General features: G+C 65.6%; 49 protein-coding genes (1 of these 49 running past the window's edge). 31 read left to right on the top strand and 18 right to left on the bottom strand.

Annotated elements, in window-relative coordinates:
• On the top strand, positions 1-302 hold the 3' end of the coding sequence (locus tag ACFFJ6_RS16515) for a class I adenylate-forming enzyme family protein (RefSeq protein WP_378389617.1). The gene continues 1,237 nt to the left of window position 1, outside the view; 302 of the gene's 1,539 nt are visible here — the last part of the coding sequence; its start codon lies off the left edge, out of view; the stop codon is at positions 300-302.
• Positions 303-391: 89 nt separating this feature from the next.
• Here the strand turns inward: ACFFJ6_RS16515 and ACFFJ6_RS16510 are convergent, their stop codons facing one another.
• Positions 392-604 carry a SlyX family protein gene (locus ACFFJ6_RS16510; protein ID WP_378389615.1) on the bottom strand — a complete coding sequence of 71 codons (213 nt, stop codon included), beginning with the start codon at positions 602-604 and terminating at the stop codon, positions 392-394.
• Between the two features lie 219 nt (positions 605-823).
• Between ACFFJ6_RS16510 and ggt the strand changes: the two genes are divergently transcribed.
• Together ggt and ACFFJ6_RS16500 are read left to right on the top strand one after the other, a co-directional pair.
• A complete protein-coding gene (gene ggt / locus ACFFJ6_RS16505) occupies positions 824-2,410 on the top strand; it encodes a gamma-glutamyltransferase (protein ID WP_378389613.1) in 1,587 nt (528 codons plus the stop codon).
• Between the two features lie 166 nt (positions 2,411-2,576).
• A complete protein-coding gene (locus ACFFJ6_RS16500; protein WP_378389611.1) occupies positions 2,577-3,557 on the top strand; it encodes a D-2-hydroxyacid dehydrogenase family protein in 981 nt (326 codons plus the stop codon).
• Between the two features lie 78 nt (positions 3,558-3,635).
• Here the strand turns inward: ACFFJ6_RS16500 and ACFFJ6_RS16495 are convergent, their stop codons facing one another.
• Positions 3,636-3,851: a CsbD family protein gene (locus ACFFJ6_RS16495; protein WP_378389609.1), complete on the bottom strand. Its 216-nt coding sequence runs from the start codon at positions 3,849-3,851 to the stop codon at positions 3,636-3,638.
• A gap of 515 nt (positions 3,852-4,366) precedes the next feature.
• On the opposite strand from ACFFJ6_RS16495, the gene ACFFJ6_RS16490 reads away from it, so the two are divergent.
• The 14 genes from ACFFJ6_RS16490 to ACFFJ6_RS16425 all read left to right on the top strand — a co-directional run bounded on the left by ACFFJ6_RS16490 (position 4,367) and on the right by ACFFJ6_RS16425 (position 22,408).
• Complete coding sequence (locus ACFFJ6_RS16490) at positions 4,367-6,997, top strand: PAS domain-containing hybrid sensor histidine kinase/response regulator (RefSeq protein WP_378389607.1); 2,631 nt, start codon at positions 4,367-4,369, stop codon at positions 6,995-6,997.
• Between the two features lie 68 nt (positions 6,998-7,065).
• Positions 7,066-7,548, top strand: coding sequence for a VOC family protein (locus tag ACFFJ6_RS16485; RefSeq protein ID WP_378389605.1), 483 nt, complete (start codon positions 7,066-7,068; stop codon positions 7,546-7,548).
• 94 nt (positions 7,549-7,642) lie between these two features.
• Positions 7,643-8,749 carry an efflux RND transporter periplasmic adaptor subunit gene (locus ACFFJ6_RS16480; protein WP_378389603.1) on the top strand — a complete coding sequence of 369 codons (1,107 nt, stop codon included), beginning with the start codon at positions 7,643-7,645 and terminating at the stop codon, positions 8,747-8,749.
• A 13-nt stretch (positions 8,750-8,762) separates the two neighbouring features.
• Complete coding sequence (locus ACFFJ6_RS16475) at positions 8,763-11,894, top strand: efflux RND transporter permease subunit (protein WP_378389601.1); 3,132 nt, start codon at positions 8,763-8,765, stop codon at positions 11,892-11,894.
• An 18-nt stretch (positions 11,895-11,912) separates the two neighbouring features.
• Positions 11,913-12,527: a TetR/AcrR family transcriptional regulator gene (locus ACFFJ6_RS16470; protein WP_378389599.1), complete on the top strand. Its 615-nt coding sequence runs from the start codon at positions 11,913-11,915 to the stop codon at positions 12,525-12,527.
• Positions 12,528-12,541: 14 nt separating this feature from the next.
• Positions 12,542-13,159 carry a flavin reductase family protein gene (locus tag ACFFJ6_RS16465; RefSeq protein WP_378389597.1) on the top strand — a complete coding sequence of 206 codons (618 nt, stop codon included), beginning with the start codon at positions 12,542-12,544 and terminating at the stop codon, positions 13,157-13,159.
• Positions 13,160-13,632: 473 nt separating this feature from the next.
• Entirely contained in the window at positions 13,633-14,433 is an 801-nt protein-coding gene (locus ACFFJ6_RS16460) for a DeoR/GlpR family DNA-binding transcription regulator (RefSeq protein WP_378389595.1), read from the top strand.
• A gap of 176 nt (positions 14,434-14,609) precedes the next feature.
• Entirely contained in the window at positions 14,610-16,151 is a 1,542-nt protein-coding gene (glpD, locus tag ACFFJ6_RS16455) for a glycerol-3-phosphate dehydrogenase (RefSeq protein WP_378389593.1), read from the top strand.
• Entirely contained in the window at positions 16,148-17,227 is a 1,080-nt protein-coding gene (locus ACFFJ6_RS16450; protein ID WP_378389591.1) for an ABC transporter ATP-binding protein, read from the top strand. The genes glpD and ACFFJ6_RS16450 overlap by 4 nt, the downstream gene beginning before the upstream one ends.
• A gap of 11 nt (positions 17,228-17,238) precedes the next feature.
• Complete coding sequence (locus tag ACFFJ6_RS16445; RefSeq protein ID WP_378389589.1) at positions 17,239-18,342, top strand: ABC transporter ATP-binding protein; 1,104 nt, start codon at positions 17,239-17,241, stop codon at positions 18,340-18,342.
• On the top strand, positions 18,342-19,244 hold the full coding sequence (locus tag ACFFJ6_RS16440) for a carbohydrate ABC transporter permease (RefSeq protein ID WP_378389587.1): 903 nt from the start codon (positions 18,342-18,344) through the stop codon (positions 19,242-19,244). Before ACFFJ6_RS16445 ends, ACFFJ6_RS16440 begins: the two co-directional genes overlap by 1 nt.
• The gene (locus ACFFJ6_RS16435) at positions 19,244-20,050 is read left to right on the top strand and encodes a carbohydrate ABC transporter permease (RefSeq protein ID WP_011159940.1); all 807 of its coding nucleotides are present in this window, start codon (positions 19,244-19,246) and stop codon (positions 20,048-20,050) included. Before ACFFJ6_RS16440 ends, ACFFJ6_RS16435 begins: the two co-directional genes overlap by 1 nt.
• Positions 20,051-20,209: 159 nt before the next feature.
• Positions 20,210-20,536, top strand: coding sequence for a DUF2160 domain-containing protein (locus ACFFJ6_RS16430; RefSeq protein WP_378389584.1), 327 nt, complete (start codon positions 20,210-20,212; stop codon positions 20,534-20,536).
• 72 nt (positions 20,537-20,608) lie between these two features.
• On the top strand, positions 20,609-22,408 hold the full coding sequence (locus ACFFJ6_RS16425) for an ABC transporter substrate-binding protein (protein ID WP_378389582.1): 1,800 nt from the start codon (positions 20,609-20,611) through the stop codon (positions 22,406-22,408).
• Between the two features lie 243 nt (positions 22,409-22,651).
• On the opposite strand, the gene ACFFJ6_RS16420 is transcribed toward ACFFJ6_RS16425, so the two are convergent.
• The 9 genes from ACFFJ6_RS16420 to ACFFJ6_RS16380 all read right to left on the bottom strand — a co-directional run bounded on the left by ACFFJ6_RS16420 (position 22,652) and on the right by ACFFJ6_RS16380 (position 33,357).
• Complete coding sequence (locus tag ACFFJ6_RS16420) at positions 22,652-23,752, bottom strand: alkene reductase (RefSeq protein ID WP_378389580.1); 1,101 nt, start codon at positions 23,750-23,752, stop codon at positions 22,652-22,654.
• Between the two features lie 288 nt (positions 23,753-24,040).
• Positions 24,041-24,346, bottom strand: a complete 306-nt coding sequence (locus tag ACFFJ6_RS16415; RefSeq protein WP_378389578.1) for a sodium:proton exchanger — start codon at positions 24,344-24,346, stop codon at positions 24,041-24,043.
• A 214-nt stretch (positions 24,347-24,560) separates the two neighbouring features.
• Positions 24,561-25,628, bottom strand: coding sequence for a branched-chain amino acid ABC transporter permease (locus ACFFJ6_RS16410; protein ID WP_378389576.1), 1,068 nt, complete (start codon positions 25,626-25,628; stop codon positions 24,561-24,563).
• The gene (locus ACFFJ6_RS16405) at positions 25,625-26,641 is read right to left on the bottom strand and encodes a branched-chain amino acid ABC transporter permease (RefSeq protein ID WP_378389574.1); all 1,017 of its coding nucleotides are present in this window, start codon (positions 26,639-26,641) and stop codon (positions 25,625-25,627) included. The genes ACFFJ6_RS16410 and ACFFJ6_RS16405 overlap by 4 nt, the downstream gene beginning before the upstream one ends.
• Positions 26,642-26,753: 112 nt before the next feature.
• Complete coding sequence (locus ACFFJ6_RS16400; protein WP_378389572.1) at positions 26,754-27,476, bottom strand: ABC transporter ATP-binding protein; 723 nt, start codon at positions 27,474-27,476, stop codon at positions 26,754-26,756.
• Positions 27,477-27,834: 358 nt separating this feature from the next.
• Positions 27,835-28,599 carry an ABC transporter ATP-binding protein gene (locus ACFFJ6_RS16395; protein ID WP_378389570.1) on the bottom strand — a complete coding sequence of 255 codons (765 nt, stop codon included), beginning with the start codon at positions 28,597-28,599 and terminating at the stop codon, positions 27,835-27,837.
• 348 nt (positions 28,600-28,947) lie between these two features.
• Positions 28,948-30,132, bottom strand: a complete 1,185-nt coding sequence (locus tag ACFFJ6_RS16390; protein WP_378389568.1) for a substrate-binding domain-containing protein — start codon at positions 30,130-30,132, stop codon at positions 28,948-28,950.
• Positions 30,133-30,315: 183 nt separating this feature from the next.
• Positions 30,316-31,683 (bottom strand): lytic murein transglycosylase, encoded by a 1,368-nt coding sequence (locus ACFFJ6_RS16385; RefSeq protein WP_378389566.1) that lies wholly within the window; start codon positions 31,681-31,683, stop codon positions 30,316-30,318.
• A gap of 243 nt (positions 31,684-31,926) precedes the next feature.
• Positions 31,927-33,357, bottom strand: a complete 1,431-nt coding sequence (locus ACFFJ6_RS16380; RefSeq protein WP_378389564.1) for a helix-turn-helix domain-containing protein — start codon at positions 33,355-33,357, stop codon at positions 31,927-31,929.
• Positions 33,358-33,578: 221 nt separating this feature from the next.
• On the opposite strand from ACFFJ6_RS16380, the gene ACFFJ6_RS16375 reads away from it, so the two are divergent.
• The 3 genes from ACFFJ6_RS16375 (at position 33,579) to ACFFJ6_RS16365 (ending at position 36,296) form a co-directional block, all read left to right on the top strand.
• The gene (locus ACFFJ6_RS16375) at positions 33,579-35,213 is read left to right on the top strand and encodes an isocitrate lyase (RefSeq protein WP_378389562.1); all 1,635 of its coding nucleotides are present in this window, start codon (positions 33,579-33,581) and stop codon (positions 35,211-35,213) included.
• 24 nt (positions 35,214-35,237) lie between these two features.
• Positions 35,238-35,450, top strand: a complete 213-nt coding sequence (locus ACFFJ6_RS16370; protein ID WP_378389560.1) for a DUF4170 domain-containing protein — start codon at positions 35,238-35,240, stop codon at positions 35,448-35,450.
• Positions 35,451-35,723: 273 nt separating this feature from the next.
• Positions 35,724-36,296 carry a hypothetical protein gene (locus ACFFJ6_RS16365; protein WP_378389558.1) on the top strand — a complete coding sequence of 191 codons (573 nt, stop codon included), beginning with the start codon at positions 35,724-35,726 and terminating at the stop codon, positions 36,294-36,296.
• 318 nt (positions 36,297-36,614) lie between these two features.
• On the opposite strand, the gene ACFFJ6_RS16360 is transcribed toward ACFFJ6_RS16365, so the two are convergent.
• Positions 36,615-37,493 (bottom strand): metallophosphoesterase family protein, encoded by an 879-nt coding sequence (locus tag ACFFJ6_RS16360; RefSeq protein ID WP_378389556.1) that lies wholly within the window; start codon positions 37,491-37,493, stop codon positions 36,615-36,617.
• Between the two features lie 122 nt (positions 37,494-37,615).
• Here ACFFJ6_RS16360 and ACFFJ6_RS16355 point away from each other — a divergent pair, with 122 nt between their 5' ends.
• From ACFFJ6_RS16355 to ACFFJ6_RS16345, 3 genes are all read left to right on the top strand, one after another.
• Positions 37,616-38,104 (top strand): NUDIX domain-containing protein, encoded by a 489-nt coding sequence (locus ACFFJ6_RS16355; RefSeq protein WP_378389554.1) that lies wholly within the window; start codon positions 37,616-37,618, stop codon positions 38,102-38,104.
• A 168-nt stretch (positions 38,105-38,272) separates the two neighbouring features.
• A complete protein-coding gene (locus ACFFJ6_RS16350) occupies positions 38,273-39,925 on the top strand; it encodes a mechanosensitive ion channel family protein (protein ID WP_378389552.1) in 1,653 nt (550 codons plus the stop codon).
• 61 nt (positions 39,926-39,986) lie between these two features.
• Positions 39,987-40,499: a GNAT family N-acetyltransferase gene (locus ACFFJ6_RS16345; protein ID WP_378389550.1), complete on the top strand. Its 513-nt coding sequence runs from the start codon at positions 39,987-39,989 to the stop codon at positions 40,497-40,499.
• Between the two features lie 24 nt (positions 40,500-40,523).
• On the opposite strand, the gene ACFFJ6_RS16340 is transcribed toward ACFFJ6_RS16345, so the two are convergent.
• From ACFFJ6_RS16340 to ACFFJ6_RS16315, 6 genes are all read right to left on the bottom strand, one after another.
• On the bottom strand, positions 40,524-42,797 hold the full coding sequence (locus ACFFJ6_RS16340) for a TonB-dependent receptor (protein ID WP_378389548.1): 2,274 nt from the start codon (positions 42,795-42,797) through the stop codon (positions 40,524-40,526).
• Between the two features lie 159 nt (positions 42,798-42,956).
• On the bottom strand, positions 42,957-43,313 hold the full coding sequence (locus tag ACFFJ6_RS16335) for a hypothetical protein (RefSeq protein WP_378389546.1): 357 nt from the start codon (positions 43,311-43,313) through the stop codon (positions 42,957-42,959).
• 156 nt (positions 43,314-43,469) lie between these two features.
• Complete coding sequence (locus ACFFJ6_RS16330) at positions 43,470-45,836, bottom strand: TonB-dependent receptor (protein ID WP_378389545.1); 2,367 nt, start codon at positions 45,834-45,836, stop codon at positions 43,470-43,472.
• 129 nt (positions 45,837-45,965) lie between these two features.
• Positions 45,966-46,343 (bottom strand): hypothetical protein, encoded by a 378-nt coding sequence (locus tag ACFFJ6_RS16325; protein WP_378389543.1) that lies wholly within the window; start codon positions 46,341-46,343, stop codon positions 45,966-45,968.
• Positions 46,344-46,503: 160 nt separating this feature from the next.
• Entirely contained in the window at positions 46,504-47,031 is a 528-nt protein-coding gene (locus tag ACFFJ6_RS16320; RefSeq protein ID WP_378389541.1) for a DUF3617 domain-containing protein, read from the bottom strand.
• Between the two features lie 24 nt (positions 47,032-47,055).
• On the bottom strand, positions 47,056-47,346 hold the full coding sequence (locus ACFFJ6_RS16315) for a hypothetical protein (RefSeq protein ID WP_378389539.1): 291 nt from the start codon (positions 47,344-47,346) through the stop codon (positions 47,056-47,058).
• Positions 47,347-47,511: 165 nt separating this feature from the next.
• On the opposite strand from ACFFJ6_RS16315, the gene ACFFJ6_RS16310 reads away from it, so the two are divergent.
• The 8 genes from ACFFJ6_RS16310 (at position 47,512) to ACFFJ6_RS16275 (ending at position 56,995) form a co-directional block, all read left to right on the top strand.
• Positions 47,512-47,973 (top strand): hypothetical protein, encoded by a 462-nt coding sequence (locus ACFFJ6_RS16310; RefSeq protein WP_378389537.1) that lies wholly within the window; start codon positions 47,512-47,514, stop codon positions 47,971-47,973.
• 134 nt (positions 47,974-48,107) lie between these two features.
• Positions 48,108-48,803 (top strand): ribonuclease T2 family protein, encoded by a 696-nt coding sequence (locus ACFFJ6_RS16305; protein WP_378389535.1) that lies wholly within the window; start codon positions 48,108-48,110, stop codon positions 48,801-48,803.
• Between the two features lie 261 nt (positions 48,804-49,064).
• On the top strand, positions 49,065-50,033 hold the full coding sequence (locus tag ACFFJ6_RS16300; protein WP_378389533.1) for a bifunctional riboflavin kinase/FAD synthetase: 969 nt from the start codon (positions 49,065-49,067) through the stop codon (positions 50,031-50,033).
• The gene (locus ACFFJ6_RS16295) at positions 50,030-50,602 is read left to right on the top strand and encodes a sugar O-acetyltransferase (RefSeq protein WP_378389531.1); all 573 of its coding nucleotides are present in this window, start codon (positions 50,030-50,032) and stop codon (positions 50,600-50,602) included. The genes ACFFJ6_RS16300 and ACFFJ6_RS16295 overlap by 4 nt, the downstream gene beginning before the upstream one ends.
• A 178-nt stretch (positions 50,603-50,780) precedes the next feature.
• A complete protein-coding gene (gene ileS, locus ACFFJ6_RS16290; RefSeq protein WP_378389529.1) occupies positions 50,781-53,855 on the top strand; it encodes an isoleucine--tRNA ligase in 3,075 nt (1,024 codons plus the stop codon).
• Between the two features lie 259 nt (positions 53,856-54,114).
• The gene (lspA, locus tag ACFFJ6_RS16285; protein ID WP_378389527.1) at positions 54,115-54,612 is read left to right on the top strand and encodes a signal peptidase II; all 498 of its coding nucleotides are present in this window, start codon (positions 54,115-54,117) and stop codon (positions 54,610-54,612) included.
• A 90-nt stretch (positions 54,613-54,702) separates the two neighbouring features.
• Positions 54,703-55,431, top strand: coding sequence for a hypothetical protein (locus ACFFJ6_RS16280; protein ID WP_378389525.1), 729 nt, complete (start codon positions 54,703-54,705; stop codon positions 55,429-55,431).
• A 178-nt stretch (positions 55,432-55,609) separates the two neighbouring features.
• On the top strand, positions 55,610-56,995 hold the full coding sequence (locus tag ACFFJ6_RS16275) for a M16 family metallopeptidase (RefSeq protein ID WP_378389523.1): 1,386 nt from the start codon (positions 55,610-55,612) through the stop codon (positions 56,993-56,995).
• The last annotated feature ends 2 nt before the right edge of the window (positions 56,996-56,997 follow it).

The following is a 56,997-nucleotide window of genomic DNA, read 5'->3' as shown; positions in this document are numbered from 1 at the left end:
GCTTCAACATCTATCCGAGCGACATCGAGGCGATCGCCAGCCAGCATCCCGACGTGCTGGAAGTCGCCGTCGTCGGCATGCCGTCGGAGGAGTGGGGCGAGACGCCGGTGGCGTTCGCGGTGGCGCGGCCCGGCCGCACGCTCGATCCGGCCGAGCTGAAGGCGTTCACCAACGCCAAGGTCGGCAAGACGCAGCGTCTCGCCGATGTGGCGATCGTCGAGCAGTTGCCACGCAGCGCGATCGGCAAGGTGCTGAAGCGCGAGCTGCGCGATCAGCGGCTGGCCTTGAAAGCGGCGTCATAGTCGATCCGCACAAACTCACGACTCGTCATTCCGGGCTAGCGCTTCGCGCGCCCCGGAATGACAAAAGAGAGGCTGAGTGCGAGTCCGCCTCAATAATGCGGCGGGCGCTCGTTGATCGGAGCGACGTTGGTCTCGGCCTGCTCCAGCCGCTCCGACAGCGCCGCGATTTGCCGCGTCAGGGCGTCGATCTGCTTCCACTGCGCCGTCACCGTCTGGTTCAGCGTTTCGATCGCCTCGTCCTGATAGGTGAGGCGGATTTCGAGTGCCTCGATCCGGTCGGTGAGGGATTGCTGATCGGCCATCGAACCGCTCCGAGCTTCAGACGCAGGCCCCTGCCTGGCGGCGCCGAAGGGCGCGGCCGACGATGTAACAGCCTGCGGAGCGGCGCGAAACCCTCGGCGATGGGGCCGGATTGCGGCCCGAGCCCGTCGCGGGTGCGCCGAGGATTGCTCCGCCCGGCCGGATTATGCCAATTAGGCCGGCGCCGAAGCGCGGCGCGGTGAACCAAAGAGCCTGTTCCCATGAGGAATTTTCACTTCGCCGGCCGGTCCACGGTCCATGCCCGCAACGCCATGGTGGCGACCTCGCATCCGCAGGCGTCGCTCGCCGCGATCGAAGTCCTGCAGGCGGGCGGCACGGCGGCCGACGCGGCGATTGCCGCCTCAGCGCTGCTGGCGGTGATCGAGCCGCAGTCGACCGGCATCGGCGGCGACTGCTTCGCGCTGTATCAGCCCAAGGGCACCGGCAAGATCGTCGCCTATAACGGCTCCGGCCGCGCGCCGGCCGCCGCCAAGGCGGAGTGGTTCCTGGAGCAGGGTATCGACGCGATCCCGCTCACCAGCCCGCATTCGGTGACGATCCCCGGCGCGATCGACGCCTGGGCGACGATCCTGCGCGACCACGGCCGCTTCGGCCTCGACAAGCTGCTGCAGCCCGCCATCAAGGCCGCCGCCGAGGGCTACGTCGTGGCGCCGCGTATCGCGTTCGACTGGAAGCACGGCTTCGAAAAGCTGAAGAAGGGCGCCAACACCGCGCGTTATCTGCTGCCGCACGGCGAGATCGCCAAGACCGGCGACGTCATCACCCAGCCGGAGCTCGCGGCCACGCTCAAGCTGATCGCCGACAACGGTCCCGACGCGTTCTACAAGGGCGCGGTCGCCGAGGACATGGTCGAGACGCTGCGCAAGCTCGGTGGCCTGCACACGCTCGAAGACTTCGCCGAGCACAGCACCGAAACCACCTCGCCGCTCGGCACCATCTACAAGGGCTTCGACGTCTGGCAGTGCCCGCCGAACGGCCCGGGCATCACCATGCTGGTGATGCTGAACATCCTCAGCCGGTTCGACCTCACCAAGTTCGATCCGCTCAGCGTCGAGCGCTTCCACCTCGAGGCCGAGGCCAGCCGCATCGCCTTCATGATGCGCGAAGAACACATTGGCGATCCGGCGCATGTCGATATCGACGTCGTCCGCATCCTGGCGCGCGAATTCGGCGAGGAGCATTGCAGCAAGATCGCGCTCGACAAGATGCTCGACCTGCCGCATGTCGCGCCGCCGATGAACCCCTCGACCGTGTACATCACGGTGGTCGACGAGGACCGCAACGTCTGCTCCTTCATCAACTCGATCGCGCATTCGTTCGGCTCGGCGATCATCTCGGACAAGACCGGCATCCTGCTGCAGAACCGCGGCGCCGGTTTCCGCGTGCAGCCGGGTCACCCGAACTGCATCGCGCCGAAGAAGCGGCCGCTGCACACGATCATCCCGGCGCTCGCGACCGAAGGCGGCCGCGCGCGGATGTCGTTCGGCGTGATGGGCGGTCAGTATCAGCCGGTGGGTCAGGTTCACGTGCTCACCAACGTGCTCGACTACGGCATGGACATCCAGGAGGCGATCGATCTGCCGCGCGGCCTGCACTACGAGAGCGTGTATCAGCTGGAGGACGGTGTGCCGGCCGCGACCGTCGAGGGTCTGAAGGCGCTCGGTCATCAGGTCACGTCAGTCGGCACGCCGCATGGCGGCGCTCAGGGCATCTGGATCGACTGGGACAAGGGCACGCTGACCGGCGGCTCCGATCCCCGCAAGGACGGCTGCGCGCTGGGATATTGAGAGGCGCTTTGTAGAGCAGAGCAGTAGTGGCCTCCCCTCCCCCTTGCGGGGAGGGGCGGCCGAGCGAAGCGGAGGCCGGGGTGGGGGGCCACGAGTCGTAGTGCTTGTGGACCCCCACCCCCGACCCCTCCCCGCAAGGGGGAGGGGAGAAGAAAGGGAACGCCGCGTGAAAGTCGCCATCCTCGATGATTACTTCGACACGCTGCGCACGTTGCCCTGCTTCGCTAAACTCAAGGGGCACCAGGTCACGATCTACAACGACCACGTCCAGGACACGGACGCGCTGGCAGAGCGGCTGAAGGATGTCGAAGCGCTGGTGCTGATCCGCGAGCGCACCCACATCCGGGCGCCGCTGCTGGAGAAGCTGCCGAAGCTCAAGCTGATCAGCCAGCGCAGCGTCTATCCGCACATCGACATCGACGCGTGCACGCGGCTCGGCATCGTGGTGTCGTCCAACATGCACGCCGACACGCCGTCTTATGCGGCGGCCGAACTCACCTGGGGATTGGTGCTGGCGGCGATGCGGCAGATTCCGCAGCAGATGGCGGCGCTGCAGGCCGGTAACTGGCAGATCGGCGTCGGCCATACGTTGCGTAACAAGACGCTGGGAGTTTACGGCTATGGCCGGATCGGGAGCGTCGTCGCCGGCTACGGCCGCGCGTTCGGCATGTCGGTGCTGGTCTGGGCGCGCGAACCGAACCTGACGCAAGCGCGCGCCGACGGCTACCAGATCGCAGGCAGCAAGGAAGAACTGTTCGCCGAAAGCGACATCCTGACGCTGCACATGCGGCTGGTCGATGCGACGCGGGGCATCGTGACGCGGACTGACCTGGCACGAATGAAGCCGACGTCGTTGTTGGTGAACACCAGTCGCGCCGGGCTGGTCGAGCAGGGCGCGCTTGTCGACGCGCTACGCGCCGGGCGGCCTGGGATGGCGGCGCTCGACGTGTTCGACACCGAACCGCTTCGCGATCCGCAGGATTCGCTGCTGGCGATGGCCAACGTCGTCGCGACACCGCATATCGGTTACGTGACGCGCGACGAATACGAATTGCAGTTCAGCGACATCTTCGATCAGATCGTGGCCTATGCGGCCGGCGGACCGATCAACGTCGTCAATCCGGCAGTCCTCTCCGGGCGACGCTGACCCCTCAAACGCGAAAAGACCGGCCGAAGCCGGTCTCCTGCTGTGAGCAGGGCGAATGCCCCGCATCACGAAATGAAATCAGAGGTTGCGGTGGACGGCAGCCGCTGCCTTGTCGGTGGTATCCTTCACCGCGTCCTTGGCGTCGCCGAGAGCCTGCTGGCCCTTGCCCTTGGCTTCCTGCATCACGCCTTCGCCCTTCAGCTTCTCGGAGCCGGTGGCTTCGCCGATGCCCTGCTTGGCCTTGCCGACCGCCTCGTTCGCCGCGCCCTTGATCTTGTCCATCGTGCTACCCATTGAAGTTCTCCTACCTGGATGAGCATCACCGGACTGGTGAGCTTTCGGGCAGACAACGGTCTGCATGGCTGCTAGTTCCGGCCCGGAATCTTTGTGATCGCATTGAAAAATCGGAACAAATCGTCGTGCTCGTAATCTCGTCACTGTTGGGTGTGGGAGATCGAGAGTGCAACGAAGGTCCGAAAATGGTAGGGTGCGCAAGACTGCTGGGTAACCCGCTCTTCCGACTATCGGGATTAGCTTTGATCTTTCGTCGATTGTTAACTGCCCCCGGTATCGCTCCGTGATTGCCCTTGCAGATTAACGTTGCGGAAGTACCACGACCGCATGGTCGAAACGGAACCATGCGTCGTCAGCCCGGGACCGGCTGCGGCTTTGCTCCGGCGATACCTTGTTCTTCCTGGAGTTGAATCAGGGAAGACTGCGGAGGCCGGTGTGGATACGCCGATTTTGCCAAGGCCGGGTAAGATCGGGTGCTTCAGAACTGACGAGAACGGCCGAGAGAGATTGACGAGATGTCCGGCCTAGGGCTACCGACGACGACGGCGCTGGCGCCCGGAAAGGACTGGAGCGCGCGTCTCGACTTCTGGCTGGGCGGACGCGGTGCCGGCACGCTGATCCCCATCGCCGACATGGACGAGCGCGAGATGCGTCGGATTCGCGCCGAGCAGATCGCCAGCGTCAGCAGGCTCGTGCCTGTCACGATGTCGATCAACGTCATCAATGCCGCGCTTGTGGTCGTGGTATTTTGGGACGGCAGCAGCAAGATCTTCCTGTCCGCTTGGTTCGTCGCGTTAGGTCTCATCGCCGCAATGGCGCTGCGGTCCTGGCTCGGGACTCGGCACAGTCCGCCGCGCGAAGCATCCGCCAATGCGACCCGCCGGATGAGCGTCCAGGCCCTTATTCTCGGCTCGGTCTGGGGCGCGATGCCGATCGCGCTGTTTCCAGGCGCGGCGCCGACCGATCAGTTGATCCTCGGCTGTCTGGTCACGGGCATGATGTCCGGCGGCGCTTTCACGCTGTCGACCGTGCCGCGTGCAGGTCTCGCTTACACCTGGGCGATGGTGGCGTGTTCGGCGATCGCGCTGATACTGTGCTCCGGCACCAGCTACATGGTGACCGCGATCTTCCTGCTGCTCTATGCGGTCTTCATGTCGCGCAACCTGGTGTGGCACGGCGAGATGTTCTTCAACAATTTGCGCTCCCAGTTCGAGCTGGAGCGCAACACCGAGATCATCTCGCTACTGCTCAAGGACTTCCAGGCCAACGCCAGCGATTGGCTGTGGCAGACCGATACGCTGGGGCGGCTGGTCCACGTGCCGGACCGTTTCGCCGAGGTCGCGCATCTGCCGTCCAACGTTCTGTTCGGCGCGCAGTTTTCCGACGTGCTCGGGATGTTGTGTGTGGAGGACGGCCGCTGTGCCGCGACGGTCGCGGCCAAGATGGCGTTGCGCGAGTCGCTGCACGAAGTGCTGGTGCATGTGCGGGTCGCCGGGAGCCCGCGGCTGTGGTCGCTGACCGCGCGGCCGATCTTCGACCACAATGGCGAGTTCTCCGGCTATCGCGGCGTCGGCCGCGACGTCACCGAGCGTTGGCGGGCCGAGCAGGCCGAGGCCGAGAATCGCGCCAAGTCGAGCTTCCTGGCGATGATGAGCCACGAGATCCGCACGCCGATGAATGGCGTGCTCGGGCTCGCCAACTCGCTGCTCGAAACCAATCTCGATCCGGATCAGCATCACGCGGTGACGACGATCCGCGATTCCGGCGACAACCTGCTGCGCATCCTCAACGACATCCTCGATCTGTCGAAGCTCGAGGCCGGACGCATCGAGTTCGAGCAGGTCAACTTCTCGCCCGTGGTGCTGGTCGATGCAGTGCGCTCGATCGTCGAACCGAACGCGCGGGCCAAGGGGCTCAGCCTGAAGATCGACATCGATCCCAGGCTGCCACCGGCGCTCACCGGCGACGTGCAGCGGATCCGCCAGGTGCTGCTCAATCTGGCCTTCAACGCGGTGAAGTTCACCGAGCATGGCAGCGTCGCCATCGTGCTGACCTGCGTGCGACGCGACGACAGCTACGCGACGGTCGAGTGGCAGGTCACCGACACCGGCATCGGTATTCCGCCGGAGCGCGTCGGCTCGCTGTTTACGGATTTCGCGCAGGGCGATCTGTCGATCAATCGCCGGTTCGGCGGCACCGGACTGGGTCTCGCGATCAGCCGCCGTATCGTCGAACAGATGGGGGGCGGTATCGACGTCACATCGCGCCCCGGCGAAGGCTCGACCTTCCGGTTCAGCCTCGATCTGCCGTGGAGCAACGCCCTGATTTCTGATTACCGCCTCGATCGGGTCGGCAGCGACGATCTGCGAACCCGGATCGCCATGCTGGGCCACCCGCTGCGTGTGCTGATCGCCGAGGACGACACCACCAACCAGATGGTGGTGCTGAAGATGCTTCAGGAATTCGCCGCCGACACGCGCGTGGTGTCGGACGGCGCCGAGGCGCTGCGTGCGCTCGAGGCGGAAGAAGTCGATGTGGTGCTGATGGATGTGCGGATGCCGATCATGGACGGTCTGGCCGCGACGCGCGCGGTCCGCAATCGCGGCGGAGCCCTGGCGCGCCTGCCGATCATCGCGCTGACGGCCAATGCCTTTCCGGACGACATCAAGGCCTGTCGCGAGGCCGGAATGACGGATTTTCTCGCCAAGCCCCTGCGCAAGCCGGCGCTGGTCGCAGCCGTGCTCCGCGCGCTGCGCGGCGGCAGTGGCGCAACCGCCGCCTCGGGGCCCGTCGCTCCGCCTGCGCCGGTCGACCTCAACGTGCTGGCCGAGCTGACCGAAGAGATCGGCCGCGAGCAGGTTACTGAAATGGTGTCGCTGTTTTTCAGCGAGACCGATCGCCGGATCGCGTTGTTCCGCCAGTTCGCCGCCAACATCGATCGCGACCTGCTCGCCATCGAGGCGCATTCGATGAAAGGCGGCGCCGCCACGCTGGGCTTCGGCTCGGTGGCGGAGATTGCCCGTGCGATCGAGGCGGGCGCTTCGAGCGTCTCGCCGGAGGCGCTGACCGCGCTGACCGCGCAGCTTTCCAAGGCGTTGGTCGAACTTCGCCATCACTGCGAAGGCAAGTTCAAGCTCGCGAGCTGATCCGGCGCCCTGTCGGGTCCGGCCGCGTTCGTTCGTCCTCGGCACAATGTCCTCTCTGGAGTTGTGCCATGTCGAAGATCACCCCGTGCCTGTGGTTTGCCAGCGAAGCCGAGGAGGCGGCGCGGTTCTATGTCTCGCTGCTGCCGGACTCCCGGATCGATCACGTCCAGCGCAGCGTCGTCGACACGCCCTCCGGACCGGCGGGGTCGGTCCTGCTGGTTGAATTTGCCCTGGCCGGCCAGCGCTACATGGCGCTCAATGGCGGCCCGCGGGCCAATTTCACTCACGCGGTGTCCTTCATGATCAATTGCACGGATCAGGCCGAAGTCGATCGGCTGTGGGATGCGCTGCTCGACGGCGGCGAGCCCGACCAGTGCGGATGGCTGCGCGATCGCTACGGTCTGTCGTGGCAGATCGTCCCGTCGATCCTGCCGAAGCTGTTTGCAGGGCCGGACCGGGCGGGCGCCGAGCGGGCCATGCGGGCGATGATGCAGATGGTCAAGCTCGACGGCCCGGCGCTCCAGCGAGCCTATGAAGGTGCGACCGAATAGCGCACCGCAAGCACGGTATGATGATCTCTGACGATTATTGACATTCGTCATAGTTCAGAGGACGGTTCCCTCAGTTCAAGGTGAGGGCTCTGTCATGCTTGCGCATCCGATGTTCGACGGGATGGTTCGACTCCTTGCTGGCTTGGCGTTGGCCGTTTTGGCGCTGATGCTGGCCGGCTGCGATGACAAGCAGGTCAAAAAGGACAAGCCGGAGCGGCCGGTGCTGGTCGAAAGCCTGCGCTACGCCGCGGCCTCGCCGCAGCGCAGTTTCGTTGGCACCATCCGGCCGCGGATCGAAACCGATATCGGCTTCCGGGTGACCGGCAAGGTCGCGCAGCGGCTGGTGGAGGTCGGGCAGATGGTCGACGTCGGGCAGCCTCTGGCGTCGCTCGATGAGACCGACCTGAAGCTGCAGGCCGAGCAGGCTGAGGCCGAGTACAGCGCCGCCAAGGGCGTGCTGGCGCAGGCGATCGCGTCGGAGAACCGCGCCAAGGAGTTGCGCGGCAAGGGCTGGTCCACCGAAGCGCAGATGGATCAGGCGCGCGCGGCCGCTGACGAGGCGCGGGCTCGTTTTGCGCGGGCCGAACGCTCGGTAGAGCTGACCCGCAACTCGCTGTCCTACGCGACGCTGAATGCGGATACGCGCGGCGTCGTCACGGCGGCGCTGATCGACGCCGGGCAAGTCGTGGCGGCTGGGCAAGCGGCGTTCCGCATTGCGAGGTTCGGCGAGAAGGAGGCGGTTGTGGCTATTCCGGAGACGCTGATCGGTCGCGCCAGGCAGGGCGAGGCGCGGGTCAGCCTGTGGTCGGAGCCAGGCAAAATTCATGTGGCAAAGTTGAGGGAGATTTCCCCGATCGCCGATCCTGCGACTCGTACCTATCTGGCCAAGTTTTCGCTGCCGGACGCCGACGACGGTATCGCGCTCGGCATGACCGCGACGCTGACGCTGTCGGATTCCGCGACCGACCGGGTGGCGCGGCTGCCGCTGTCGGCGCTGTTCAACCAGGGCGGCTCGCCCTCGGTCTATGTGGTCGAGGACTCCGGCAAGGTGACGCTGACCCCGGTCGCGGTGAAGGCCTATGAGAGCGAGAGCGTGGTGATCGGCGATGGTCTCGCCGATGGCGCCAAGGTCGTCGTGCTCGGGGTGCAGAAACTCGACCCGGCCGAAAAGGTTCGGGTCGTCTCATCGCTCGCGTTCTGACCGGGAGGCGGCGATGCGCTGGTTCAACCTCTCGGCCTGGGCGGTTTCGCATCCGGCGCTGATCCTGTTCCTGATCTGCGCGCTCAGCGTTTCCGGCATCTACTCGTATCTGCGGCTCGGCCGCGCCGAGGATCCGTCGTTCACCGTCAAGGTCGCGGTGGTGTCGGTGATCTGGCCGGGCGCGACCGCCGCGGAGATGCAGGCGCAGGTCGCCGATCCGATCGAGAAGAAGCTGCAGGAGCTGCCGTATTTCGAGAAGGTCCAGACCTATTCGAAGGCGTCGTTCGCCGCCATGCAGGTCACCTTCCGCGACTCGACGCCGCCCGCCGAGGTGCCGCATCTGTTCTATCTGTTGCGCAAGAAGCTGTGGGACGTCGCGCCGCAACTGCCGAGCAACCTGATCGGCCCGACCATCAACGACGAATACGGCGACGTCGACTCCATTCTCTACATGATGACCGGCGAGGGCGCGAACTACGCGCAGCTCAAGAAAGCTGCCGAGGGCCTGCGCCAGCGCCTCCTGAAGGTCGCCAATGTCACCAAGGTGAATATCTACGGCACCCAGGACGAAAAGATCTATGTCGAGTTCTCGCACGCCAAGCTGGCGACGCTCGGCCTGACGCCGCAGGCGCTGTTCGACTCGCTCGCCAAGCAGAACGCGGTGACGCCGGCCGGCACGGTGGAGACCTCGTCGCAGCGCGTGCCGCTGCGCGTCACCGGCGCGATCGACGGCGTCAAGGCGGTGGCGGAAACGCCCGTCGAAAGTAACGGCCGGGTGTTCCGGCTCGGCGACATCGCCACGGTGTCGCACGGCTATGTCGATCCGACCGACTACATGGTGCGGCAGAAGGGCAAGGCCGCGATCGGCATCGGCGTAGTCACGGCCAAGGGCGCCAACATTCTCGACCTCGGCGAGCAGGTGAAGGCCGCGACCGCGGAGTTCATGGGCGACGTGCCACAGGGCATCGAGATCGAGCAGATCGCCGATCAGCCGCTGGTGGTGAAGCACGCCGTCGGCGAATTCATGAAATCGTTCGTCGAAGCGCTGGTGATCGTGCTGTTCGTGTCGTTCCTGGCGCTCGGCTGGCGCACCGGCATCGTGGTCGCGCTGTCGGTGCCGCTGGTGCTGGCGATCGTCTTCATCGTCATGAACGTGATGTCGCTCGATCTGCACCGCATCACCCTCGGCGCGCTGATCATCGCGCTCGGCCTGTTGGTCGACGACGCCATCATCGCGGTGGAGATGATGGTGGTGAAGATGGAGCAGGGCTGGGACCGCGCCAGGGCTGCATCCTTCGCCTGGGAGTCGACCGCGTTTCCGATGCTGACCGGCACGCTGGTGACCGCCGCGGGCTTTCTGCCGATCGGCTTCGCCAATTCGTCGGTCGGCGAATATGCCGGCGGCATCTTCTGGATCGTGGCGATCGCACTGATCGCCTCGTGGTTCGTCGCGGTGATCTTCACGCCCTATATCGGCGTCAAGCTGCTGCCGGACTTCGCCGGGAAGAAGGGCCATAACCCGGACGAAGTGTATCACACCCGCGTCTACCGGGCGCTGCGCGCCGGCGTCGCGTGGTGCGTGCGCTGGCGCGGCACGGTGGTGCTCGCCACGATCGGCCTGTTCGTCGCGTCGATCGTCGGCTTCGGCCACGTGCAGCAGCAGTTCTTTCCGCTGTCGGAGCGGCCCGAACTGTTCCTGCAACTCCGCCTGCCGGAAGGCACCGCGTTCGGCGTGACCATGAAGACCGTCAAGGAAGCCGAGACGTTGCTCAAGGACGATTCCGACATCGCCACCTACACGGCCTATGTCGGCAAGGGTTCGCCGCGGTTCTGGATGGGGCTCAACCCGCAGCTCCCGACCGAGTCCTTCGCCGAGATCGTGATCGTCGCCAAGGACGTCGATGCGCGCGAACGCATCAAGGCGCGGATCGAACAGGCCACGCATGAGGGCAGACTCGCCGAAGCCCGCGTACGCGTCGACCGCTTCAATTTCGGTCCGCCGGTCGGTTTCCCGGTGCAGTTCCGGGTGATCGGGCCCGACACCGCCAAGGTGCGCGAGATCGCCTATCAGGTCCGCGATGTAGTGAAGCGCAATCCGAACGTGATCGATCCGCATCTCGATTGGAACGAGCAATCGCCCTATCTCAGGCTCGTCGTCGATCAGGACCGCGCCCGCGCGCTCGGGCTGACGCCGCAGGACGTCTCGCAGGCGCTGGCGATGCTGATTTCCGGCGCGCCGGTGACCACGGTGCGTGACGGCGTCGAAAAGATCGCCGTGGTGGCCCGTGCGGTGCCGGCCGAGCGGCTCGACCTCGGCCGCATCGGCGAACTCACCATCACGGCGCGCAACGGCGTCGCGGTGCCGCTGTCGCAGGTCGCCAAGGTGGAGTACGCGCACGAGGAGCCGATCCTGTGGCGGCGCAATCGCGACATGGCGATCACGGTGCGGGCCGACGTCGTCGACGGCGTGCAGGCGCCGGACGTCACCAATGCGATTTGGCCGCAGCTGAAGGAGATCCGCGACAGCCTGCAGCCCGCCTACCGGATCGAGACCGGCGGCGCGATCGAGGAATCCGCCAAGGGCAACGCCTCGATCTTCGTGCTCTTCCCGGTGATGGTCATCGTGATGCTGACGCTGCTGATGATCCAGCTACAGAGCTTCCCGCGGCTGCTGCTGGTGTTCCTCACCGCGCCGCTCGGCATCGTCGGCGCCTCGCTCGGGCTCAATGTCGCGACCGCACCGTTCGGCTTCGTGGCGCTGCTCGGGCTGATCGCGCTGGCCGGCATGATCATGCGCAACACCGTGATCCTGGTCGATCAGATCGAGACCGATGTGGCGCAGGGCTCGACCCGGCGCGAGGCGATCGTCGAGGCGACGGTGCGCCGCGCCCGGCCGGTGGTGCTCACCGCGCTCGCCGCGATCCTGGCGATGATTCCGCTGTCACGCTCGGCGTTCTGGGGCCCGATGGCGATCACCATCATGGGCGGACTGTTCGTCGCGACCTTCCTGACGCTGTTCTATCTGCCCGGTCTGTACGCCTTGTGGTTCCGCAAAAGTCTCGACGAACGCGGCGGTACCGATCTTGCGCCGCAGCATGGCGAGCACGGGCATCACGCGTTTCCGCTTGCCGACGCCGCCGAATAATTCGACATTGCGGCCCTGATGAGCGTGATTTCCGAGAATACCGAAGCCGACATGCGTCACCGCATTCTCGTGGTGGCGGAGCGTCTGTTTCGTCAGATCGGCTACCAGAAGACCACGGTGGCCGACATCGCCAAGGTGCTGCAGATGAGCCCGGCGAATGTGTATCGCTTCTTCGACTCGAAGAAGGCGATCCATTCGGGCGTGGCGCGTCACCTGATGGGCGAAGTCGAGCAGGCTGCGGCGAGCATCGCGGCGGAGAGCGGACCGGCCGGCGACCGGCTGCGCAAGCTGCTCTCGACCGTGCACCGGATGAATCGCGAGCGCTATGTCGGCGACGAGAAGTTGCACGAGATGGTGGCGATCGCGATGGAAGAGAACTGGGACGTTTGCGTGCTGCACATGCAGCAGATCGTCGGCGCCATCACCCAGATCGTGACCCAGGGCGCCGCAAGCGGTGAGTTCGACGTTCCGGACGTCGCGGTGGCGGCGGGTTGCACCTGCACGGCGATGATGCGATTTTTCCATCCCCAGATGATCGCCCAGACCATCAACAAGGATGGTCCGACGATCGATCAGATGATCGACTTCATCCTGCGCAGCCTCGGCGCTCGAACCGTGGCCGCCGTCTCCTAACCCAGGACCTCCGCGTGACCGATCTGCATTCCTACGAGCCGGCAAACGGCCACGGCCTCAAGCACGACCCCTTCAATGCCATCATCGCGCCACGGCCGATCGGCTGGATCTCGTCGTGCAGCGCGGCCGGCCACGTCAACCTCGCGCCCTACAGCTTTTTCAACGCCTTCAACTACAAGCCGCCGCTGATCGGCTTTTCCTCGACGACCTGGAAGGACACCGTCGCCAACATCCAGGAGACCGGCGAGTTCGTCTGGAATCTGGTGACGATGGATCTGGCGGAGGCGATGAACGCCACCTCGGCGACGGTGCCGCAGGAAGTCGATGAGTTCGAACTCGGCAAGCTCACCAAGCTGCCGAGCACGCGGGTGAAGCCGCCGCGCGTCGGCGAGAGCCCGGTGTCTTTCGAATGCAAGCTGTCGGATATCATCCAGCTCAAGGGCGCCGACGGCACCAAGGCCGAGGCCTGGCTGACGATTGGCGAAGTCGTCGCGGTGCATATCGACAAGCGGCTGATCCTGGACGGCGTCTATCAGACCGCACTGGCCCGCCCCATCGTCCGCGCCGGCCGCCGCGGCGACTACTTCGAAATCCGCCCCGACGCGATGTTCGACATGCCGCGGCCGGAATAGCTGGGCGGCGGGCGCGGTTTTCTGTGCGCTTCATCGATGCTTCTGAACGTCGCGCACGCCCCAATCACTCCGTCATGGCCGGCTTGTCCCGGCCATCCACGCCTTTTCTGAGTTGACGTCAGCAAGACGTGGATGCCCGGCACAAGGCCGGGCATGACGCGGGGCGGGGCTGTGCATGCACCTGATGCTCACCAATTGCTCGAAGCCCAGGCCTTCCAATGGGCACTGAGTCCTCATCCTGAGGAGCCCGGCGCAGCCGGGCGTCTCGAAGGATGGGGCCGCGCTGCGTCCGTGGCCCATGGTTCGAGACGGCGCTTCGCGCCTCCTCACCATGAGGCTGTGCGTGTGGCGAGCCTTCAGAGCAGGGTCGTTCGATTGAAGCGGTCGTTGCGGTTGCGTGGCAGCCTCTGCGCCGCGCGTTGACGGCGGCGGCGAACCGCCGCACCATGGATCGATTCTTTCCAGGTGTGCGCGTGACTGCCCTCAGCCAACGTCAATCCGAAATTCTCAATCTTGCCCGCGCCTCGGGGCGGGTGATGGTCGACGATCTCGCCCGGCGCTTCGAAGTGTCGGCGCAAACCATTCGCAAGGATCTCAACGATCTGTGCGATCAGCGCTCGCTGACGCGGATCCACGGCGGCGCGATCATCGCGTCGGGAGTCGAAAATCTCGCCTATGAGGCGCGCCGTTTCGTCGCCGCCGAAGAAAAGCGTGCGATCGGCGCCGCCGCGGCCGCGCAGATTCCGAACGGCTGCTCGCTGTTCATCAACATCGGCACCACCACCGAGGAAGTCGCGAGCGCATTGACGTCGCATCACGAGTTGCTGGTCATTACCAACAACCTCAATGTCGCCATGCAGCTCTACAAATATCCGCGCATCGAGGTCATTGTCGCCGGCGGCACGGTCCGGCGTGCCGACGGTGCGGTGATCGGGTCGGCGGCGATCAGCCTGATCGGCCAGTTCAAGGTCGACTACGCGATCATCGGCGCCTCGGCGATCGACGAGGAGGGCGCGCTGCTCGACTTCGACTATCGCGAGGTGCAGGCCGCGCAGGCGATCATCGCCAACGCCCGCAGCGTGATGCTGGTGGCGGATTCGACCAAGCTGCGGCGCAGCGCGCCGGTGCGGATCGCGCATTTGAGCCAGATCCAGACCTTCGTGACCGACGAGGCGCTGCCGCCGGCGCTGCAGACCATCTGCGATGCGCACGGCATTCAGGTGATCGAAGCCTTGCCGAAACGCGCCGAAGACCTCGACGACACCGCCGCCTGAAACGCGCTAATAGACTGTAATCACTAGAGATTTTGCCTGGCCGCCGAAGCGGCCGGGAGAACTGTCACATGCCGCTTGCTTTCGTTTTGTATTCTGATCTATTTCGTCTCGAAAGAAATTCGACAGAAGCGAAAGCTGCACTGCAGCAATTCGCAAGCGTTGGGTGAGGAGCGTCCGTGGCAAAGGTTTTCGATCTCGCGATCATTGGCGGCGGGATCAACGGCTGTGGCATCGCGCGCGACGCGGCCGGCCGGGGCAATTCCGTTTTCCTTTGCGAGATGAACGACCTGGCCAGCGGCACCTCGTCCTGGTCGACCAAGCTGATCCACGGCGGCCTGCGCTATCTCGAATATTTCGAATTCCGGCTGGTGCGCGAGGCGCTGATCGAGCGCGAGCGGCTCTGGCAGATCGCGCCGCACATCATCGGGCCGCTGCGCTTCGTGCTGCCGCATCATTCCGGCCTGCGGCCCGCCTGGCGGCTGCGCCTCGGACTGTTCCTTTACGACTACATCGGCGGCCGCAAGCTGCTGCCCCCGACCCGCTCGGTCGATCTCGCCCACGACGAAGTCGGCAAGCCGCTGGTGCCGGGCCGCTTCACGCGCGGCTTCGAATATTCCGACTGCTTCGTCGATGACGCGCGGCTGGTCGTGCTGACCGCGCGCGACGCGGCTGATCGCGGCGCCGACATTCGCACCCGCACCCGCGCGGTCGAGGTGCGCCAGCACGACGGCATCTGGCACGTCACCACCGAGGACATGCGCAGCGGCGTGCGCGAGACGATCCAGGCGCGGGCGCTGGTCAATGCCGCCGGACCGTGGGTCGAGAACGTGCTGGCGTCCGGCTCTGGCGTCAACGCGACCTCGAAGGTGCGGCTGGTGCAGGGCTCGCACATCGTGGTGCCGAAGCTGTATCAGCACGACCGCGCCTACATCTTCCAGAACGCCGACGGCCGCATCGTGTTCGCGATTCCCTATCAGGGCGATTTCACGCTGATCGGGACCACCGACCGCGACTATCACGGCGACCCGTCGCAGGTGAAAGCGACGCCGGACGAGATCGCTTATTTGTGCGATGCGGTCAGTCAGTACTTTGCCAAGCCGGTGACCCCAGCCGAGGTGGTGTGGACGTTCTCCGGGGTGCGGCCGCTGTATGACGACGGCGCCAGCGAGGCCAAGGCGGCGACCCGCGACTACGTGTTCGAGCTCGACACGCCGGGCGGCGCGCCGCTGCTGTCGATCTATGGCGGCAAGATCACCACCTATCGGCGGCTGTCCGAAGAGGCGCTGGAGAAGCTCTCACCTTACGTGAAGGGCGCGCAGGCCAAGGAGGGCTGGACCGCGCGGCAGCCGCTGCCCGGCGGCGACTTCGCCGTCGATGGCGGGCCCGCGCTGGTGGCGCAACTCACCCGTGACTACCCGTTCCTGCCGCAGCCGCACGCGTATCGGCTGGTGCACGCCTACGGCACGCGCGCGCGCCTGGTGCTCGGCGCGGCGACGTCGATGGCCGATCTCGGCCGCGACTTCGGCGCCACATTGACGGAAGCCGAGGTCCGCTATCTGATGAAAAACGAATGGGCCTGCAGCGCCGACGACATCGTGTGGCGCCGATCCAAGCTCGGTCTGCGGCTGTCGCCCGAGGCGATCACCGCGCTGGGCGAGTGGATCGCGGCGAACAGCTTCGCCGAGAAGCCCCAGCAACAGATGGGAGGCCGGGCATGAGTGTCAGCCTGGAAAACGTGACCCGCACGATCGACGGGATGCCGGCGATCCGCGACGTGTCGCTGACGCTGGAGCGCGGCACGCTGAGCGTGCTGCTCGGGCCGACGCTGTCCGGCAAGACCTCGATCATGCGGCTGCTCGCCGGCCTCGACAAGCCGACCTCCGGCCGCGTGCTGGTCGACGGCAAGGACGTCACCGGCGCCGACGTGCGCACTCGCTCGGTGGCGATGGTGTATCAGCAGTTCATCAACTACCCGTCGCTCAGCGTGTACGAGAACATCGCCTCGCCGCTGCGCGTGCAGGGCAAGCCGCGCGCCGAGATCGAGCAGCGCGTGCAGGAGGCGGCGAAGCTCTTGAAGCTCGAGCCGTATCTGCAGCGCACGCCGCTGCAGATGTCCGGCGGCCAGCAGCAGCGCACCGCGATCGCCCGTGCGCTGGTGAAGGGCGCCGACCTCGTGCTGCTCGACGAGCCGCTGGCCAATCTCGACTACAAGCTGCGCGAGGAGCTGCGCACCGAATTGCCGAAGATCTTCGAGGCCTCCGGCGCGATCTTCGTTTACGCCACCACTGAGCCGTCCGAAGCGCTGCTGCTCGGCGGCCGCACCATCTGCATGTGGGAAGGCCAGGCGCTGCAGGTCGGCCCGACTCCGATGGTGTATCGCCAGCCCGACACGCTGCGCGTCGCGCAGGTGTTCTCCGATCCGCCGCTCAACATCGTCGGCGCCGAGAAGAAGGCCGGCACGGTGCACTATGCGGGCGGCGTCGAAGCGCCGGCGACCGGTGTATTCGCCGGGCTCGGCGACGGCGCCTATCGGGTCGGTTTCCGCGCCCATCAGATCGCGGTGAAGCGCGCCGATCCGGATCGTCATGCGTTCCAGACCACGGTGGCGATCACCGAGATCACCGGCTCGGAGAGCTTCGTGCATCTCAAGCGCGGCGACGACAATTGGGTCGCGGTGCTGCATGGCGTGCACGAGTTCGAGCCGGGCCAGCCGCTCGACGCGGTGCTCGATCCCGCCAACCTGTTCGTGTTCGACGCGGCCGATCGCCTCGTCGCCGCGCCGAAGCCGAACTGAGGGGCATCCCGATGGCGCGCATTGATCTCGTCGATCTTGCTCACTCCTATCTGGTCGGCGACAACCTGCCGCCGGCCGCCTACGCGCTGAAGCCGGTGTCGATGACCTGGCGGCAGGGCGGTGCCTATGCGCTGCTCGGCCCCTCCGGCTGCGGCAAGACCACGCTGCTCAATCTGATCTCGGGCATCGTCACGCCGTCGCACGGCAAGATCCTGTTCGACGGCAAGGACGTCACGCAGCTCTCGACCCGCGAGCGCAACATCGCGCAGGTGTTCCAGTTTCCGGTGATCTACGACACCATGACGGTGCGGGAGAATCTCGCCTTTCCGCTGAAGAACCGCGGCGTGGCGAAGCCGGACATCGACAAGCGCGTCGCGGAAATCGCCGATCTCTTGGACCTGACGCCGAACCTGAATCGCAAGGCGACGCGGCTCACCGCCGACGCCAAGCAGAAGATCTCGCTCGGGCGCGGACTGGTGCGCAACGACGTCGCCGCGATCCTGTTCGACGAGCCGCTGACGGTGATCGATCCGCATCTGAAGTGGGAGCTGCGCAGCAAGCTCAAGGCGCTGCACCGCGCGCTCGATCTGACGATGATCTACGTCACCCACGACCAGACCGAAGCGCTGACGTTCGCCGACACCGTGGTGGTGATGCATGATGGCCGCGTCGTGCAGAGCGGCACGCCTGAGGAGCTGTTCGAGAAGCCGGCCCACACCTTCGTCGGTTACTTCATCGGCTCGCCCGGCATGAACATCGTGCCGGCCGAGGTGAAGGGCCGCGACGCGCTGGTCGGCGGCCACGCCATCCGGCTGGCGCGCGGCTACGACAATCTCCCCGCCGGCGCTAAGATCGAGATCGGCGTGCGGCCGGAATTCGTGCATCTCACCGCCAAGGCGCCGGGCGTGCTGTCGGGCCGCATCGAGCGGATCGACGATCTCGGCCGCATTCGCTTCGCCTCGGTGCGGGTCGGCGACGCCAAGTTCGCCGCGCGCGTGCCGGACGGTTTCACGCCGGGCGGCGACGAGGCCGGGCTGCAATTCGAACCCTCGCGCATCCACGTCTACGCCAACAGCGAGATCGTCGAGGGCAGCGCACTGGAGCAAGTCGCCTGATGGACAAGGTCGTCAACCAGAAAGCCTGGTTCCTGGTGCTGCCGGTGTTCGCCATCGTGGCGTTCTCGGCGATCCTGCCGTTGATGACGGTGGTGAACTATTCGATGCAGGACACCTTCGGCAACAATCAGTTCTTCTGGAACGGTGTCGGCTGGTTCAAGGAACTGCTCGATCCGTCGAGCGATCTCGGCGGCCGGTTCTTCGCCTCGCTGTGGCGCAATCTGGCGTTCTCGGCGATCATCCTGGCGATCGAGGTGCCGCTCGGCATCGTGGTGGCGCTGGCGATGCCGCGCCACGGCTGGTCGGTGGCGTTCTGCCTGGTTATCATGGCGCTGCCGCTGTTGATCCCGTGGAACGTGGTCGGCACCATCTGGCAGATCTTCGGCCGCCCCGACATCGGCCTGATGGGCTACACGCTTAATCATCTCGGCTTCAACTACAACTACGTGTCCAACGAGTTCGACGCCTGGGCCACCGTGGTGGTGATGGACGTCTGGCACTGGACCAGCCTGGTGGCGCTCTTGTGCTACGCCGGCCTGAAGTCGATCCCGGACGCCTATTATCAGGCGGCGCAGATCGACGGCGCGTCGCGCTGGGCGGTGTTCAAGGCGATCCAACTGCCGAAGATGCACCGCGTGCTGCTGATTGCCGTGCTGCTGCGGTTCATGGACAGCTTCATGATCTACACCGAGCCGTTCGTCGTCACCGGCGGCGGGCCGGGCAATTCGACCACCTTCATCTCGATCGAGCTCGTCAAGATCGCGCTCGGCCAGTTCGACCTCGGCAAGGCCGCGGCGCTGTCGATCGTCTACAACCTGATCATCATCATCGTCTGCTGGGTGTTCTACACCGTGATGACCAATGCCGGTAATGAGCACCGGCCGACCGAAGGGAGCGTGTGATGCATTCGATCCCCGGCCGCCGCATCGTGATGGCGCTGTATCTGCTGTTCCTGATGTTGCCGATCTACTGGCTCGTCAACATGAGCTTCAAGACCAACGGCGAGATCGTCTCGACGATGACGCTGTGGCCGCATCAGCCGACGCTGGAGAACTACCGGACGATCTTTACCGATCCGAGCTGGTATTCGGGCTACATCAACTCGCTGCAATACGTCGTCATCAACACGGTGCTGTCGATCTCCTTCGCGCTGCCGGCCGCGTATGCGTTCTCGCGCTATCGCTTCCTCGGCGACAAGCACCTGTTCTTCTGGCTGCTGTCGAACCGGATGGCGCCGGCCGCCGTCTATGCGCTGCCGTTCTTCAATCTGTATTCGGCGCTGAACCTGTTCGACACGCCGTGGGCGGTGGCGCTGGCCCACTGCCTGTTCAACGTGCCGCTGGCGGTGTGGATTCTCGAGGGCTTCGTGTCCGGCGTTCCGAAGGAGATCGACGAGACCGCGTTCCTCGACGGCTATTCGTTCCCGCGCTTCTTCGTGAAGATCCTGATGCCCCTGATCGCCAGCGGCATCGGCGTCGCGGCGTTCTTCTGCTTCATGTTCTCGTGGGTCGAGCTGCTGCTGGCGCGGACGCTGACCTCGGTCAATGCCAAGCCGATCTCGGCGGTGATGACCCGCACCGTGTCGGCCGCCGGCATGGACTGGGGCCTGCTCGCCGCCGCCGGCGTTCTCACCATCATTCCGGGCGCGCTGGTGATCTGGTTCGTCCGCAACTACATCGCGCGCGGCTTCGCGCTGGGACGGGTGTGAGGGGATGATGATGACGCACCCACGTTTCGCCCGTCATTGCAAGCGAAGCGAATCAATCCAGAGCGCCGTGCTCGGAGCTGGATTGCTTCGTCCCCTTGCTCCTCGCAATGACGGAGAGGCTGTCTTCGCCTGCTACGATCGAAGAGGAGCGCGCTGATCATGGACTCCTTCGCATGGATGGCGTGGACCTGGCCGACTGCGGCGTTCTTCGCCGCGCTGGCTTGCACGCTCGGGACCATGACCTGGCTCGCGGTGGCCTATCCGGAAGTCGAGCGCGTCGGCGTGCTGCGGATTCCGACGACGCGCGGCGACCGGCTGTTTCTATCGCTGATCCTGGCCGCCGTGATTCACCTGGTGTGGATCGCGGTGGTCGGCACCGATCCGCTGTTCACGCTGCCGGTCGGTGAGGGTGTCGAAGTGTCGAGCCTCTGGCTCGCCACGGGTCTGTCGCTGGTTTCTGCCGTTGTGATTTTTCGCACCGTCTGAGCCTGGCGAATGAGGAACAGATCCGGGATCAACCCGGGCCTGAAGTGCTGTCGCTTAATGGAGGAACCAAGGATGCGACATTTGATTGGACGCAAAACCCATGTCAGCCGCGCGCGGCTGATGACGATGGCGAGCGCGGCGGCGCTGGTCGCGGCTTCGATGACGCTGGCGGCGCCGGCGTGGTCCGCCGACGACGCGGTGCTGAAGAAGTGGATCGACGAGGAATTCCAGCCCTCGACGCTGTCGAAGGAAGACCAGCTCAAGGAACTGCAGTGGTTCGCCAAGGCGGCCGAGCCGTTCAAGGGCATGGAGATCAACGTCGTCTCCGAAACGCTGACGACGCACGAATATGAATCCAAGACGCTGGCCAAGGCGTTCAGCGAGATCACCGGCATCAAGCTGCGGCACGACCTGATCCAGGAAGGCGACGTCGTCGAGAAGCTGCAGACCCAGATGCAGTCCGGCAAGAACGTCTATGACGGCTGGATCAACGACTCCGATCTGATCGGCACTCACTTCCGCTACAACCAGACCATCGCGCTGTCGGACTACATGACCGGCGAGGGCAAGGACGTCACCGATCCGATGCTCGACGTTGGCGACTTCATCGGCACGTCGTTCACCACGGCGCCCGACAAGAAGATGTACCAGCTGCCGGACCAGCAGTTCGCCAACCTTTACTGGTTCCGGTACGACTGGTTCACCAATCCGGACTACAAGGCGAAGTTCAAGGCCAAGTACAGCTATGAGCTCGGCGTGCCGGTCAACTGGTCGGCCTATGAAGACATCGCCGAGTTCTTCACCAACGACATCAAGGAAATCAACGGCGTCAAAGTCTATGGCCACATGGACTACGGCAAGAAGGACCCGTCGCTCGGCTGGCGCTTCACCGACGCCTGGCTGTCGATGGCCGGCAACGGCGACAAGGGCCTGCCGAATGGCCTGCCGGTCGACGAATGGGGCATCCGCATGGAAGGCTGCCGTCCGGTCGGCTCGTCGATCGAGCGCGGCGGCGACACCAACGGTCCGGCGGCGGTCTATTCGATCGTCAAGTATCTGGACTGGATGAAGAAGTACGCGCCGCCGCAGGCGCAGGGCATGACGTTCTCGGAGTCGGGCCCGGTGCCGGCGCAGGGCAACGTCGCCCAGCAGATCTTCTGGTACACCGCCTTCACGGCCGACATGGTGAAGCCCGGTCTGCCGGTGATGAATGCCGACGGCACGCCGAAGTGGCGTATGGCGCCGTCGCCGCATGGCGCGTACTGGAAGGAAGGCATGAAGCTCGGCTATCAGGACGTCGGTTCGGCGACGCTGCTGAAATCGACCCCGGCGGACCGCCGCAAGGCCGCCTGGCTGTATCTGCAGTTCATCACCTCCAAGTCGGTGAGCCTGAAGAAAAGCCACGTCGGTCTCACCTTCATCCGTGAGAGCGATATCTGGGACAAGTCGTTCACCGAGCGCGCGCCCAAGCTCGGCGGTCTGATCGAGTTCTATCGCTCGCCGGCCCGCGTGCAGTGGTCGCCGACCGGCAACAACATCCCGGACTATCCGAAGCTGGCGCAGCTGTGGTGGCAGAACATCGGCGACGCGTCGTCCGGTGCCAAGACTCCGCAGCAGGCGATGGACTCGCTGGCCGCGGCGCAGGACTCGGTACTCGAGCGCCTCGAGAAGTCGAAGGTGCAGGGCGAATGCGGTCCGAAGCTGAACAAGAAGGAGACCGCGGAGTACTGGTACGAGAAGTCCGCCAAGGACGGCAACATCGCACCCCAGCGCAAGCTGGCGAACGAAAAGCCGAAGGGTGAAACGATCGACTACGACACCCTGATCAAGTCCTGGCCGGCCTCCCCGCCGAAGCGCGCCGAAGCGAAGTAAGCGTTCTCGAAGTCGAACCGCCATCAACGCAAAAGGCCGGGAGCGATCCCGGCCTTTTTGCTGTTCCGCGCACTTCCTCTCGTTCGTCATTCCGGGGCGCGCGAAGCGCGAGCCCGGAATCCATACCCCCTATACTAGCCTTTGGCCGCACTTCGCGCCCAACAATGAGCACAGGGCTTATGGATTCCGGGCCTGCGCCGCTGCGCGGCGCATCCCGGAATGACGGCGTGTGTGGCTAAGCGCTTACTGCGCCGCCTGGGCCGATTCCAGCGTCGGGTAGTCGATGTAGCCCTTGGCGCCGCCGCCGTAGAAGGTGGCCTTATCGGGCTCGTTCAGCGGGGCGTTGCGCTTGAGGCGCTCGACCAGGTCCGGATTCGAGATGAACGGCTTGCCGAACGCGATCAGGTCGGCCGCGCCCGAGTCGAGATGCTGGTTCGCGAGCGCGAGATCGTAGGCATTGTTGGCGATGTAGGCGCCGCTGAAGCGCTTGCGCAGCGAGGCGTAGTCGAACGGCGCGATGTCGCGCGGGCCGCCGGTCGCGCCTTCGATGACGTGGATATAGACCAGCTTCAGCTTGTTCAGCTCGTCGACGATGTATTCGAACAGCGGCTGCGGGTTCGAGTCGGAGACGTCATTGGCGGGCGTCACCGGTGAGATGCGGATGCCGGTCCGTTCCGGTCCGATTTCCTTGGCGACGGCCGCGGCGACTTCGATCATCAGCCGGGCACGGTTCTCGATCGAGCCGCCATACTGGTCGGTGCGCTTGTTGGAGCTGTCGCGGACGAACTGGTCGAGCAGATAGCCGTTGGCGCCGTGAATCTCGACGCCGTCGAAGCCCGCCTTGATGGCGTTGGCCGCGGCCTTGCGGAAATCATCGACGATGCCGGGGATTTCGCTGAGCTCGAGCGCGCGCGGCTCGGAGACGTCGGCGAATTTGCCGCCCACGAAGGTCTTGGTATTAGCCTTGATGGCCGAGGGCGCGACCGGCTTGCCGCCGTTCGGCTGCAGGTCGACATGCGAGATGCGGCCGACATGCCAGAGCTGGATGAAGATCTTGCCGCCGCGCTTGTGCACCTCGTCGGTGACTTTCTTCCAGCCGGCGACCTGGGCGTCCGAATAGATGCCGGGCGTGTCCTGATAGCCCTGACCCTGCTGCGAGACCTGGCTGGCTTCCGTGATCAGCAAGCCGGCGGTGGCGCGCTGGCCGTAATATTCCGGCGCGAGCGGGCTGGGGATGAGCCCTTCCGGAATCGCGCGGTTGCGCGTCAGCGGGGCCATCGCGATGCGGTTGGCGAGCGAGATCGGACCGAGCTTGGTGGGCTCGAACAGCTTGGAAGTCGACATGGGGCCGTCCTGGAAAATTGCGGATGGCTGGAACTTGGGGCGCCCCGTCGGAATCTCAATGGGTCTGCCGAAAATAGATGCGACCGCATGAAATTTTGAAGTGCGGTTTCGAAAAGCCGGCTGCGGCTGAAAGGATCTGCTGCGAATGCGGGCGAGCGCGGACCAATTCTGCTCGGGCTTTAACGTGCTCGCGGCGCAGGCAACGCGTTTGAGCGAAGGGAGCCGGCGGCGGGGAAATCGTCGCCGGAACCCAGCTCGCAGCCGGTGTCGGCTGCGAGCAAGGGATCGTCAGGCGGCGAGCGTGCGGCGCTGGCGGCGGAAGAACCAGAAGGCGAACGGGGCCACGAACAGCGTGCCGAACGCTGGCAGGGCCGCGGCGCGCAGGATCTCGCTCGCCCCGAAGCCGTCGCCGCCGAGGCCGATCTTGCCGAGCACGATGGCGATCACCAGCGTGACGATCGGCGAGACCACCATGGTGGCGGCGCCGGCGGCCTGCGACACCAGTTTGCCGGCCGGAGCGGCGGTTGCGAGTACACCTGCCACCACGACGGCGGCCCCGAAAGCCAGTGCGGTCAGCACCAAAAGAAGTGTCATTTCCAATTTCCTGTTGCTCGGACGATCCGCCTGTTCGGTATCCGAATAAGCGGGGTGTCCTAAGTCGATGGGGCGCGGAGGTGAGAAAGCGCCCCGAACGGCAACAGGATACTTTGTGCAGTTGCACACGAAATTGATCTGGCGCAGATGATACCGGTCAGCCTGCGCGTCAGGAGCGCACAGGAGCCATGCGTCTTACGACTTTGGTCCCGGTTTAGCCGGCTGATTTCTGCCCGCCGCGCAGCCGGCCGACGATCCCGGTCGGGAAGAAATACACGCTGGCGACGAACAGCAGGCCGAGCCACAGCAGCCAGCGATCCGGATGCAGCAACCCCGGCAGCAGCGGCAGCCCGGCATCGGCGGCGGCGGTCGAGGCCGCCCCCATCAGCGCTTGCAGATAGTTTTGCGCCAGGATGAAGATGGTGGCGCCGATGATCGCGCCGTAGATCGTGCCCATGCCGCCGATCACCACCATCAGCAGGATATCCAGCATGATCGAGAAGCTCAGCGAGGTGTCGGGTCCGGCATAGCGCAGCCACATCGCGTTGAGCACGCCGGCGGCGGCGGCCACCAGCGCGGCCAGCACGTTGGCGTAGGTGAGGTGGAAGACGGTGCGATAGCCCAGCGCCTCGGCGCGGAAGCGGTTCTCGCGGACCGCCTGCAGCACCCGGCCGAACGGCGAGTTCACCACCCGCAGCAGCGCCAGGATCATGCCGGCGCAGCCGATCAGGATGATGTAGTAGGTCAGGATGCGGCCGTTGATCCGCACCCCGAAGAAATCCTTGATGAACACCGTGCCGGGTCGCAGCAGCTCCGGCAGGCTGAAGCTCCGGCCGTCCTCGCCGCCGGTCAGCCACGACAATTGCGACGCCAGCACCAGGAAGGCGGAGGCGACCGCCAGCGTGATCATCGCAAAGAAGATCGCCTCGACCCGCAGCGAGAACAGCCCGATCGCCAGCGCCAGCAGCGCCGCCAGCGGCAGGCCGATGACGATGCCGGCGCCGACTGCTGCCCAACTCGGCCCCATGCCGTACAGCGCGATCGCCACTGCGTAGCTGCCGATGCCGTAGAACATCGTGTGGGCGAACGACACCGTGCCGGTGTAGCCGAGCAAGAGGTCGTAGGACGCCACCAGCGCCGCGAAGATGCAGATCTTGGCGGCGACGTTGAGCGGCTTGGCACCGGGAAACAGGAATGGCGTGAGCGCCAGCACCACCACGATCGCGATCAGGATCAGCGACAGCACCCGGCTGCGCGGCGGATCGCCGGACAGGATCATCATCGTGACGTCACCGCGTAGAGTCCGCGCGGCCGCCACATCAGGATGGCGACCATCAAGAGAATGTTGGAGACCAACGTCAGCTTCGGCACCAGGAAGCCGCCGTAATTGGCGACCATCGCCACCAGCAGCGCCCCGATGAAGCAGCCGCCGACCGAGCCAAGCCCGCCGATGATCACCACGATGAAAATCAAGACGGTGAGCTCGTTGCCCATCGAGGCGTGGACCTGCTCGCGATACAAGGCCCACATCACGCCGCCGAGCCCGGCCAGCGCCGAGCCGACCATGAACACGCCGAGGAACAGCCGCTTGACGTGATAGCCGAGCGCCTCGACCATCTCGCGGTTTTCGACGCCGGCGCGGATCAACAGGCCGATCTTGGTGCGGTTCAGCGTCAGCTGGATGCCGACGAACACGATCAACCCGACCAGCATCACCAGCAGGCGATATTTGGCGATGGCGATATCGCCGATGATGAACGAGCCACGCAGCGCGTCCGGCAGCGGCAGCGGAATGATCTGTGGCCCCCACAGCGCGTAGAGCGCCTGCTCTGCCACGATCAGTCCGCCGGTGGTCATCAGGATCTGCTTCAGATGCTGGCCGTACACCGGCAGGATCAGCACGCGCTCGACGACGAGGCCTAGCGCGCCCGACACCGCCATCGCGGCCAGCGCCGCCGGTGCCAGCACCGCCAGATTGATCAGCAGCGAGTCGGCCTGCGACATCGCCGCCAGCGGCAGCAGCACCAGTGTGGCGATATAGGCGCCGACCGAGATGAATGCGCCGTGGCCGAAGTTGAGCACGTCCATCAGCCCGAACACCAGCGTCAGGCCCGACGCCATGGTGAAGATCATCATCCCCATCGCCAGACTGGCGATGGTCAGCGTCACCCACGACGAGAACGAACCGACCAGCGGCAGCATCAGCAGCGCCAGGATCACCGGCAGCAGCACCGGCAACAGATCGCGCTTGGCCTGCGGCAGCGGATCGGAGGTGGAGGCGGGGATGTCGGTCATGGGAGGCCTCCGTCATTGCGAGCGAAGCGAAGCAATCCACTCCCGAGCACGGCGCTGGATTGCTTCGTCGCTGCGCTCCTCGCAATGACGGGGAGAGGGCGAGAGTAAGAACTCACTGATGCGCCTCCAGGCTCAATCCGAGCAGGCGTTCCTGCAGCGGCACGTCGGCGGCGAGGGCGGCCATGGCGCCGCGGTGCACGATCATGCCGTTGTCCATCACCAGGACGCTGTCGCCGATCTGCTGGGCGACGTGGAAATTTTGCTCGACGAGCAGAATGGTCGTGCCGCTGCGCTTGATCTCGGCGAAGCACTCGATCAGCGCGCCGATGATCGCCGGCGCCAGCCCCTTGGTGGGCTCGTCGATCAGCAGCAGCTGGCGCGGCTCGATGATGGCGCGGGCGATCGACAGCATCTGCTTCTGCCCGCCGGACAGCGAACCGGCACGCGACAGCCAGAACTTCCGCAGCGCCGGGAAGAAGCCGAAGATCCAGTCGAGCCGCGCCGTCTCCATCGCGCGTTCGCGCGCGGCCAGGATCAGGTTTTCCTTCACGGTGAGATCGGAGAACACCGCCATGGTCTCCGGCACGTAGCCGATGCCCAGTCGCGCGATCTCCGGCGTCGCCATTGCCTCGATGCGCTTGCCGGCGAAGTTGATCTCGCCTTTCGACGCCGGCCACAGACCCATGATGGTGCGCAGCGTCGTCGTCTTGCCGGCGCCGTTGCGCCCGAGCAGCATCGTGGTCTCGCCTGCGGGCACGACGCAATCGACGCCCTGCAGAATGTGGTAGCGGCCGATGTTGGTGTGCACGCCGGAAAGCGTGAGAAGGTCGGTCATTCTCCTCTCGCTCCACAACGAGGCGCCTCTTCTCCCCTCCCCCTTGCGGGGAGGGGTCGGGGGTGGGGGGCCACAACGGGACGCCATCCTTGCGTCGCCCTCACCCCAACCCTCTCCCGCAAGCGGGAGAGGGAGCCCGTCGGCGCGCGGGGAGAGAGCGTTATCAGCATCTCCATCGAGTTACTTATTGCGTCTTCATATTTGCGCGGCGCCTCTTCTCCCCTCCCCCTTGCGGGGAGGGGTCGGGGGTGGGGGGGCCACGAGGATGGCGTCCCGTTGTGGACCCCCACCCCAACCCTCCCCGCAAGGGGGAGGGGGCTCGTTCGCATGCGGGGATAGTTTGCCATCAACATCATCTTCACGCCGCACTCTTCCCCGGCGCAATACCCAGATACGCTTCCTGCACGATCGGCGAGGCGATGACGTCGGCGGGCTTGCCGTCGGCGACGAGTTTGCCGTGGTGGAGAACGATGATGCGGTCGGCGAGGGAGCGGACGACGTCCATCTTGTGCTCGACCAGCAGGATGATCTTGGTCGGATCGGCTTTCAGCCGCGCGATCAGGTCGAGCACCACCGGGACTTCGTCGACGCTCATGCCGGCGGTCGGTTCGTCGAACATGTAGACCTTCGGCTCCAGCGCCATCATCAGCGCGACTTCGAGCTTGCGCTGGTCGCCGTGCGACAGCGCGGTGGCGGCGACGGTGCGGCGGCTGCCCAGCGCGACGCTGTCGAGGATGGCGTCGGCGCGGTCGATCAGGTCGCGGCGAGTGCGCCACGGCCGCAGCATGTCGTAGTGCGTGCCGCTGTGCGCCTGCACGGCGAGGCGGACGTTCTCTTCGACGCTGAGATTGGGAAACAGATTGGTAAGCTGGAACGCGCGGCCGAGCCCGGCGCGGGTGCGCAGCGGGGCGGTCATTTTGGTGATGTCGGCGCCGTCAAACAGGATGCGGCCGGCGCTCGGCTTGAGCTGGCCGGAGATCAGGTTGAAATACGTCGTCTTGCCGGCGCCGTTCGGCCCGACGATCGCGGTCAGTTCGCCCGGCCGAAACGCACAGCTCACCCCATCGACCGCGACATGGCCGCCGAAGCGGATGGTGAGGGATTGGGTTTCGAGGGAGGTCATGGCAACGCGGTCATCGCAGTTTCGAGCATCATCTAAAGGCGCCGAGTGGATTAGGAGTGGTGCACGGCGCCTCTCCAATCACAACGTCATCACCCGCGAAAGCGGAGGATCCAGTACGCCGCAGCGCTTCCGTTTTGTCGAAACCGCTCTGGGATACTGGGCCACCCGCTTTCGCGGGTGGTGACGACCTGTGAGTGTGACAAGCGACGCGCCTCATCGTTCAAGTTCGTCATTCCGGGATGCGCCCTCTTGGGCGCAGGCCCGGAATCCATACTCCCGGCGGTGGTTATGGATTCCGGGCTCGCGCTTCGCGCGCCCCGGAATGACGAACGTAAGGTTGACGGGTTGTTACTTCTTGTTCTTGATCGGGATCGTCATGTCCTCGATCTTGAGTTCGCGCACCGGCTCGAGCGCGGCCCAGGCGAGGTTGGGATCGACCTTGACCTTGAAGTGATACATGCTCTGCAGCGCCTGATGATCTTCCTTGCGGAACATCATCTTGCCCTTGGGCGTGTCGAATTCCATGCCCTCCATGGCGGCGATCAGCTTCTCGGTGTCGGTCGACTTCGCCTTCTGCACGGCGGTGACCACCGCCATCGCGGCCGAGAATCCGCCCGCGGTGAAGAAATCCGGCGGCGCGTTTAAGCGCTTCTGATGCTCGGTCACGAGCCAGTCGTTGATCGGGTTCTTGGGGATGTCGTAGTAGTAATAGGTCGCGCCTTCCATGCCGGGCAGGCGCTTGTAGGCGGCCAGCGCCGGGAGGATGTTGCCGCCGGTGGACAGCTCGATGCCGTAGCGCTTCGGGTCCATATCCTGCAGCTTGGTCAAGGGATCGCCGCCGCCGGCCCACACCACCCAGATGATCTTCTTGCCGGGCTTGTCCTTGAGCGCATCGAACAGCCGCTGGCCGACCGCGGTGAAGTCGGTCGTGGTGGTCGGGACGTATTCTTCGGCGGCAAGGGTGGCGCCGGTCTTGCCGAGGGCCTCCTTGAAGGCGGCGACGCCGTCGCGGCCGAACGCGTAGTCCTGCGCCAGCGTGGCGATGGTGACGCCCGGCTTGCCGATCGCGACCGCATTGGAGATCGCGTCCTGCGAGGAGTTGCGGCCGGTGCGGAAGATGTAGCGATTCCACTTCTCGCCGGTGATCTGGTCGGCGACCGCCGGCTCGACGATCAGGATCTTCTTGTTCTCTTCGGCGACCGGCAGATCGGCCAGCGCGGCGGCCGACGAGGAGGTGCCGATCGCGATGTCGGCGCCGTCGTCCTGATAGGCTTCGGCGAGCGCGGCCTTGGAGAGGTCGGGCTTGCTCTGATCATCCTTGGTGATGACGACGATCTTGCGGCCGTCGAGCATCATCGTGCCCTTGGTGGCGTATTCCAGCCCCATCATCAGGCCGGTCTCGGTCTGCTTGGCGTAAGCCTCGAGCGGGCCGGTCTTGCCGTAAATCAGCGCGATCTTGAGATCGTCGGCCTTTGCGGCGACCGCTCCGGTCAGCGCAAGGGCGGCGGCGGCAACGAGAGACAGATGACGCACGTTCTTCCTCCGGTTTTTGTTGCGCGCGACCCTAGTGCAAGTCGGCGAAACTTGGAACGTGCCGGCAGATGAAATTTCGCGGGATCTGCGGCGGCTCTGATCGGGTTCAGAGCCGCAGCTCCCGCTTGTTGCCCGGACGCGTTTTCTTCACGCGAGCCGGCCTCCACTTCGCTTGAAAACGCTCTACTGCGGTAAAGGCGCCGGCGGACGGCGGCGACGCTCCGCCGGCGGCGCATCGGATTGGCCGAGCGGCGGCTCGGCGGAGGCGGAAGGCGCGGGTGACGCCGAGCCGCCCATCCGGGTCAGCAATTCCGCGGTCGGCCAGGAATCCGCCGGCAGTCCGTATTTGACCTGCATCGCCTTCACGGCCGTGCGGGTCTGCTGGCCGAGCACGCCGTCGACCTTGCCGACGTCGAAGCCGGCGCGCACCAATAGTTGTTGAAGCTGCTTCATCTCGTTGAACGACAGCTGCGCGACCTGCGCGGTGGGCTTGCGCATCGGCGCGGCCCCGGCGATGCGGGTCGCGAGATACGCCGCGGTGGTCGAGTAGATCAGCGAGTTGTTCCACTCCGTGTAGGCGGCGAAGTTCGCATAGGCGAGGAACGCCGGGCCGTGCCGGCCCATCGGCAGCAACAGCGACGCCGGCATGTCGTCCTTCGGCAGCGGCCGTCCGTCCGCATAGCTGACGCCCCACTGCGCCCATTGCGAGCGCGGCTGCTTCACCGTGAGATCGGCCTGATCCCACGGCAGATTGGCCGGCACCTGCACCTCCTGCAGCCACGGCTCGCCGCGGCGCCATTTCAGGCCGGCCGCGATGTAGTGAGCGGTCGAGCCGATCACGTCGGGTGCGCTGTGCAGCAGGTCGCGGTGGCCGTCGCCGTCATAGTCGACCGCGTAGTCGAAATAGTGCCGCGGCAGGAATTGGGTCTGGCCGAGTTCGCCGGCCCACGAGCCGATCATCTCGCCGGGCGCCAGATCGCCGCGGTCGACGATCTTCAGCGCCGCGATGGTCTCCTGCTGAAACATCTCGGAGCGGCGGCAGTCATAGGCCAACGACACCAGCGAACGCAGCGTCGAGAGATTGCCCTGCACGGCGCCGAAGTCGCTTTCCAGCGCCCAGAACGCCGCGATCACCGCCGGCGGCACGCCATATTCCTTCTCGGCGCGCGCGAATGCCTGCGCGTATTGCTTGATCAGCTGCTGGCCCTTGACGCGCCGTCCCTCCGACGCCATCCGCCCGGCGAACACCGTGAAGATCTGCCCGAACACCCGCTGCCCGCGATCGCGATTGACGATGCCCTGATCGTACACGAGATACGGCGAGGCCGCCGCGATCGCCCGCTGCGACACCCCGGCGGCGACGGCCTGCTGTTTCAGCCCGGCGAGAAACTGATCGAAGCTCTGCCCGCCATGGCAGGACGCACCGCGCTGGGCGAGGGCGGGGGAGGCGGACAGGGTTATTGCGGCCGATACTGCCAACGCGGCGACGAGCCCGCACGATCGTTCTAGCATCGAATTGATCCGCAGCATCGCCACCTCACGAAACGTCATCGCCGGGCTCGACCCGGCGATCCATCAAATCAGAAGAGCTGACTGTTGTTGGGATGGATGGCCGGGTCAAGCCCGGCCATGACGGGCGGTGCGGGCGTTGGCGGCTTCGGGCAGAATAATCCCCGCGTCATTGCGAGGAGCGAAGCGACGAAGCAATCCAGCGCCGTGCTGCGGCTGTGGATTGCTTCGCTTCGCTCGCAATGACCGGGAGTCATGCAGAGCGGGCGAGGACGGAACGCCGCCTCACAACTCCCTCGCATTACTGAACGCAAAGCTGCTTGCCCGTCGCGTGTTCTCGTCCAAAATCAGCGTCCTGGTGATCGGCGGTTCGGCGCGTTGGCTGCAGTGTTCGCGTTCGCAGAGACGGCAGTTGACGCCGATCGGGGTGCCTTCGGCTTTGTCGAGGTCCATGCCGGCGGCGTAGATCAGTTTGGAGGCGTGGCGGATTTCGCAGCCGAGGCCGAGGGCGAAGCGCGGTTGCGGCTGCGGGTGCGGCGCGACCGGGCGGCGGACCATCTGGGCGATCGAGAAGTAGCGGCTGCCGTCCGGCAGTTCGATGACCTGCTTGAGCAGGCGATCCGGCGTGTCGAAGGTCGAGTGCACGTTCCACAGCGGGCAGGTGCCGCCGAATTTCGAGAACGGGAAGGTGCCGGACGAAAACCGCTTGGAGACGTTGCCAGCGTTGTCGACGCGCAGCAGGAAGAATGGCACGCCGCGCGCGTTGGGCCGCTGCAGCGTTGTGAGGCGATGGCAGACCTGCTCGAAGCCGGCGTTGAAGCGCTGCGCCAGCACGTTGACGTCGTAGCTGAGCTGCTCGACCGCGGCATGGAACGCCGCGTAGGGCATCATCACCGCGGCGGCGAAGTAATTGCCCAGCGTGATCCGGAACAGCCGCCGCGCGCCGTCGTCGAGCGAGCCGGTGCGGGCGACGATGCCGTCCATCACGCTGCCGTATTCGGTCAGCCCGGTCTGGAACGCGCGGCCCTGGAAATCGACCAGCTCGGAGATCAGCAACTGGCGGCGGTGGCGGTCGAACCGGCGCAGCGTCTCGCGCATCACGTCCACCGGCATGATCCGCGTGGTGATCGAATGCCGTTCGCGCAGGCGGTCGGCGAGCGCGCCGAACAGCTCCTGCGAGGTGACGTTGAGCTCGTCCCGCACCGTCTCGGCGGCCTGCTCGAGTTCGGGGAAGTAATTGCGGTTGGCCTCGATCAGGTCGCGGACGCGCTCGATCGGGTTGGCCTCGTAGCGGATCTGCTCGCGGTCCGCCATCTGCGCCGCCACCATGGTTTCGCCGCGCCGCGCCTCCGTATAGGCGGCGTACAGCCGCTGCAGCGAGTGGGTGACGCCGGGGCAGAGCTCGGCAAGGTCTTTCAGCTCCTGCTTGGGCAGGTCGATCTGGCGGAACAGCGGGTCGGAAAAGATCTCGTTGAGCTCGGCGAAGAACCGGTCCTCGTCGGCGGTCGCCAGGTCGCGCAAATCGAGGTCGTAGGTCTCGGCCAGCCTCAAAAGGATCTGAGCGGTCACCGGGCGCTGGTTGCGCTCGATCAGGTTGACGTAGCTGGGGGAAATGCCCAATCCTTCGGCGATCTGGGTCTGTGACAGGCCGAGCTGCTGGCGAATCCGCCGGAATCGCGGCCCGACGAACAGTTTTTTACCGGATTCGCCGGCCATTTTCACAGTTCCTTCAGCTTCGCCTGCTGGCAGATTTTTACAAAATTTACAAAGTTACATTTGTTACATGTACTGAAGTTACATGACATCACCATTCGTTCGCAAGAGGTCTGTACGTCTTTCCCAATCTCGCGTTTACGTAGCGACACGTTTCGCAGCGCGCTGTCACGAATGTCTCAAGCAGCGCGACGCGGTTTTGTCGTCACCGAAGGGATCATGTCATGAACTTCCAGCCTCGCGGCATCAGCGCCATCCACGGTCCGAGCTCCTATCAGAGCGAGCTCGAAGCGGCCGAAGCCCTGCTCAAGGACAAGCCGACCTGGAACGGCGTTACCGCCGAGGCCGTGGCCCGCATGCGCCTGCAGAACCGTTTCAAGACCGGCCTCGACATCGCCCGCTACACGGCGGCGCAGATGCGTGCCGACATGGCGGCCTATGACGCCGATCCGACCAAGTACACCCAGTCGCTCGGCTGCTGGCACGGCTTCATCGCGCAGCAGAAGCTGATCTCGATCAAGAAGCATGGCGGTGGCCGCACCGACCGTCGTTACATCTACCTGTCGGGCTGGATGATCGCGGCGCTGCGCTCCGAATTCGGCCCGCTGCCCGACCAGTCGATGCACGAGAAGACCTCGGTGCCGGCGCTGATCGAAGAGATCTACACCTTCCTGCGCCAGGCCGACTCGCGCGAGCTCAACGACCTGTTCCGCCAGCTCGACAAGGCCCGTGAGGCCGGCGACAAGGCCAAGGAAACGGCGATCATCGACCAGATCGACAATTTCCAGACCCACGTCGTGCCGATCATCGCCGACATCGACGCCGGCTTCGGCAACGCCGAGGCGACCTATCTGCTTGCCAAGAAGATGATCGAAGCGGGCGCCTGCGCGCTGCAGATCGAGAACCAGGTCTCGGACGAGAAGCAGTGCGGGCACCAGGACGGCAAGGTCACCGTGCCGCACGACGTGTTCATCGCCAAGGTGCGCGCGCTGCGTCACGCCTTCCTCGAGATGGGCGTGGAAGACGGCATCATCGTCACTCGCACCGACTCGCTCGGCGCCGGCCTGACCCAGCAGATCGCGGTCAGCCATCAGCCGGGTGACATCGGCGACCAGTACAACAGCTTCCTGGATTGCGAGGAAGTCGACGCCACCAAGATCGGCAACGGCGACGTCATCATCAGCCGCAACGGCAAGCTGCTGCGTCCGAAGCGTCTGCCGAGCAACCTGTACCAGTTCCGTCCGGGCACCGGCGCGGACCGCTGCGTGCTGGACTGCATCACCTCGCTGCAGAACGGCGCCGACCTGCTGTGGATCGAAACCGAGAAGCCGCATATCGAGCAGATCGCCTCGATGGTCGATCGCATCCGCGAAGTCGTGCCGAACGCCAAGCTGGCCTACAACAACTCGCCGTCGTTCAACTGGACGCTCAACTTCCGCTGGCAGGTTTACGATGCCTGGAAGGAAGAAGGTAAGGACGTGTCCAAGTACAACCGCGCCGAGCTGATGAAGGCGGAGTACGACGAAACCCCGCTGGCGATCGAAGCCGACGCCCGCATCCGCACCTTCCAGGCGGATTCGGCGAAGCGCGCCGGTATCTTCCACCACCTGATCACGCTGCCGACCTACCACACGGCCGCGCTGTCGACCGACAACCTGGCCCGCGAATATTTCGGCGACCAGGGCATGCTGGGTTATGTTAAGAACGTGCAGCGCCAGGAAATCCGTCAGGGCATCGCCTGCGTGAAGCACCAGAACATGGCCGGCTCGGATATCGGCGACGATCACAAGGAATACTTCGCCGGCGAAGCGGCTCTGAAGGCCGGCGGCGAACACAACACGATGAACCAGTTCAGCTAACAGAAAAGAACAGGAGACAGGATCATGTCGGGCAGCAACTTCTGGGTGATTGGTGGCGAGTTCGGATCGATGAACTTCCACAAGCTCGTCGAAGGGTCGGCCCAGGTGAAGGGCCCCTTCAAGACCCGCAAGGAGGCCGAAGAGGCCTGGAAGGTTCTCTCCGAGGAAAACCGCCATCGCGCCGGCGTGCGGTTCTCGATCGTGGAAGAGCCGAACCGGGCAGTCACCCCGGCCTGATCCGCTCCTTTAGCCGCGGCGGCGCACGCGCCGCGCGGCGAACTAGACCAGATAGAAGACGTCCAAGGACTTTGGCGGTCTCACCGGGGCAACCCGGTGAGGCCGCCATCGTCGTTTTGGGAGCTGGGTGGGCCGCTGCGCATCTGGCCTGTGGATGGAACCGGGCGTTGTTGTGGCGCGCCCCCGTGCCGCAAATCCTTGCAAGGTCAGGGCCTTTGCGGCGGTCATGGTTGCTGGTAGGTTAATTTTGAACAATCGAGCCCGGTTTGTCGAATGGCGGACGCGCACAACAAGGTCAGCGGAACAGCCGAGGCCCGGCCGATGCGGCTGCGGGACGCGTTGCGCCAGGCCCGGATCGAGGCTGCCGACCGGACCGGCGTGGTCGTCGACCTGCGCGACGCCGAGATCGCCCGGCTGGAGATTCTCAACGAGGCGCTCGATCCGCTGTTCGACGAAATCCCGGCCGGCGTCGATCTGTTCGACCGCGGCTTCAGCCAGGGCGTCACGCCGCGGCTGTGGATCGATGTCGTCGCCCACGTGATGATGGGCCGTGACAAGCGGGTCTATCGCTTCGTCCAGGACACCCGTTACGGCCGCATCGTGCTGGCCGAATCGCACCAGCCCGCGGTGATCGTCGACGCGATCACCAGCTACATTGCCCGCCGGCTGATCGAGCGCGACCACGCGCTGGCCGCGGCTGGCCCGCTGCTGCTGCCGGCTTCGGCCGATCCGGCGCCGCCATCCAAGCCGCGCCGCGGCGGCTTCTGGCTCTTCGCGCTCGGCTTCATCGCCGGCGCCCTGGCGCTGTTCGCGGTCGCGTTGTTCGCTTCGCTGCGCAACGTGTGACCGCGAGCGCTTTAGAGCGCTTCATCGCTTGATGGAAACGATCCGACCTTCCGCAGGCACTGAATCCTCATCCTGAGGAGCACGGCAAAGCCGGGCGTCTCGAAGGATGGGGAGACGCGGTATGAGCGGCCCATGGTTCGAGACGGCGCTGCGCGCCTCCTCACCATGAGGTTGGGCGTGTGGCGGGTGTTACTGATCTTCCTATCCGATTCTAAGAAAAGCAGAACTGCTCTAGCGTTCCAGCAAAGCCTTTCCCCGTCATTGCGAGCCAACGGGTCGGCGCGGAGCGCCGCCCCGTTGGCTCGCAATGACGGCGGACTACAGCATCACCGGCTCGCGCAGCTCCTGCACCGTCTCGGTGCCGGCGAAGCCGCGGCTGCGGTGTTCGCAGCGCCAGCCGCCGCTGGTCTCGCTGACCGTGAAGAAATTATAGGCGGCCGACGGGCGATGGTGGTCGTTGAACGCGGAGGCCGACGGCACGCCGACCACCGGGATGGACCTGGTCGGCGTATCGATCCAGATCGTCGCGTGGACGTGGTCGTGGCCGTGCAGCACCAGCTCGACCGGGTAGCGCTGTAGCAGCGCGATCAGCTCCCGCGAATCCGTCAGGCGCTTGAAGCGCGAGCGCGACCGCAGCGGATGATGGATCATCAGCACGCGAAACACAGGCTGGTCCGCCAGCCCCGCGAGCAGGATTTCAAGCTTCGCCCGCTGCGCGCTGCCGAGCCGGCCGGTCGCCATGAACGGCGCAGTCGGCACTGCGCTGGAGACGCCGATCAGCGCGACGTTGCCGCGCCGGCGCAGATAGGGAAAGCCTGCGACGCCGTCGTCGCCGCTGAGATAGGGGGCGAAGTCCTCGCCGAAGCGGAGCGCCGTTGAGGTGACGTAGGCGTCGTGATTGCCGGGCACGAGACTGACGCTGTGCGGCGGGCCGACGGTTTCGAGCCATTGCCGCGCCGGCGCGAATTCGCCCGTCAGCGAGATGTTGAGCAGATCGCCGGTGACCGCAATGTGGTCGGGCTGCTGCGCCTGGATGTCGCCGACCAGCGTGTCGAGGATGTCGCGGCGGTGGATGGCGTGGCGGTTGCGGGTGTAATTGAGGTAGCCCAGCACGCGCTTGTTGGCGAGTTCGCGATAGCGCGGCTTCGGCAGCAGCGGCAGATGCGGGTCGGACAGATGCGCCAGCGTGAACGTCATCGCGCTTTCCTTCCGGTCCCGAAATCGGGCCCGCACTCGCTGTCAAAATCGGCTCGGTTTTGGCAAGGTCGCTCGATCGGTGCAAGCGCCCGCTGCGCCAGCCATTCGGGGATTGTCCGCCTTTGCCGGCTCTGCAGACCTTGCGACTGAAGTTCGAACCTGTGCTGCGGCGGGTGTTTCATCTGTACTGGCGGTTCGCCCGCGGCATGACGCTGGGCGCGCGGGGCGTGGTGCTCGACGGTCAAGGTCGCGTTTTCCTGATCAAGCACAGCTATGTCAGCGGCTGGCATCTGCCAGGCGGCGGCGTCGAGGTCGGTGAGACCTTCCTCGACGCGCTGCGACGGGAACTGATGGAAGAGGGCCGGATTGAACTTACCGGGGATCCGGAGCTGCACGGCATCTTCCTGAACAGCCATGTGTCGCCGCGGGATCACGTGGCGGTCTATGTGGTGCGAAAATACCAGCAAGACCGGGCGCCAGATCCGAATTTCGAGATTGTCGCGTCGGGCTTTTTCGAGGTCGCCGCCCTGCCGGACGAAACGACTCTCGGAACGCGGCTGCGGATCGCCGAGGTGCTGGGTCGCGAGCCGAAACGCCCGACCTGGCGGTGAATCGCCGCGTGAGCTGCCCGATCGAGGGCCCGATTGCCGCGCCGATCACATCTAGGGCTCATTTCTCTGGTCAGACCGCCGCATCCAATCCAGCTCTTTTTGAAAGGACCAGTTTTGACGGCAACCGCGAAAGCCATCGCTCGATCCCTGCTGATTATTTGGGCCGTATTGGCGGCGAACCTCGCCTTTGCACAGGTTCCGGCCCCTAGCGGCAACGGGAACGGCGATTCCGCCCCGAAGGCGCAGGAGAAGACGCCCGATCCTCTCGGCCGCGACACGCCGGCCGGCCTGGTGTCCGGCTTCATCAGTGCGGCTGCCGAGCAGAACTACGAGAAGGCCGCGCAGTATCTCGATCTGAGCAAGGAGAAGGGCGTCTGGGGGCCCAGCGTCGCCCAGCAGTTGCAGCGGATTCTCGATCAGGGCGGCTACGTGTTCTCGCGCCTGCGCATGAGCACCGAGCAGGCCGGCGACGTCGACGACGGCCTGCCGCCGGACCAGGACAAGTTCGGCGCGGTCCGCACCACCAGCGGCCTGGTCGATCTGATCGCCCAGCGGGTCGAGGACAAGGACGGCAACAAGATCTGGCTGGTCTCGGCTCGCACGGTGGCCGACCTGCCATCGCTGTCGCGCACCGTGATCTCCAGCATGGTCGACCGGCTGCTGCCCTATTCGTTGCGGGATGATTATCGCTTCGCCGGCGTGCCGGTCGGCCACTGGCTGGCGGTGCTGACGCTCGCGGTGGTGTCCTTCCTGCTGGTCTGGGCGATCATCTCGTCGCTGCTGTGGGTGGTGTTCCGCCTCCGCAATCGCCAGGACTCCCGGCTCCGCAAGGTGCTGAGCGCATCGGCATTCCCGATCCGGCTGTTCTTCACGGTGTGGATGCTGCGGGTCACCATGGTGCTGGCCGGCGTCTCGATCGTCGCCCGGCAGCACATGTCGAGCGTCACCGAGATCATCGGCTGGATCGCGTTGTCGTGGATCATCTGGCGGGTCGTCGATGCCTTGGGCGAATTCGCGATCGCCCGCATGACCCTGCGGGGCCGCCTGTCGATGCTGTCGGCGGTGACGTTCATCCGCCGCGTGGTGAAGTTTGCGCTGGTCGCATTCGCGGTGATCGCCGGCCTGAATGCGCTCGGCTACAACGTCACGGCCGGCCTCGCGGCTCTGGGTATCGGCGGTATCGCCATCGCTCTGGGTGCGCAGAAGACGATCGAGCATCTGGTCGGCAGCCTGACGCTGGTCACCGACCAGCCGATGCGCGTCGGCGACTTCTGCAAGTTCGGCGACACGATGGGGACGATCGAGGACATCGGGATGCGCTCGACCCGCATCCGGACGCTCGATCGCACGCTGATCACCGTGCCGAACGGTAACCTGGCGGCGCTGCCGATCGAAAACTTCAGCCGCCGCGACAAGTTCTGGTACCACCCGATCCTGGACCTGCGCTACGAGACCACGCCGGAGCAGCTGCGCTCGCTGATGGACTCGATCCGCGAACTGCTGATCGATCATCCGAAGGTCGACAGCCCCGGACGGGTGCGGATGATCGGCTTCGGGCCGAATTCGCTGAAGGTCGAGATCTTCGCCTATGTGCATGCCGTGGACGGCGACGACTTCCTGGAGGTCCAGGAGGAGCTGTCGCTGCGGCTGATGGAGCTGATCGAGGCCGCCGGCACCGGTTTCGCGCTGAACTCGCAGACGCTCTACATCGCGCGGGACCGGGCGCTGTCGATGACGCGCTCGCCCCAGCTCGCGCCGCACGAGCAGGACGGCGGCGAGGCCGAGGGGCGGCCCCAGCAGGCCGCGAACGCCAGAACCTGACGGATGCCACTGCCGCCGGGCGATGGACCACGCCCGGCGGCAGTGCTATTGCGCGTCCGCCATGACCGATCTCAACCTCACCATCCTGCCCGAATCCCCGAACGACGCGCACGCCATCGAACGGCTGCACGAACGCACCTTCGGGCCCGGCCGCTTCGTGCTCAGCGCCTATCGGCTGCGCGAGCATGTCGACCACCTCGCCGAATTGTCGTTTACCGCCCGGATCGGCACGCTGCTGGTCGGCTCCGTCCGGCAGTTGCCGGTGATGATCGGCGAGACGCCGGCGCTGCTGCTGGGGCCGCTCACCGTGGAGCCGCCGTTCCGCTCGCGCGGTGTCGGCCGGCTGCTGCTCGACCGGGCGATCTCGGATGCGCGGGCGCAAGGGCACAAGCTGATCGTTCTGGTCGGCGACGAGCCGTATTACAGCCGCGTCGGCTTCAAGAAGATTCCCAAAGGCCGGGTCACCATGCCGGGGCCGGTCGACGCCGGCCGCCTGCTGGTGCTCGAACTGGCCGACGGGGCCTTCGAGGGCGTCAGCGGTCCGATCCGCCCGGATTGGAGCAAGGCGCGCTGACGCGCCTTGCTGTTGGGCTGGCGCTCAGAATTTCTGCGAGATCCCCGCATAGAAGCCGCGCCGCGGACCGTATTGCGGCGCGAACACGCCGATCCCCGAGCCGTCGCGGATCTCGTAGACGCTGTCGAACAGGTTGACGACGTCGAACCGCACCGTGGTCGGCTTGGTCGGGCTCGCCAGATAGAAGTCGTGCGACACGCCGAGGTTGACCTGGGTGTAGGACGGCAGCGATCCGATATTCGCAAATCCCGATCGCAGGCCGCTGCCGTAGATCATCGAGGCGCTGAAATTGGTGTCGTGCCAGCGATAGGATGCGCCCGCCGACGCCGTCACCAGCTGCGCGTGATCGGTGTAGATGTAATGGTTGGCGATGTAGGCGAGTTCGTCCGGATCGAACAGATACTGGTTCGACACCACATTGGTGGCGATCTGCCGCGCCAGCGCCAGGTTGGCGTAAACCCGAAGATTGCCGTTGGTGTACGAGCCCTTGAATTCGACGCCGACGTTTTCCGCCCGCTCGTAGTTGAAGGCCGACAGCACATAAGCGGCGCCGAACTGGCCGTCGTCGAGCAGGTCGCGGGCGGTCTTGTAATAGGTGTCGATGCCGACTTCGAGGCCGGGAAGCAGGCGCTGCGTGACGCCGATGTCGAACACGTTCGAGCGCTCCGGCAGCACCGGGCTGCTGGCGTTGACGGCCGGCTGCTGCGTCGTGTTCTGCACCAGCGCCAGATTGGTCGGCGCCGCCAGCACCTGCGCGGGCGGCGTGAAATTGCGCGAATAGCCGGCGTGGAAGGTGGTGTCCTCGAACGGCTTCCAGGTCACACTGATACGCGGGCTGAGCTGGTTGGCGTTGGTGTATTCGTTCATCTGGTCGAACCGCAGGCCGGAATTCAGCGTCACCGTGTTGGTGACCCGCCATTCGTCCTGCAGATAGGTGCTGAACAGCCAGCCGAGCTTGCTGCTGGAATCGACGACGCCGAATGGCGCGTCCATCGGATTGCCGTTGTCGTCGAGCGGCAGCACCACCGAGGAGTTTGTCACGCGGCTCTGTTCGGCCGTCACCTGGAAGCCGCCGCGCAGCGTATGCGCGTCGCTGAGCCGGTAGGAGCCGTCGGCCTGGATGCCGCTGGCGACGCTCTTGCGATAGACGTCGGAGGCGACGCCGTTGAACACCAGATCGCCGATCGTATCGGGCGTGAAGTGCAGCGTGCTGGAGCGTGAAAACGCCGAGAGCTGCAGGTCGAAGCCGTTGATCGACTTCTGCAGCGCCAGAACCCCGAACGCATTACGTTCGCGCTGGGTTTCGTTGAGCAGCGCGGAGTCGAAATTCGACACGCCGAACGCCGTGAAGCCGGGCGTCTGGCCCGGATTGTTGGGGATCTGATAGTTGTTGGCCGAGGCGCCGCCGATGAACGTCAGCCGCGTCGAATCGTCGATCACGGTCGACAGATAGGCGAAGCCCTTGCCCTGCTGGGAGTCGTCGTGGATCGCGTTCGGCGCCGAGGTCGGGTTCTCGAGGTCGAGCCCGGTGCCGAAGTAACGACCCGAGACGAAGTACTGCGTGGTACCGGCCGTGCCGCCGTATTCGATGCTCGGCGTGATGGTCTGGCGGCTGCCGCCATACACGCTGACGGTGCCGCTGTTGTTGAATGCGTCGGTGCGCGTGGTGATGTCGACGACGCCGGCGCTGCGCAGGCCGTATTGCGCCGGCAGCGCGCCGGTGAGCAGCGTCAGTCGTCCGACCAGCGAGGTGTCGAGCATCTGGCCGAAGCCGCTGACGCCGTCGGGCAACGCGATGCCGTTGATGCGATACTGCACGTTGGCGTGCTCGTTGCGGACGTGCAGATCGCCGCTGGCGGCGGAATCCTGCGACACGCCCGGCGCCTGCAGCAGCACCTTGTCGAGCGTGGCGTTGGCGCCCTGCGGCAGCGCCACGATCGCCTCGTGGCTGACGTCGAAGGCGCTGGCGCCGTTCGGTGCGAAGATCGCCTGCCGCGCGGCATCGAAGCCTGCATGTTTGGCCGCTACCGCCTGCGCCGCGGTCTGCACAGCCGTCTGGACATCCCGCTCCGGAGGTGCCGTCGCCGCGCCGCGCCGTCCCCGCGATGCGGTCTGAGTTTTCGGCCGGCGGGCCGGATGCGGAGTGCGCTGCGGCTGGATCACGTCGATTTCCGGGAGCGCCGTGGTGCCGCGTGGCGCGGGCGCCGCGCTTTGCGCGAGGCCGGGCGAACTGAGCGCGACCAGCAGCAGCGATGCTGTGCTTGAAGCCGCGAGGCTTCGTTTGATGTGAGAAAGCATGTGAGTCTCCTCGAAGCCACGCATGCGCTCACGGGCGACGCTGATCGTCGCCGCGGATGTTGCGGGCGTTGGCTTGCCGTCGGTGGCCGACGGGCTTGGCTGACATCTGTCGAGCTCGCTCCATCAGCGGGCGAACCCTGGTTCACAGTGGGGTCGATGTCAGCAGGCGGGAGGCGCGCGGGGATTGAAGGCGGTTCGGATGCCGTCGGCGCGGATCAGTACGAGATCCGGGACGGAATGAACGAAGGCGATGGCTTGCCGCAGCGGCAGGGATGGCGGCGAGGCGTCGAGCATCGCGTCGGCCATCGCCATGACGGCGCAGATCGTGCAGGTGTCGGCGCTATCGTCCGAGGAGGGATCGGAGTCCGGAGCTGCCGGATCGGCGGCGGTGAGCGCGAGCACCGCCGAATGCGTGATGATCTGGTGGAAGTGACCGAACGCGACGACGAAATGCAGCGCCAGCGCCACCAGCGCCAGCCGCGTTCCCAGACGGATATGCGTCCGTACCCAGTTCATCGCTCATCCGAGTTCGACGTCGCGCATGGCGGTCGGCGCCGAACATAGTCAGTAATCGAAACCGGCGTCGCCGACAATTCCGGCGACGCCGACAGTGGTCTCGTCGTCATTCCGGGGTCTCGAGCTTCGCTCGCTCCCCGGAATGACTGAACAGGGTCAGAACTTCAGATTGGCGAACGCCCGGACGCCGATGCCGGGCATCAGCACGTTGTCCTTGCTGTACGACACCGAGTTGCGGATGTTCTCGTTGAGCAGGTTGTTGCCGACGAGGCCGACCAGCATTTCGCGGGCGCCCCAGGCGTTCGGATCAAGCTTGGTCCGATAGCTGACCTCGGCCCGCAGCAGGTTGTAGCCGGGCGTCGTGGTCTCGGCGATCTGCGCGACGTCGTTCTGGGCGAACGCGTGCAGAAGGTTGATCCGTGTCAGCCAGTTGGCATCGCGCCAGAACAGACCGCCGCCGACGCGCATCGGCGGGATGCGCGGCACGTTGGTGCCGTCCGCGAAGGTGGCGCGGACGATGTCGAACTGGTTCTCGATGCCCCACGTGCCGCCATAGAGCTGCGCGACGTCGAGCTGGCTCTGGAATTCGCCGCCCTTGAAGGTGGCGTCGCGCTGCGAGTAGATCGCCTGGTTCAATTCCAGTGTGCCGGTCGCCGGATCGACGCAGGACGCGTCGTCGCAGGTGTTGCCGGTCAGCCGCCGATAGATGAAGCCGCTGAACTTGGTGTAGTAGGCGGTGATCTCGAACCGGAACGGTCCCTCGGCGCGGCGCAGGCCGAGTTCGATCGACTTGGCGGTTTCGATGCCGAGATTGGGATTGCCGATATCGAAGGTCTCGGTGGCGTCGTGACCGCCGCGCGAGAACAGTTCGGCGGGCTTCGGCGCACGCTCGACATATTGCCCGGTGATGCTTGCCGACAGTCCCCATGGCAGCGCCTGGATCAGGCCGAGGCTGAAGCTCTTCGGCGTGAACGACCGGCTCTGCGCGACCGAGGCGCCGATCGCGTTCGGATCGGCGTTGAGGTCGAACAGCTCGGGGATCGCCGACGGCGTCATGCCCGACAGATCGACATGCTCGATACGGCCGGCGACCTGCGCCTTGGTGGTCTCGGTGAAGCGCAACTCGTTGAACACGTAGCCGGCGACCTTGGTGTTCTTGTTCGGGTCGAACAGGCCGTTGATCGGGCTGCCGACATTGTCCGGGCTCGGCGCGTTCAGCTCCTGGTGGCTGGCCTGGACGCCGACCGCGGTGGTCACCGCCGCAAAGCCGGCGTTGAACGGCGTCAGCTGGACTTCGAGGCGGCCTTCCTGCTCGCGATTGGTGAAGGTCTGGCGCACGCCGTCGGTGGTCGGATCGCCGGCGGTGGCCTGCCCGATTTCGTTGTGCTTGTAGTCGGTGGCGCCGACCCAGAACCGGATCGCGTCGATCGCGGCGGTGTCGGGACGATATTCGCCCTTGGCGTTGAACTTGGTTTGCTTGGCGTCGATCCGCGTGCCGACCTGCGAACCTTCAACGCCTGGAATGCGATAGATCGAATTGTTCTGCGTGATCGACGCGCCGATGAAGCCGCCGTCGAACAGATAGGAGCCGCCGACCGAGGCGCCGGCCGCGGTCGCGGCGGAGTTCGGCTGACGGCCGTTGAACGGCAGGCCGGGCTGCGCATAGGGATAGCTCGGCACGTTGTAGTCGCTGGCGTTGCGGCCGTAGACGTCCGCGTGAACCGCCACGTTCTTGCCGGCGGCATCGAGCAGCACCGCGCCTTCGACGCCGCGATCGACCGAACTGACCGAGGTGCGGACCTCGGCGTTCATGCACCCCGGCGCTCCGCCGATCACGGGCGCCTTGGTCGGCAGGCCGTAGCTCTGGAACGGCTGCGCGCAAGGCGGCAGCGCATCCGGGATACGATTGTTGGTGGCGCTGACCACGCCGCCGATCGCGGTCGAGCCGTAGCGCAGTGTCGCCGGGCCGCGGATCACTTCGACCTGGTTGGTGGCGAGCGGATCGATCGGCACGAAATGGTCTTCGCCGAGATCGGAGGCACCGTTGCTGCCGATGCCGTTCTCGATGATGCTGACGCGGTTGACGTCGAGGCCGCGGATGATCGGGCGGCTGGATGCGCCGGGCGCGTAGCTCGAGCCGGTGATGCCGGGCTTGTTGTTGAGGAGATCGCCAAGTGTGCCGCCGCCGCTGCGGCGGATTTCCTCGTTCGGCACCACCGTGACGGTCGCGAACTGGTCGGTGACGATCGGCAGCGTGCCGGGAAGCGGGGCCGCCGGCTGGGCCACCACCGGCTGCGCTTCGGCGGGCGCGGGACCACGTTGCCGGGCAGGGGCTGCGACACGCGGAGCCGGGCGCGCCGGCGGCGCGGTGTGGCGGCGCACGATCGGGCTCGGCGCGGTCACGGTGACCTCCGGCAGCGTGGTGGCGGCCTGCTGGGCGAGCGCGGATGACGCTGGCAGGCCCTGGAAGCCGGCGAAAGCTGCGCCTCCGAGCAGAAGGGCGCGTCGGATCGGGAATGGCATGGTTTGACTCTGGTCCTGACTTGGCCGGCCCGGGTTGCGCCCGGAGGCCGGTCTCTGCGCGCGGCAGATCGAATGCGGATGGGCTGCGCGCACCGACGAAGGTGCCGCGCATGACGCGTTTCGAGGTCGTCAGGACAGAGGAGGCGCGCGGGGCTGGAAGCCGCCCGGCTGCTGGCCGGGTTCGGCCGCCGCAAAGCCGGCGAAGCGGTAGCGCAGACCATGGCCGACCTGCAGCGGCAAGGACGGCGGCGATGCGTCGAGCATCGCATTGGCCATCGCATGCACGGCACAGATCGCGCACAGGTCGGCGGTCCGATCATGATCGTGGTCGGTAGGCGCGGAATCGGCGGTGGAGGCGATGAGCGCTGGATCGAGCTGTGCGGCATCGATCTGCGCGGGAGGCGTTGCAAGGGCGTCGAAGTGACCGAACGAGGCGACGAACTGGATCGCCAGCGCGATCAGCGCCAGCCGTGCTCCCAGCCCGATTTTCGCCCTTACCCAGTTCATGCCCACCACGCCCCCGCCGGCCGGCAAGTCTCACCGCGCGACGTTACAATGTAACATCGCGACAAGCGGTTCGGCTGTCAACGGAGACGGGAGCGATGGTTGTGGGGTGTGACTTTTCCGCCAGCCTCGTCGATGCGCCATCAGCCGGCTGGCAGAGACGTTACTTCTTCGGGATCAGCGCCTTCAGCTTTTCCATGTCGGCGATATTCATCTTGATGCCGCCGGGCATCACGATGTCGCCGGGCTTCTGGCCATCCTTGCAGGCACCGAGCCACTTGGCGTCGAGCGTCATGTTGCTGCTCTTCGGCACTCCGGGCAGAGGATTTTCGTTCTGCGAGGTGACCTTGACCGTGTAGGCCGAGTTGAAGTCGCCGCTGATTTCGGCGTGCGACTTGGTGGTCATGCCGGCTACATTGCACACCGTGTCGTTGACGTAGCCGGTGGCGGTCTTCTGGATGTCCTGCTTGGAGCAGGCCTCAGTGGCCATCGGCTGGACCGCCGACGTCATCTTCTTGTCGGTGCTCTCGTCGGTGCAATGCTGCATCGTGAGGTCTTCGCCCGCGGAGCCGGCGCGCTGCATCTTCAGCTCCCACAGCCCGGGCTTGCGGGTCGGCAGATCGATCGCGTGCGCGGCCGTCGCCGGGGCGGCGAGCAGCAGCGGCAGCATCCAGACGCGAAACGCGCGCATGCCAATCACTCCCGACAATCCCACTCAGTAGCCGACGCGGAGCGGACGCTCGGTCGCGCCGTACGGCACCCAGCGGCAGGAGAACGAAATATAGCCGCCGTAAGTCGCCTGGACGCCGAGCAGCTTCACCACCTTGCCGTATTGAGCGCAGTGCTCGATCGCGATGGTGCGAACATCGGCGACGCCGACCAGATTGTAGGAGATGATCCCGCCGGTATCGTTGCCCTGGACTGCCGACACGATATCAGCGCGGGCGGCGGTGCCGGACAGCACGGCAGACAGGACGGCAAGGCCGGCGGCCCCAAGCATGCGCATCAGATTCTCCTTCATAGCTGATCCGATTCTAGTGCGGGATGGCGGCGATTGAAAGAACGTGCGGGCAATCCCGGTGTGGGATGTGCCGAGGTGTGGCTGCGCTGCACTTGACCTCGTCATGGCTTCGCGGCACCGTCCGCGCAGCAAAGATCCGGTGAATCATCCATGCGCGTCATCTCTTCTCTGAAGTTGTCCTCGGCTGGCCTTGCGGTGCTGCTGGGGCTGTGCGCGTTGGCACCGGCGGCGCAGGCCGCCAACCCGCTGGAGAAGAACTTCTGGCTGTCCGGGCCGCGCTACGACGGCGATCTGCCGAGCTGCGAGTCCGGCCTGCCGGCGATCACCTATCAGTTCGCCGAGAAGGAAGGCCTTTACTGGAATTCGAATCTGCGGATCACCGCCTATTCGGGGATCCATGAGGTCGCGTTCCGGCCCTGGCAGAGCGACAACATTCCGCGTCGCTATTGCACCGGCGATGCGATCCTGAACGACGGCAAGGCGCACCGGCTGCACTATTCGATCATCGAGGACGGCGGGCTCGCCGGCTTCAGCGACGGCGTCGAGTTCTGCATCGTCGGTCTCGACCGCAACTGGGCCTTCAACCCGGCCTGCAAGGCTGCCAAGCCGTAAGGCCGCGAGCGGCGGGCTGCGCTTTTTCTGGCTCGCCGTCGCGCGAGATGGTCGGGTCTTTCCACCATTTGCGTTCTTGAAACGTTCCTGATCGGTCGCTAGGCTCCCGCATTATGGGAGCGGGGCTTTTCATCATGCGTGATTTTATCGTTCGCTGGCGGTCGATGATCGCCGCCCTCGCGGCTTGCGCAGTCGGTCTGACCGCAAGCGCTGCCGTGGCTCAGGATACGCGGCAGAACGCGCCGGGCGAGTTCGATTTCTACGTGCTGGCGCTGTCATGGTCGCCGTCTTATTGCGAGCAGGCGTCGGAGCGCGGCAATAGCGGGCGCTCGCAGCAGATCCAGTGTGGCGGTCGGCCGTTCTCCTTCGTGGTGCACGGGCTGTGGCCGCAATATGAGCGCGGCTTTCCGGAATATTGCCAGCGGCCGTCGCCTCGACTCGACCGGCGCATCATGAATTCGATGCTCGACCTGATGCCGGCGCCCGGCCTGATCTACAACGAGTGGGACAAGCACGGCACCTGCGCGGGCACCTCGGCGCGTGACTATTTCGAGAACATTCGCAAGGCCCGTGCGGCGGTCCGTATTCCGCCGGATTTCATCGACGCCAAGGAGCCGCGGACGGTGACGCCGGCCGAAGTCGAGGACGCCTTCGTCAAGGCCAATCCCGGCCTGAGCACCTCGGCCATCTCGGTGATCTGCGACCGCACCCGGCTCACCGAAGTGCGGATCTGCATGAGCAAGGACCTGCAATTCCGCGCCTGCGAAGAAATCGACCGCCGCGCCTGTCGCCGCGAGCGGCTCGAAGTGCCGCCGGTCCGCGGCGGCTGAGCGGCCGTCCCCCTTCGCATTGAATCTCCTCCGTCATGCCCGGGCTTGTCCCGGGTATCCACGTTCTGGTCCGATCCTGCAGGGAAGGCGTGGATGGCCGGGACGAGCCCGGCCATGACGGAAAAGCTTTGCTCTTATAGGATTTTAACTGATTGAGAGACGGTTGGCGGCGGTGTTCGAGCCGGGCCTAACCTTGACTTCCCGTACCGCTCGGCGTCACCGTCATTTTCCCACCTTTGAAGCGATGAATTGAAATCCGAAATGACTGGCTTTGTCGTGATCCGCGATGACACTCCCGCGTCCGCCATTCCGAAAGGCGCGGTGGTGGCGATGGGCAATTTCGACGGCGTGCATCGCGGCCATCGCGCCGTGATCGGGGCGTGCCTCGACATGGCGCGGATCCGCAAGGCGCCGGCCTTCGCGGTCACGTTCGAGCCGCATCCGCGCAAATTCTTCGCGCCCGACGCGCCGCAGTTCCGCCTGACGGACGAGCCCGCCAAGCTGCGGCTGCTGGCCGGCACGGGCCTCGACGGCGCCGTGGTGTTGCGCTTCGACGCCAAGCGTGCCGCGACCACAGCGCATGATTTCATCCAGCAAGAACTGATCGAGCGCCTCGGCGTGCAGGGCATCGCCATCGGCTACGATTTCCACTTCGGCAAGGGCCGGGGCGGCTCGCCGGCGATGCTGGTCGGAGAGGCGCCGGCGCTGGGCATCGAAGTCGACGTTCAGCCGCATGTCGATTTCGGCGATCACCCGGTGTCGTCGAGCGCGATCCGCAAGGCGCTGGCCGAGGGCCATATCGCCGCCGCCACCGAGATGCTGGGCGCGCCGTGGTTCATCACCGGCGAGGTGATCCATGGCGAGAAGCGCGGCCGCGACCTCGGCTATCCCACCGCTAATATCCGGCTGGATCCGCAATGCGAGCTGAAGCACGGCATCTATGCGGTGCGGATCGGCCGCGGCGGCAAGCACTATGACGGCGTGGCGAATTTCGGTCGCCGCCCGACCTTCGACAACGGCGCGCCGCTGCTCGAGACGTTCCTGTTCGATTTCAAGGACTCGCTCTACGGCGAGCAGCTCGACATCGCCTTCATCGCCTTCATCCGCGAGGAAGAGAAATTCGAGAGCATCGAGGCGCTGATCCGCCATATGGACGACGACAGCGCCCGCGCCAAGGCGGCGCTCGCCGCCGACCACGGCGCCTTCCCGAAGCTCGGCGAGGTGGCATGACCCGGACTGAAAAAGAGAAAATGCTGGCCGGCGAACTGTACCGCCCCGGCAGCCCGGAGCTTGCCGCCGACGAGGCCGCCAACAAGGCCTGGATGGCTCGCTACAACGTCTCCGGCGCGCAGCCGGCGGCGGAACGGCGCGTGCTGCTGGCCGAGCATCTCGGCCATGTCGGCACGGGCGTCGTGGTGCGGCCGCCGTTCTTCTGCGACTGCGGCTACAACATCTTCCTCGGCGACGGCGTCTTCCTGAATTTCAACTGCGTGATTCTCGACATCATGCCGGTGAGGATCGGCGACCGCACTCAGATCGGGCCGGCGGTGCAGATCTACGCCGCCGATCACCCGCGCGACGCCGCCACCCGCAGCATTGGCCTGGAATTCGGCCGGCCGGTGACGATCGGCGCCGATGTCTGGATCGGGGGCGGTGCGATCATCCTGCCCGGCATCACCATCGGCGACGGCGCCGTGATCGGGGCCGGCAGCGTCGTCACGCGTGACGTCCCGGCCAATGCCATCGTCGGCGGCAACCCGGCCAAGCTGCTCGGGAAGGGCGGCCAGACGCAAGGATGACCGAAGCGGGGCTTTGCGATCCTGCGACCGCCTGCTAATGAATGCCCGCATGTTTGCACGGCGCCTCATCAGCATTAGCGGCCCGGCTTCCGCCTGAGCTTCGAGTTCGGCGCAAGACCGGGACCGGCCCTACTTCATCGCGATCGATCGCGTCAGCGCCTCTTGACCCAGAGCTTCCATGTCCGACAAGCCCAAGACCGACGCCGCCCAGAGCGGTAACGACTATTCCAAGACGCTCTTCCTGCCGCAGACGGAATTCCCGATGCGCGCCGGGCTGCCGCAGCGCGAGCCGGAGATGCTCAAGCGCTGGGAGGAGATGAACCTCTACGGCAAGCTGCGCGACGGCGCCAAGGGCCGCGCCAAATTCGTGCTGCACGACGGCCCGCCTTACGCCAACGGCAACATCCATATCGGCCACGCGCTCAACAAGATCCTCAAGGACGTCGTGACCAAGAGCCAGCAGATGCTCGGCTACGACTCCAACTACGTGCCGGGCTGGGACTGCCACGGCCTGCCGATCGAGTGGAAGATCGAGGAAGAGAACTATCGCTCCAAGGGCAAGCCGAAGCCGAACTTCAAGGATTCGACCGCGATGGTGGCGTTCCGCAAGGAATGCCGCGCCTACGCGCAGAAGTGGCTCGACGTGCAGCGCGAGGAGTTCAAGCGGCTCGGCGTGATCGGCGACTGGGATCATCCCTACGCGACGATGAACTACGCCGCCGAAGCCCAGATCGCCCGCGAACTGATGAAGTTCGCCGCCAACGGCACGCTGTATCGCGGCTCCAAGCCGGTGATGTGGAGCGTCGTCGAAAAGACCGCGCTGGCCGAGGCCGAGGTCGAGTACGAGGACTACACCAGCGATACGGTGTGGGTGAAGTTTCCGGTAGTGCCTTCAAGACAAGGCGTTTTTCCAGGCATCCATCGTGACGCGCCCGCGGAGGCCAAGAAGGTCTTCGATCTCTTGATGCGATCGTCGGTGGTGATTTGGACCACCACGCCCTGGACGCTGCCGGGGAACCGCGCCATCGCGCTTTCGCCGCATGGCGACTACGCTATCTTCGAGGTAACCGAGGCTCCAGAAGGCAATTGGGGAGCCGTCGGTGATCTGCTCGTCCTTTCGCGGGCGCTTGCTGAAAGCGTTATGAAGGCGGCAAAGGTCACCTCTTATCGAGAGGTAGCTAAGCTGCTGCCTTCCGATCTGTGGGGGGCTACTTGTGCACATCCCTTCCGCGGAGAGGGATACGATTTTGATGTTCCCCTCCTGTACGGCGACCACGTCACCGATGATGCAGGCACTGGTTTCGTCCATACCGCGCCCGGTCATGGCCGCGAGGACTTTGAGCTTTGGACATCCGCTGTGACTTATGCCGCCTTGCAGATGCGCGGCATCGCCACCGCCATCCCCTACACCGTCGATGAGAACGGCGCGCTGACGGATCATGCGCCGGGCTTCACCGGCAAGCGGGTGATCAACGACAAGGGCGAGAAGGGCGACGCCAACGAGGCGGTGATTCAGGAATTGATCGCGCGCGGCGCGCTACTGGCGCGCGGCAAGCTCAAGCATCAGTATCCGCATTCGTGGCGTTCGAAAAAGCCGGTGATCTTCCGCAACACGCCGCAATGGTTCATCGCGATGGACAAGGACATTGCGGACAATGGCGCGGCCAAGCCCGGCGACACGCTGCGCGCTCGCGCCTTGCAGGCGATCTCCGTCACCCAATGGGTGCCGCCGGCCGGCCAGAACCGTATCAACGGCATGATCTCCGGCCGTCCCGACTGGGTGATCTCGCGGCAGCGTGCCTGGGGCGTGCCGATCGCGGTGTTCATCAAGGACAAGGGCGACGGCTCGGTCGAGATCCTGCAGGACGAACTCGTCAATCAGCGCATCGCCGAAGCCTTCATGCAGGAAGGCGCAGACGCCTGGTACGCCGACGGCGCTGCCGAGCGCTTCCTCGGCGCGCGCGCCAGCGAGGGCTGGCAGAAGGTCGACGACATTCTCGACGTCTGGTTCGATTCCGGTTCGACCCACGCCTTCGTGCTGGAAGATGCGCAGAACTTCCCCGGTCTCGCCGGCATCCGCCGCAAGGTCGACGGCGGCGCCGACACGGTGATGTATCTCGAAGGCAGCGATCAGCATCGCGGCTGGTTTCATTCGTCGCTGCTGGAGAGCTGCGGCACCCGCGGCCGTGCGCCCTATGACGTCGTGCTGACCCACGGCTTCACGCTCGACGAGCAGGGCCGCAAGATGTCGAAGTCGCTCGGCAACACCACCGACCCGGCCAAGGTGATCGCGTCCTCCGGCGCCGACATCCTGCGGCTGTGGGTGTGCGCCACCGACTACGCGGACGATCAGCGCATCGGCCCCGAGATCCTCAAGAACGTGGTCGAGACCTATCGCAAGCTGCGCAATTCGATCCGCTGGATGCTCGGCACGCTGCATCACTACAAGCGCGACGAGGCGGTGGCGATCGAGGACATGCCGGAGCTGGAGCGGCTGATGCTGCATCAGCTCGCCGAGCAGAGCGCCGTCGTGCGCGCCGCCTATGCGGAGTTCGACTACAAGACCGTGGTGTCGTCGCTCGCGGCGTTCATGAACACCGAGCTGTCGGCGTTCTATTTCGACATCCGCAAGGACACGCTGTATTGCGACCCGCCGTCGTCGCTGGCGCGCAAGTCGGCGCTGACTGCGATCGACATCATCTGCGACGCCATTCTGAAATGGCTGGCGCCAGTGCTGTCGTTCACCGCGGACGAAGCCTGGACGATGTATCGGCCGGACGCCGAGCCGAGCGTGCATCTGACGCTGTTCCCGCTCGACCTCGGGTCGTATCGCAACGACGCACTGGCCAAGAAGTGGACGCTGATCCGCGCGGTGCGCCGGGTGGTCACCGGCGCGCTGGAAGTCGAGCGCGCGGCCAAGCGGATCGGCTCCTCGCTCGAGGCCTCACCGATGATCTATCTGCCCGAGCAGTTCATGGGCGACATCTTCGATGTCGACTGGGCCGAGATCTGCATCACCTCGAACGCGATGGTCGAGATCCTGCGCGGCAACGACACGCCGCCGGCCGATGCGTTCCGGCTGCCGGAGCTCGCCGACGTCGCCGTGGTGGTCGAGCGTGCCCAGGGCACCAAATGCGCCCGCTCATGGAAGATCCTGTCGTCGGTCGGCAGCGATGCCGACTACCCCGACGTCTCCCCCCGCGACGCCCAGGCGCTGCGCGAGTGGAAGGCGCTCGGCGGCGCGGCGGCTTGAGCGTGATGTCACGTGCGCCAACTCCTCATGGTGAGGAGCGCGCCATTGGGCGCGCGTCTCGAACCATGAGGATTCGTGGCCCGCATCCTTCGAGACGCGGCGAAGACGCCGCTCCTCAGGATGAGGAGGCCGTGCCGGCTGCTTTCTTTCCGTCATGGCCGGGCTTGTCCCGGCCATCCACGCCTCGCATCGCTTCGGCACCCGAAGACGTGGATGCCCGGGACAGGCCCGGGCATGACGGGAATGGGGCGATTGTCGAATGAACAAGCCCCTCCGTCTCGGCATCCTCGCCGCCGCCGTCGCGCTGGTGCTCGATCAGGCGACCAAGCTCTGGCTGCTGTTCGGCTTCGATCTTGCCCGCAAGGGGCTGGTTAGCATCACGCCGTTCTTCGACCTGGTGCTGGCCTGGAACACCGGCATCTCCTACGGCTGGTTTTCCGATCAGGGACCGGTCGGGCAGGCGGCGATGCTGGCGTTCAAGGCTGTGGCGATCGTCGTGCTGGCGATCTGGATGGCGCGCTCGACCACCCGGCTTGCGACGATCGGTCTCGGCTTGATCATCGGCGGCGCGATCGGCAACGCGATCGACCGGCTGGCGTATGGCGCGGTGGTGGATTTCGCGCTGTTTCACGTCCAGATCGCCGGAAAAACCTATAGCTGGTACGTGTTTAACCTTGCCGACGCGGCGATCGTTGTCGGCGTCGCGGCGCTGTTGTATGACTCCTTCTTCGGAGCACCCGCCGCAAAAGCGCCCTGATCCCGGCCGATACGGGCACCGCGGCCAAGGCCGCGCCGGCGACCTGTCGCGGCCGGCGACCGATCGCAAGACGTGAACAGGATCAACGCCATGCGCCAGACCTTGCACACCTCCCCAATGTCGCACGCCTCTCCGGCTGCGCTGCTGCGTGCGGCGCGCCTGGCTGCCGTCGCGCTGGGTGTCGGATTGGTGTTGTCCGGCGGCGTGGCGCGGGCGCAGGACCCCGAAGAGGACGACCGGACCTTCGAAGAGAAGCTGATCGGCGGCCTGATGAAGGGCATCGGCGCCACCAATATGGAAAATTCCGGCATCGACTATCGCGAGCGTTCGCCGCTGGTGGTGCCGCGCAATCTCGATCTGCCGTCGCCTGAGGCGTCCGCCAAGGAAGTCAACGCGCCGAACTGGCCGAAGGACCCCGACGTGCAGGCCCGCAAGGAAGCCCGCGCCGCGGCCCGCCGCAGCAAGCCGACGCCGCAGGAATCCGCGCGTCCGCTGATGCCGTCCGAACTGGCCGCGGTCCGCTCGGATTCGTCCTCCAACAAGGCGAATGGCGATGCGACGCAGCCCGGCAACCAGGTGAACAACCCGATGCTGAGCCCGTCGCAGCTCGGCTTCAACGGCAGCCTGTCCAGCCTGTTCGGCGGCGGCAACAAGGCCGAAACGGCGCCGTTCACCGGCGAGCCGACCCGCGAGACGCTGACCCAGCCGCCGGTCGGCTATCAGACCCCGTCGCCGAATTTCGCCTACGGCACCGGCCCGAAAGAAGCGCTCGGCAACAAGCGCATCGACGTGATGACGGGCAAAGAAGTCAGCAATTGATCCGGGACCACGAGCTTAGCACAGAGCTCGTCAGTCTCCGCCGGATGCGGCCGCGCCGCATCGCTTTCGACTTGATCCACATCGTTGTCCGCCCGGGTGCGCCACATGCTGGCGCATCGACGCGGTTCGCTGTCTGCCGACCCGATCCGACCTCTCCCACCGGGATGATCGCCTGACCATGACCGCATTCGCTTCGCCGCTGCGCTCCGCCTTCGCCGTTCTCGCCGCTACGCTGTGCCTGGCCGGCGCCGCGAGCGCCCAGACAGTGAAGGCTAACCCGCCTGCGACCTTCACGCTTCCCAACGGCCTCAACGTCGTGGTGATCCCGGATCACCGCACGCCGGTGGTGACGCAGATGATCTGGTACAAGGTCGGCTCGGCCGACGAGACGCCGGGCAAGTCCGGGCTGGCGCACTTCCTCGAACATCTGATGTTCAAGGGCACTGCCAAGCATCCGGCCGGCGAGTTCTCGCAGACCGTGCTGAAGATCGGCGGCAACGAGAACGCGTTCACCTCCTACGACTACACCGGCTACTATCAGCGCGTGCCGCGCGACCAGCTCGACCGGATGATGGAATTTGAGGCTGATCGCATGACCGGCCTGGTGCTGAAGGACGAGAACGTGTTGCCCGAGCGCGACGTCGTGCTCGAAGAGTACAACATGCGGGTCGCCAACAATCCGGACGCGCGGCTGACCGAGCAGATCATGGCGGCGCTGTATCTCAACCATCCCTATGGCCGGCCGGTCATCGGCTGGCATCAGGAGATTCAGAAGCTCGACCGCGAGGACGCGCTGGCGTTCTATCGCCGCTTCTACGCCCCCAACAACGCGACGCTGGTGATTGCCGGCGACGTCGAGGCGGATCAGATCCGGCCGGCGATCGAGCGCATCTATGGCGCCATCCCGCCGCAGCCGGCGATCGCGCCGCAGCGCATGCGCCCGCAGGAGCCGACCCCGGCCGGCCCGCGTACCGTGACGCTGGCCGATCCGCGCGTCGAGCAGCCGAGCGTGCGGCGCTATTATCTCGCGCCGTCGGCCCACACCGCCGCCAAGGGCGAGAGCACCGCGCTGGAAGTACTGGCGCAGCTGATGGGCGGTGGCAGCAATTCGTATCTGTATCGCGCGCTGGTGATCGACCGGCCGCTCGCGATCAGCGTCGGCACCAACTATCAGGGCACGGCGCTCGACGACACCCAGTTCGTCGTCGCCGCGACGCCGAAGCCGGGCGTCGAGTTCTCCGAGATCGAAAAGGCGATCGACAACGTCATCGCCGACATCGTCCGCAACCCGATCCGCTCCGAGGATCTGGAGCGGGTGAAGACCCAGCTGATCGCCGAGGCGATCTATGCGCAGGACAATCAGGCGACGCTGGCGCGCTGGTACGGCGCCGCGGTGACGACCGGGCTCACCGTGCAGGACATCCAGACCTGGCCGGATCGCATCCGCGCCGTCACCGCCGAGGAAGTGCGCGCCGTCGCGCAGCAGTTCCTCGATCGCAATCGCTCGGTCACGGGCTATCTGGTCAAGGGCACGCTGCCGAAGCCCGAGGAGAAGCGCTCGTGACC

Origin of the sequence: Rhodopseudomonas telluris, assembly GCF_042432815.1 — a bacterium.
Lineage (GTDB): Bacteria > Pseudomonadota > Alphaproteobacteria > Rhizobiales > Xanthobacteraceae > Rhodopseudomonas > Rhodopseudomonas telluris.
This window is presented reverse-complemented; position numbering and strand designations above follow the sequence as displayed.

What these genes read in the sequence shown, in the direction of transcription:
- ACFFJ6_RS16280 (WP_378389525.1), top strand. Translation starts at nt 54,703, where the DNA reads ATGCGCCAGACCTTGCACACCTCCCCAATGTCGCACGCCTCTCCGGCT.
- ACFFJ6_RS16360 (WP_378389556.1), bottom strand. Translation starts at nt 37,493, where the DNA reads ATGACGTTCACGCTGGCGCATCTGTCCGACCCGCATCTGCCGCTGCTG.
- ACFFJ6_RS16480 (WP_378389603.1), top strand. Translation starts at nt 7,643, where the DNA reads ATGCTTGCGCATCCGATGTTCGACGGGATGGTTCGACTCCTTGCTGGC.
- ACFFJ6_RS16400 (WP_378389572.1), bottom strand. Translation starts at nt 27,476, where the DNA reads ATGACCGACCTTCTCACGCTTTCCGGCGTGCACACCAACATCGGCCGC.
- ACFFJ6_RS16300 (WP_378389533.1), top strand. Translation starts at nt 49,065, where the DNA reads ATGACTGGCTTTGTCGTGATCCGCGATGACACTCCCGCGTCCGCCATT.
- ACFFJ6_RS16370 (WP_378389560.1), top strand. Translation starts at nt 35,238, where the DNA reads ATGTCGGGCAGCAACTTCTGGGTGATTGGTGGCGAGTTCGGATCGATG.
- ACFFJ6_RS16310 (WP_378389537.1), top strand. Translation starts at nt 47,512, where the DNA reads ATGCGCGTCATCTCTTCTCTGAAGTTGTCCTCGGCTGGCCTTGCGGTG.
- ACFFJ6_RS16440 (WP_378389587.1), top strand. Translation starts at nt 18,342, where the DNA reads ATGGACAAGGTCGTCAACCAGAAAGCCTGGTTCCTGGTGCTGCCGGTG.
- ACFFJ6_RS16305 (WP_378389535.1), top strand. Translation starts at nt 48,108, where the DNA reads ATGCGTGATTTTATCGTTCGCTGGCGGTCGATGATCGCCGCCCTCGCG.
- lspA (WP_378389527.1), top strand. Translation starts at nt 54,115, where the DNA reads ATGAACAAGCCCCTCCGTCTCGGCATCCTCGCCGCCGCCGTCGCGCTG.
- ACFFJ6_RS16475 (WP_378389601.1), top strand. Translation starts at nt 8,763, where the DNA reads ATGCGCTGGTTCAACCTCTCGGCCTGGGCGGTTTCGCATCCGGCGCTG.
- ACFFJ6_RS16315 (WP_378389539.1), bottom strand. Translation starts at nt 47,346, where the DNA reads ATGCGCATGCTTGGGGCCGCCGGCCTTGCCGTCCTGTCTGCCGTGCTG.
- ACFFJ6_RS16420 (WP_378389580.1), bottom strand. Translation starts at nt 23,752, where the DNA reads ATGTCGACTTCCAAGCTGTTCGAGCCCACCAAGCTCGGTCCGATCTCG.
- ACFFJ6_RS16510 (WP_378389615.1), bottom strand. Translation starts at nt 604, where the DNA reads ATGGCCGATCAGCAATCCCTCACCGACCGGATCGAGGCACTCGAAATC.
- ACFFJ6_RS16380 (WP_378389564.1), bottom strand. Translation starts at nt 33,357, where the DNA reads ATGGCCGGCGAATCCGGTAAAAAACTGTTCGTCGGGCCGCGATTCCGG.
- ACFFJ6_RS16430 (WP_378389584.1), top strand. Translation starts at nt 20,210, where the DNA reads ATGGACTCCTTCGCATGGATGGCGTGGACCTGGCCGACTGCGGCGTTC.
- ACFFJ6_RS16340 (WP_378389548.1), bottom strand. Translation starts at nt 42,797, where the DNA reads ATGCTTTCTCACATCAAACGAAGCCTCGCGGCTTCAAGCACAGCATCG.
- ACFFJ6_RS16330 (WP_378389545.1), bottom strand. Translation starts at nt 45,836, where the DNA reads ATGCCATTCCCGATCCGACGCGCCCTTCTGCTCGGAGGCGCAGCTTTC.
- ACFFJ6_RS16275 (WP_378389523.1), top strand. Translation starts at nt 55,610, where the DNA reads ATGACCGCATTCGCTTCGCCGCTGCGCTCCGCCTTCGCCGTTCTCGCC.
- ileS (WP_378389529.1), top strand. Translation starts at nt 50,781, where the DNA reads ATGTCCGACAAGCCCAAGACCGACGCCGCCCAGAGCGGTAACGACTAT.
- ACFFJ6_RS16485 (WP_378389605.1), top strand. Translation starts at nt 7,066, where the DNA reads ATGTCGAAGATCACCCCGTGCCTGTGGTTTGCCAGCGAAGCCGAGGAG.
- ACFFJ6_RS16470 (WP_378389599.1), top strand. Translation starts at nt 11,913, where the DNA reads ATGAGCGTGATTTCCGAGAATACCGAAGCCGACATGCGTCACCGCATT.
- ACFFJ6_RS16445 (WP_378389589.1), top strand. Translation starts at nt 17,239, where the DNA reads ATGGCGCGCATTGATCTCGTCGATCTTGCTCACTCCTATCTGGTCGGC.
- ACFFJ6_RS16325 (WP_378389543.1), bottom strand. Translation starts at nt 46,343, where the DNA reads ATGAACTGGGTAAGGGCGAAAATCGGGCTGGGAGCACGGCTGGCGCTG.
- ACFFJ6_RS16415 (WP_378389578.1), bottom strand. Translation starts at nt 24,346, where the DNA reads ATGACACTTCTTTTGGTGCTGACCGCACTGGCTTTCGGGGCCGCCGTC.
- ACFFJ6_RS16385 (WP_378389566.1), bottom strand. Translation starts at nt 31,683, where the DNA reads ATGACGTTTCGTGAGGTGGCGATGCTGCGGATCAATTCGATGCTAGAA.
- ACFFJ6_RS16295 (WP_378389531.1), top strand. Translation starts at nt 50,030, where the DNA reads ATGACCCGGACTGAAAAAGAGAAAATGCTGGCCGGCGAACTGTACCGC.
- ggt (WP_378389613.1), top strand. Translation starts at nt 824, where the DNA reads ATGAGGAATTTTCACTTCGCCGGCCGGTCCACGGTCCATGCCCGCAAC.
- ACFFJ6_RS16395 (WP_378389570.1), bottom strand. Translation starts at nt 28,599, where the DNA reads ATGACCTCCCTCGAAACCCAATCCCTCACCATCCGCTTCGGCGGCCAT.
- ACFFJ6_RS16450 (WP_378389591.1), top strand. Translation starts at nt 16,148, where the DNA reads ATGAGTGTCAGCCTGGAAAACGTGACCCGCACGATCGACGGGATGCCG.
- ACFFJ6_RS16405 (WP_378389574.1), bottom strand. Translation starts at nt 26,641, where the DNA reads ATGACCGACATCCCCGCCTCCACCTCCGATCCGCTGCCGCAGGCCAAG.
- ACFFJ6_RS16365 (WP_378389558.1), top strand. Translation starts at nt 35,724, where the DNA reads ATGGCGGACGCGCACAACAAGGTCAGCGGAACAGCCGAGGCCCGGCCG.
- ACFFJ6_RS16375 (WP_378389562.1), top strand. Translation starts at nt 33,579, where the DNA reads ATGAACTTCCAGCCTCGCGGCATCAGCGCCATCCACGGTCCGAGCTCC.
- ACFFJ6_RS16345 (WP_378389550.1), top strand. Translation starts at nt 39,987, where the DNA reads ATGACCGATCTCAACCTCACCATCCTGCCCGAATCCCCGAACGACGCG.
- ACFFJ6_RS16410 (WP_378389576.1), bottom strand. Translation starts at nt 25,628, where the DNA reads ATGATGATCCTGTCCGGCGATCCGCCGCGCAGCCGGGTGCTGTCGCTG.
- ACFFJ6_RS16490 (WP_378389607.1), top strand. Translation starts at nt 4,367, where the DNA reads ATGTCCGGCCTAGGGCTACCGACGACGACGGCGCTGGCGCCCGGAAAG.
- ACFFJ6_RS16320 (WP_378389541.1), bottom strand. Translation starts at nt 47,031, where the DNA reads ATGCGCGCGTTTCGCGTCTGGATGCTGCCGCTGCTGCTCGCCGCCCCG.
- ACFFJ6_RS16435 (WP_011159940.1), top strand. Translation starts at nt 19,244, where the DNA reads ATGCATTCGATCCCCGGCCGCCGCATCGTGATGGCGCTGTATCTGCTG.
- ACFFJ6_RS16335 (WP_378389546.1), bottom strand. Translation starts at nt 43,313, where the DNA reads ATGAACTGGGTACGGACGCATATCCGTCTGGGAACGCGGCTGGCGCTG.
- ACFFJ6_RS16495 (WP_378389609.1), bottom strand. Translation starts at nt 3,851, where the DNA reads ATGGGTAGCACGATGGACAAGATCAAGGGCGCGGCGAACGAGGCGGTC.
- ACFFJ6_RS16425 (WP_378389582.1), top strand. Translation starts at nt 20,609, where the DNA reads ATGCGACATTTGATTGGACGCAAAACCCATGTCAGCCGCGCGCGGCTG.